This window comes from Mesorhizobium sp. M8A.F.Ca.ET.202.01.1.1, assembly GCF_004791595.1.
Lineage (GTDB): Bacteria > Pseudomonadota > Alphaproteobacteria > Rhizobiales > Rhizobiaceae > Mesorhizobium.
In genome coordinates this window covers 1-57,349 of the sequence record NZ_SRUN01000009.1, presented here as the reverse complement: position 1 = coordinate 57,349, position 57,349 = coordinate 1, and the positions used below count along the sequence as shown (strand labels likewise).

Annotated in this window: 52 protein-coding genes (1 of these 52 cut by a window edge); 22 read left to right on the top strand and 30 right to left on the bottom strand. The window is 63.4% G+C overall.

Annotated elements, in window-relative coordinates:
* On the top strand, positions 1–1,192 hold the 3' portion of the coding sequence (locus tag EN845_RS19765; protein ID WP_127872322.1) for an amidase. The gene continues 98 nt to the left of window position 1, outside the view; the window shows 1,192 of its 1,290 coding nt (coding positions 99–1,290); its start codon lies off the left edge, out of view; its stop codon occupies positions 1,190–1,192.
* Between the two features lie 21 nt (positions 1,193–1,213).
* On the opposite strand, the gene EN845_RS19760 is transcribed toward EN845_RS19765, so the two are convergent.
* Genes EN845_RS19760 through EN845_RS19740 form a run of 5 tightly spaced genes read right to left on the bottom strand, consistent with a single transcriptional unit; the run spans position 1,214 to position 5,469 of the window.
* The gene (locus EN845_RS19760) at positions 1,214–1,639 is read right to left on the bottom strand and encodes a hypothetical protein (RefSeq protein ID WP_245511772.1); all 426 of its coding nucleotides are present in this window, start codon (positions 1,637–1,639) and stop codon (positions 1,214–1,216) included.
* Positions 1,636–2,616: a hydroxyacid dehydrogenase gene (locus EN845_RS19755; protein WP_127872362.1), complete on the bottom strand. Its 981-nt coding sequence runs from the start codon at positions 2,614–2,616 to the stop codon at positions 1,636–1,638. Before EN845_RS19755 ends, EN845_RS19760 begins: the two co-directional genes overlap by 4 nt.
* A 14-nt stretch (positions 2,617–2,630) precedes the next feature.
* Entirely contained in the window at positions 2,631–3,350 is a 720-nt protein-coding gene (locus tag EN845_RS19750; protein ID WP_127872323.1) for a FadR/GntR family transcriptional regulator, read from the bottom strand.
* A 2-nt stretch (positions 3,351–3,352) separates the two neighbouring features.
* Positions 3,353–4,522 carry a mandelate racemase/muconate lactonizing enzyme family protein gene (locus EN845_RS19745; protein WP_127872324.1) on the bottom strand — a complete coding sequence of 390 codons (1,170 nt, stop codon included), beginning with the start codon at positions 4,520–4,522 and terminating at the stop codon, positions 3,353–3,355.
* 59 nt (positions 4,523–4,581) lie between these two features.
* Positions 4,582–5,469, bottom strand: coding sequence for a sugar phosphate isomerase/epimerase (locus EN845_RS19740; RefSeq protein WP_127277895.1), 888 nt, complete (start codon positions 5,467–5,469; stop codon positions 4,582–4,584).
* A gap of 400 nt (positions 5,470–5,869) precedes the next feature.
* On the opposite strand from EN845_RS19740, the gene EN845_RS19735 reads away from it, so the two are divergent.
* From EN845_RS19735 to EN845_RS19725, 3 genes are all read left to right on the top strand, one after another.
* Positions 5,870–6,925 carry a sugar phosphate isomerase/epimerase gene (locus EN845_RS19735; protein WP_127872325.1) on the top strand — a complete coding sequence of 352 codons (1,056 nt, stop codon included), beginning with the start codon at positions 5,870–5,872 and terminating at the stop codon, positions 6,923–6,925.
* A gap of 50 nt (positions 6,926–6,975) precedes the next feature.
* Complete coding sequence (locus EN845_RS19730; RefSeq protein WP_127872326.1) at positions 6,976–8,163, top strand: Gfo/Idh/MocA family oxidoreductase; 1,188 nt, start codon at positions 6,976–6,978, stop codon at positions 8,161–8,163.
* A 232-nt stretch (positions 8,164–8,395) separates the two neighbouring features.
* Entirely contained in the window at positions 8,396–9,247 is an 852-nt protein-coding gene (locus EN845_RS19725; RefSeq protein WP_127872327.1) for a sugar phosphate isomerase/epimerase, read from the top strand.
* A gap of 158 nt (positions 9,248–9,405) precedes the next feature.
* Here the strand turns inward: EN845_RS19725 and phnE (EN845_RS19720) are convergent, their stop codons facing one another.
* The 12 genes from phnE (EN845_RS19720) to phnG form a co-directional block, all read right to left on the bottom strand.
* On the bottom strand, positions 9,406–10,773 hold the full coding sequence (gene phnE / locus EN845_RS19720; RefSeq protein ID WP_127872328.1) for a phosphonate ABC transporter, permease protein PhnE: 1,368 nt from the start codon (positions 10,771–10,773) through the stop codon (positions 9,406–9,408).
* A 3-nt stretch (positions 10,774–10,776) separates the two neighbouring features.
* Positions 10,777–11,733, bottom strand: a complete 957-nt coding sequence (gene phnE / locus EN845_RS19715; protein WP_127872329.1) for a phosphonate ABC transporter, permease protein PhnE — start codon at positions 11,731–11,733, stop codon at positions 10,777–10,779.
* Between the two features lie 55 nt (positions 11,734–11,788).
* Positions 11,789–12,697 carry a phosphonate ABC transporter substrate-binding protein gene (phnD, locus tag EN845_RS19710; RefSeq protein WP_127872330.1) on the bottom strand — a complete coding sequence of 303 codons (909 nt, stop codon included), beginning with the start codon at positions 12,695–12,697 and terminating at the stop codon, positions 11,789–11,791.
* Between the two features lie 110 nt (positions 12,698–12,807).
* Complete coding sequence (phnC, locus tag EN845_RS19705; RefSeq protein WP_127872331.1) at positions 12,808–13,665, bottom strand: phosphonate ABC transporter ATP-binding protein; 858 nt, start codon at positions 13,663–13,665, stop codon at positions 12,808–12,810.
* Between the two features lie 130 nt (positions 13,666–13,795).
* The gene (locus EN845_RS19700; protein WP_127872332.1) at positions 13,796–14,506 is read right to left on the bottom strand and encodes a DUF1868 domain-containing protein; all 711 of its coding nucleotides are present in this window, start codon (positions 14,504–14,506) and stop codon (positions 13,796–13,798) included.
* A 146-nt stretch (positions 14,507–14,652) separates the two neighbouring features.
* The gene (locus EN845_RS19695) at positions 14,653–15,270 is read right to left on the bottom strand and encodes a DapH/DapD/GlmU-related protein (protein ID WP_127872333.1); all 618 of its coding nucleotides are present in this window, start codon (positions 15,268–15,270) and stop codon (positions 14,653–14,655) included.
* Positions 15,267–15,974, bottom strand: a complete 708-nt coding sequence (phnL, locus tag EN845_RS19690; protein ID WP_127872334.1) for a phosphonate C-P lyase system protein PhnL — start codon at positions 15,972–15,974, stop codon at positions 15,267–15,269. Before phnL ends, EN845_RS19695 begins: the two co-directional genes overlap by 4 nt.
* A 2-nt stretch (positions 15,975–15,976) precedes the next feature.
* Positions 15,977–16,753: a phosphonate C-P lyase system protein PhnK gene (phnK, locus tag EN845_RS19685; protein WP_015315654.1), complete on the bottom strand. Its 777-nt coding sequence runs from the start codon at positions 16,751–16,753 to the stop codon at positions 15,977–15,979.
* Entirely contained in the window at positions 16,750–17,661 is a 912-nt protein-coding gene (locus tag EN845_RS19680) for an alpha-D-ribose 1-methylphosphonate 5-phosphate C-P-lyase PhnJ (protein WP_127872335.1), read from the bottom strand. Before EN845_RS19680 ends, phnK begins: the two co-directional genes overlap by 4 nt.
* Positions 17,658–18,770, bottom strand: a complete 1,113-nt coding sequence (locus tag EN845_RS19675; RefSeq protein WP_127279890.1) for a carbon-phosphorus lyase complex subunit PhnI — start codon at positions 18,768–18,770, stop codon at positions 17,658–17,660. The genes EN845_RS19680 and EN845_RS19675 overlap by 4 nt, the downstream gene beginning before the upstream one ends.
* Positions 18,771–18,772: 2 nt before the next feature.
* Positions 18,773–19,384: a phosphonate C-P lyase system protein PhnH gene (phnH, locus tag EN845_RS19670; RefSeq protein WP_127279889.1), complete on the bottom strand. Its 612-nt coding sequence runs from the start codon at positions 19,382–19,384 to the stop codon at positions 18,773–18,775.
* The gene (gene phnG / locus EN845_RS19665; protein ID WP_127279888.1) at positions 19,384–19,845 is read right to left on the bottom strand and encodes a phosphonate C-P lyase system protein PhnG; all 462 of its coding nucleotides are present in this window, start codon (positions 19,843–19,845) and stop codon (positions 19,384–19,386) included. The genes phnH and phnG overlap by 1 nt, the downstream gene beginning before the upstream one ends.
* Before the next feature lie 110 nt (positions 19,846–19,955).
* Here phnG and phnF point away from each other — a divergent pair, with 110 nt between their 5' ends.
* Positions 19,956–20,705 carry a phosphonate metabolism transcriptional regulator PhnF gene (gene phnF, locus EN845_RS19660; RefSeq protein WP_127279887.1) on the top strand — a complete coding sequence of 250 codons (750 nt, stop codon included), beginning with the start codon at positions 19,956–19,958 and terminating at the stop codon, positions 20,703–20,705.
* 8 nt (positions 20,706–20,713) lie between these two features.
* Here phnF and EN845_RS19655 read toward each other — a convergent pair whose 3' ends face one another.
* The 6 genes from EN845_RS19655 to EN845_RS19630 form a co-directional block, all read right to left on the bottom strand.
* Positions 20,714–21,730 (bottom strand): zinc-binding alcohol dehydrogenase family protein, encoded by a 1,017-nt coding sequence (locus EN845_RS19655; protein ID WP_127279886.1) that lies wholly within the window; start codon positions 21,728–21,730, stop codon positions 20,714–20,716.
* A 77-nt stretch (positions 21,731–21,807) separates the two neighbouring features.
* On the bottom strand, positions 21,808–22,776 hold the full coding sequence (locus tag EN845_RS19650) for an ABC transporter permease (protein ID WP_027144667.1): 969 nt from the start codon (positions 22,774–22,776) through the stop codon (positions 21,808–21,810).
* Complete coding sequence (locus EN845_RS19645; protein ID WP_127872336.1) at positions 22,773–24,326, bottom strand: sugar ABC transporter ATP-binding protein; 1,554 nt, start codon at positions 24,324–24,326, stop codon at positions 22,773–22,775. Before EN845_RS19645 ends, EN845_RS19650 begins: the two co-directional genes overlap by 4 nt.
* Before the next feature lie 159 nt (positions 24,327–24,485).
* Positions 24,486–25,481, bottom strand: a complete 996-nt coding sequence (locus tag EN845_RS19640) for an ABC transporter substrate-binding protein (protein WP_127872337.1) — start codon at positions 25,479–25,481, stop codon at positions 24,486–24,488.
* 338 nt (positions 25,482–25,819) lie between these two features.
* Entirely contained in the window at positions 25,820–26,818 is a 999-nt protein-coding gene (locus EN845_RS19635; protein WP_127277040.1) for an aldo/keto reductase, read from the bottom strand.
* A gap of 63 nt (positions 26,819–26,881) precedes the next feature.
* On the bottom strand, positions 26,882–28,387 hold the full coding sequence (locus EN845_RS19630) for an altronate dehydratase family protein (protein WP_127872338.1): 1,506 nt from the start codon (positions 28,385–28,387) through the stop codon (positions 26,882–26,884).
* A 236-nt stretch (positions 28,388–28,623) separates the two neighbouring features.
* Here EN845_RS19630 and EN845_RS19625 point away from each other — a divergent pair, with 236 nt between their 5' ends.
* From EN845_RS19625 to gndA, 6 genes are all read left to right on the top strand, one after another.
* Complete coding sequence (locus EN845_RS19625; RefSeq protein WP_127277044.1) at positions 28,624–29,526, top strand: GntR family transcriptional regulator; 903 nt, start codon at positions 28,624–28,626, stop codon at positions 29,524–29,526.
* A gap of 120 nt (positions 29,527–29,646) precedes the next feature.
* Entirely contained in the window at positions 29,647–30,003 is a 357-nt protein-coding gene (locus tag EN845_RS19620) for a DUF2946 family protein (RefSeq protein ID WP_127277062.1), read from the top strand.
* 96 nt (positions 30,004–30,099) lie between these two features.
* Positions 30,100–30,642 carry a copper chaperone PCu(A)C gene (locus EN845_RS19615; RefSeq protein ID WP_127872339.1) on the top strand — a complete coding sequence of 181 codons (543 nt, stop codon included), beginning with the start codon at positions 30,100–30,102 and terminating at the stop codon, positions 30,640–30,642.
* A 39-nt stretch (positions 30,643–30,681) separates the two neighbouring features.
* Positions 30,682–31,200 (top strand): YcnI family protein, encoded by a 519-nt coding sequence (locus EN845_RS19610; RefSeq protein WP_127872340.1) that lies wholly within the window; start codon positions 30,682–30,684, stop codon positions 31,198–31,200.
* Between the two features lie 129 nt (positions 31,201–31,329).
* Positions 31,330–32,889, top strand: coding sequence for a copper resistance CopC/CopD family protein (locus EN845_RS19605; RefSeq protein WP_127872341.1), 1,560 nt, complete (start codon positions 31,330–31,332; stop codon positions 32,887–32,889).
* A 151-nt stretch (positions 32,890–33,040) separates the two neighbouring features.
* Entirely contained in the window at positions 33,041–34,468 is a 1,428-nt protein-coding gene (gene gndA / locus EN845_RS19600; RefSeq protein WP_127872342.1) for an NADP-dependent phosphogluconate dehydrogenase, read from the top strand.
* On the opposite strand, the gene EN845_RS19595 is transcribed toward gndA, so the two are convergent.
* Positions 34,465–35,517 (bottom strand): LacI family transcriptional regulator, encoded by a 1,053-nt coding sequence (locus tag EN845_RS19595; RefSeq protein ID WP_127872343.1) that lies wholly within the window; start codon positions 35,515–35,517, stop codon positions 34,465–34,467. The two genes, gndA and EN845_RS19595, sit on opposite strands and share 4 nt — an antisense overlap.
* A gap of 409 nt (positions 35,518–35,926) precedes the next feature.
* Between EN845_RS19595 and EN845_RS19590 the strand changes: the two genes are divergently transcribed.
* The 7 genes from EN845_RS19590 to mgrA all read left to right on the top strand — a co-directional run bounded on the left by EN845_RS19590 (position 35,927) and on the right by mgrA (position 43,311).
* Positions 35,927–37,165 (top strand): ABC transporter substrate-binding protein, encoded by a 1,239-nt coding sequence (locus tag EN845_RS19590; RefSeq protein ID WP_127872344.1) that lies wholly within the window; start codon positions 35,927–35,929, stop codon positions 37,163–37,165.
* Positions 37,166–37,250: 85 nt separating this feature from the next.
* Positions 37,251–38,144, top strand: coding sequence for a sugar ABC transporter permease (locus EN845_RS19585; RefSeq protein ID WP_127872345.1), 894 nt, complete (start codon positions 37,251–37,253; stop codon positions 38,142–38,144).
* Positions 38,137–39,072 (top strand): carbohydrate ABC transporter permease, encoded by a 936-nt coding sequence (locus tag EN845_RS19580; RefSeq protein ID WP_127277058.1) that lies wholly within the window; start codon positions 38,137–38,139, stop codon positions 39,070–39,072. Before EN845_RS19585 ends, EN845_RS19580 begins: the two co-directional genes overlap by 8 nt.
* 5 nt (positions 39,073–39,077) lie before the next feature.
* Positions 39,078–40,175 carry an ABC transporter ATP-binding protein gene (locus EN845_RS19575; protein WP_127872363.1) on the top strand — a complete coding sequence of 366 codons (1,098 nt, stop codon included), beginning with the start codon at positions 39,078–39,080 and terminating at the stop codon, positions 40,173–40,175.
* 55 nt (positions 40,176–40,230) lie between these two features.
* Positions 40,231–40,977, top strand: coding sequence for a sugar phosphate isomerase/epimerase (locus tag EN845_RS19570; protein ID WP_127277060.1), 747 nt, complete (start codon positions 40,231–40,233; stop codon positions 40,975–40,977).
* Between the two features lie 11 nt (positions 40,978–40,988).
* Entirely contained in the window at positions 40,989–42,131 is a 1,143-nt protein-coding gene (locus tag EN845_RS19565; RefSeq protein ID WP_127872346.1) for a Gfo/Idh/MocA family oxidoreductase, read from the top strand.
* Between the two features lie 133 nt (positions 42,132–42,264).
* Positions 42,265–43,311, top strand: a complete 1,047-nt coding sequence (gene mgrA / locus EN845_RS19560) for an L-glyceraldehyde 3-phosphate reductase (protein ID WP_127872347.1) — start codon at positions 42,265–42,267, stop codon at positions 43,309–43,311.
* A gap of 76 nt (positions 43,312–43,387) precedes the next feature.
* Here mgrA and EN845_RS19555 read toward each other — a convergent pair whose 3' ends face one another.
* Positions 43,388–44,485 carry a trypsin-like serine protease gene (locus tag EN845_RS19555; RefSeq protein ID WP_127872348.1) on the bottom strand — a complete coding sequence of 366 codons (1,098 nt, stop codon included), beginning with the start codon at positions 44,483–44,485 and terminating at the stop codon, positions 43,388–43,390.
* 401 nt (positions 44,486–44,886) lie between these two features.
* Here EN845_RS19555 and EN845_RS19550 point away from each other — a divergent pair, with 401 nt between their 5' ends.
* Together EN845_RS19550 and EN845_RS19545 are read left to right on the top strand one after the other, a co-directional pair.
* Positions 44,887–45,975: a serine protease gene (locus tag EN845_RS19550; RefSeq protein WP_127872349.1), complete on the top strand. Its 1,089-nt coding sequence runs from the start codon at positions 44,887–44,889 to the stop codon at positions 45,973–45,975.
* 199 nt (positions 45,976–46,174) lie between these two features.
* On the top strand, positions 46,175–48,007 hold the full coding sequence (locus tag EN845_RS19545) for a hypothetical protein (protein WP_245511771.1): 1,833 nt from the start codon (positions 46,175–46,177) through the stop codon (positions 48,005–48,007).
* A gap of 65 nt (positions 48,008–48,072) precedes the next feature.
* Here EN845_RS19545 and amrB read toward each other — a convergent pair whose 3' ends face one another.
* The 5 genes from amrB to EN845_RS19515 form a co-directional block, all read right to left on the bottom strand.
* On the bottom strand, positions 48,073–49,791 hold the full coding sequence (gene amrB / locus EN845_RS19540) for an AmmeMemoRadiSam system protein B (RefSeq protein WP_127872350.1): 1,719 nt from the start codon (positions 49,789–49,791) through the stop codon (positions 48,073–48,075).
* Between the two features lie 155 nt (positions 49,792–49,946).
* Positions 49,947–52,964 (bottom strand): caspase family protein, encoded by a 3,018-nt coding sequence (locus tag EN845_RS19530; protein ID WP_245511770.1) that lies wholly within the window; start codon positions 52,962–52,964, stop codon positions 49,947–49,949.
* A gap of 11 nt (positions 52,965–52,975) precedes the next feature.
* Positions 52,976–53,683: a hypothetical protein gene (locus tag EN845_RS19525; protein ID WP_127281257.1), complete on the bottom strand. Its 708-nt coding sequence runs from the start codon at positions 53,681–53,683 to the stop codon at positions 52,976–52,978.
* Positions 53,680–54,060, bottom strand: coding sequence for a hypothetical protein (locus EN845_RS19520; RefSeq protein WP_127872351.1), 381 nt, complete (start codon positions 54,058–54,060; stop codon positions 53,680–53,682). The genes EN845_RS19525 and EN845_RS19520 overlap by 4 nt, the downstream gene beginning before the upstream one ends.
* 114 nt (positions 54,061–54,174) lie before the next feature.
* Positions 54,175–56,376, bottom strand: a complete 2,202-nt coding sequence (locus tag EN845_RS19515) for a caspase family protein (protein WP_245464313.1) — start codon at positions 56,374–56,376, stop codon at positions 54,175–54,177.
* Positions 56,377–56,620: 244 nt separating this feature from the next.
* On the opposite strand from EN845_RS19515, the gene EN845_RS19510 reads away from it, so the two are divergent.
* The gene (locus tag EN845_RS19510) at positions 56,621–57,025 is read left to right on the top strand and encodes a Fur family transcriptional regulator (RefSeq protein ID WP_127277494.1); all 405 of its coding nucleotides are present in this window, start codon (positions 56,621–56,623) and stop codon (positions 57,023–57,025) included.
* Positions 57,026–57,171: 146 nt separating this feature from the next.
* A partial coding sequence (locus tag EN845_RS19505) for a helix-turn-helix domain-containing protein (protein WP_281040976.1) occupies positions 57,172–57,349 on the top strand: 178 nt, incomplete at its 3' end.

Sequence of the window (57,349 nt, the reverse complement as noted above, 5' to 3'; positions counted from 1 at the left end):
ACGGGCCGCGGCTGACGCCAGCGATGCCCGCAAACGAGCCGGCGTGACGCTTGGGCCGCTCGACGGCACCATTGTCTCGATCAAGGATCTGTTTGATGTCGCCGGCGAAGCGACCACGGCGGGCTCGCTGATGCGCAAGACCGCCGCGCCGGCTCAGCGCGATGCGGCCATCGTCGGCCGGCTTCGGCAAGCCGGTGCGGTCATCATCGGCAAGACCAACATGACCGAATTCGCCTTCACCGCGATCGGCGACAACATGCATTACGGAACGCCCGGCAATCCCGTCGACCCAGGGCGCATTCCAGGCGGTTCGTCCTCGGGCGCCGGCGTGTCTGTCGGCGAGGGGACGAGCGACATCTCGATCGGATCCGACACCGGGGGTTCGATCCGCATCCCGGCGGCGCTCAATGGTGTCGTCGGCTTCAAGCCGACAGCACGGCGCGTGCCGCTGACCGGCGCCTTTCCGCTTTCGGGCACGTTGGACTCCATCGGGCCGCTCGCCCGAACCGTCTCGCAATGCGCAGCCGCCGACGCGGTGATGGCCGGCGAGGCGTCGAACGAATTGGCCGCCATTCCCCTCGCCGGGCTTCGCATTGGCATTCCGCGCGGCGTTCTTTTCGGCGACATAGAAGGCGGGGTTGCCGCGGCCTTCGAGCATTGTCTTGGCAGGATCGAACAGGCTGGCGCGCACATTGCGGATCTGTCGATCGACGACATGATCGCGGAGTTTCGTGCGGCCACCAAGCGCGGTTCGATCGCCGCCATGGAAGGCGCCGAGGTGCATGCCGACTGGCTGGCGGCAGGCGCGCCGGCGCCGGTCGACCCGCATGTGAGTGGACCCTTGTCGCGGGCGGCGCTGCTGCCGGCGCCCGTCTATATCAGGGCGCTGCGCCGGCGCGCCGCACTGGTCGCTGCCATGGACGAACGGCTGGCGTCGGTCGATGTCCTGGCTCTGCCGGCCACACCGGTGACCGCCCCGACCATCGCCTCCATGGCCGAGGACGCCGAGCTGCGCGACCGCACCGAAGGACTGCTGCTGCGCAACACGCAGGTCGCCAACCAGTTCGACCTCTGCGCGATTTCGCTGCCAATGCCGGGCACGGCGCTGCCGGCTGGCCTGATGCTGGTCGCGCGCAACGGCCACGACCATCGTCTGCTGCGGATAGCGGCTGAAGTGGAGAGGCTGCTGTGACGAGCAGCGTGCCCACGGCAATCAGTGCGCCGCGCAGCGCCTGCGCTCGGCTTTGCCAGAGGCGCGTTCGATACGCGTAACGACCAGCATGGGCGGCTCGTTCGGCTCACCGCGATGCTGGATCGATCCTCTGACGACGAGCTGTCCCGCGTGGAGCTTGTCGGAAGTGTCGGGTGCGGCCCTGTCTTGCAGCGCCAATTCGGTGGTGTTGAGCGCCACGCCTTTGATGACCTTGCCGGTGGCCAGATCCAGCGCGTTACCCGAGGGACAAGGGTCTCTGAAGCAGACGATTCCATTGCTGCAGTAGACATAGGCGCTGCCCTCTGCCGCAGCGAGTGCAGGCAAGGTCGCGGTCGAACACGCGGCGAGAACCAAGGATGCCAAGCGACGATACAACATGACTTTCAGCGTCACCAACAATTGAAGCGAAACCGCGGTGTATTTCACGTGTCGGCCGGAAACCGCCGCCGGTAATGATCGACCACTTCGGGATTGCGCAGATTGACAGGCAGCTTGCCGGCCAGCACCAGCAGGGTCTCGCCGGCCGCGCCGACGCCCATGCGCATCATCGATTCCTCGGTAATCCCTGCCATATGCGGGGTGATGATGACATTGTCGAAGCCGAAATAGGGATGATTTGCCGGTAGCGGCTGTGTCGAGAAAACGTCGAGCGCGGCGCCGCCAATGCGGCGCTGCCGCAAGGCCTCGATCAGCGCGTCGTCGTCGACGACCGGCCCACGCGACACGTTGATCAGCAGTGCGTTGGGTTTCATGCGGGCGATGCGCTCGCGGCTGATCAGGCCGCGCGTCTCCGGCGTCAGCGGGCAGCAGAGCACGATGATGTCGCTCTGCTCGACCAGCGCGTCGATCGACAGGAAGCCGACTTTTTCCGGCGCCGGCTGCATGCTGCGCGTCGTTGCCACAACCTTGAGGTCGAAGCCGTGCGCGGCGATATGCCCGACGGCTTGCCCGACTGCGCCGAGGCCGACGATGCCGATGGTCTTGCCGGCGAGTTCGATGTTGGAGTTGGCATGCTCGCGGCCGGCAAGCCAGCCCTTGGCGCGCAGGTCGCGGTCGACCCTGCGGAATTGCCGCAGCAGCGCAAGCGCGGTGAACATGACATGTTCGGCGACCGAGCGGGCATTGACCGCCGGCACGTTAGCCACCAGCACGCCGGCTGCCGCGGCGGCTTCCATCGGGATCATGTCGAGCCCCGCGCCATGGCGAATTGCGGCCCTCAGCTTCCAGGCGCCCTCGAACAGCGCTGGCGGCAGCGGCGCCCGCACGATGACGATATCGGCATCCTTGGCCTCCCTGGCCAATGTGCCGGCGTCCAGCGCCGAAGCGATCACCAGCTGACCGGCGCCGGCGAGCTTGGCCGAGGCGCGCGGGTGCAGCGGATGGGTCGACAGGATCTTTGGCACGGTCTGGGTCACGGTCAGGCCTTTTCGAGCGCCGCGCCCGCCGGCGAAGCCGCCATGCCGCCCTCGATCAGGCCTTTCCAGTAGCTTTCCGCGCCTTGCAGATGGGCGCTCATCAGCGCCTGGGCGAGATTGCCGTCGCGGCGCAGCAGCGCCTCGTAGATCTGCACGTGCTCGGCATGCGAGCGCACGCTGCGTTCGGGATCGTTGAAGTAGATCGGCAGGCGCTGCTCGCCCATCAGATAGTAGACGCTGCAGATGTTGTGGAAGACGCTGTTCTTGGTGGCGCGCACGATTTCGAGGTGGAATTCGCGGTCCTCCTTGGCCAAGCCTTCGCCAGCGGCGATGCGCTCCTCGGAGGCCTTCAGGATTTCGCGCAGCCGTTCGAAATTTTCCTCGGTGGCGCGCGAGCAGGCAAGCTCCGCAGCCTTGATCTCATGGATCTTGCGCAACTCGACCGTTTCATAAATCTGCATGGGATCGAGCGGCAGGCCGGCGCGTGCGAACAGCGCCAGCGCCTCCACGCTCGCCTGTTTGGTGTCGATGTAGATGCCTGATTTGGCGCGGCGCTCGACGATGCGCATGGCTTCGAGGATGGCAAGCGCTTCGCGGATCTGCCCGCGGCTGACGCCAAAATGCTCAGCCAACTCGCGTTCGGAAGGCGTGCGGCCGCTCTCCTTGTCCGAGTGGGAGAACAGATAGGCGGCGAGTTCCGCGAGAAGGTTGTTTTCTTTCATCGTCAATTGCGTTGCGCGTGCGCCTCCAGGAATCGCTCCGAAATGGTGAATCCCAATCCGGCCTTTTCCGGGATCGCTATCATACCGTCCTTCGCTTCGACAGTCTCATCGACCAGATCGTGGATCATCGGGTTGGCGCCGAGCGAATATTCGACCGTGAAACTCGAAGGCGATGCGGCACAGACATGCAGCCCGGCGAAGAAGCAGGGCGCGCCGGCCCATAGATGCGGCGCAAAGCGCAAATTGAAGGCGCTGGCGATGGTGCCGATCTTCATTGCCTCGCTGATGCCGCCGCAAAAGGCCGGATCCGGCTGGAAGATGTCGGCGGCCTTGAGCACGGCGAGGTCGCGAAAGGCATAGCGCGTCGCCTCGCTTTCGCCGGTGGCGATCGGAACGGCGCCGGCGGCGCGCACTTCGGCCATGCCCGGCTTGTCGTCGGCGATCACGGGCTCCTCGAACCAGGCGAGGTCGAGATCGCCGACGAGGTGGATGAAGCGCTTGGCTTCCGCCACGGTATAGGTTCCGTGGGCATCGACCATCAGATCGACATCGGGGCCGAGCGCCTGGCGTGCCGCGCGCACGCGAGCCGCGGAAATATGCGCGGCGCCATCCATGGCGCCCACCCGCATCTTCAGCGCCTTGAAGCCGCCCCTGGCGATATAAGATTTCAATTGCTCGCCGATGGCATCGGCCGACGCCCAGCCACCGGAGGCATAGGCCTGCATGCGATCGACCTTACGGCCACCGAGAAGCCGCCAGACCGGCTGGCCCAGCGACTTGCCCAGGATGTCCCAGAGCGCGATGTCGACGGCGCTGATGGCGGCGACGCTCATGCCGCGCCGCGCCAGCTGCGGCATGGCGTGGCCTGCGTGGGCGGCACTCTGGTGGCGCACGCCGTTGTAGAGCATTTCCCAGATGACGCCGATATCGGCCGGATCGCGGCCGATCAATTGCGGCCCGACTTCTTGGTTCAGCATATGGACGAGGGCGCCATAGCTGCCGGCACTGCCGGCCGCATTCTTGCCTTCGCCCCAGCCGACCAGCCCGTCATCGGTTTCGATGCGCAGGATGGCAGCGTCGAAGGTCGTCACCTGACCGAAGTCGCTGCGATGCTGCTTCGCGGCTTCGATCGGGACGCGGACCCACCAGGCCTGGACTGTCTTGATGCGCATATTTTTCCCCAGCCCTGCCGCCGGCCAAGGCGGAAGGGCAAATTCCCAGAGGCGGTCGACTACTTGATCAGCGGCAACAGCGTTTCGGCGGTGATGCGCATCTGGTCGGTGTAGAATTTCTCGGTCAGTACGCTGGAGCCGTGATCCTGGATGAACTTCAGCTGCTCGGGCGAGATATCGACCGGGTGGCGCTCAACCATGTCGGGATAGGGTGCCGCCGGCGTGCGGTCGACCGGGGCGACGAACTCGTTGGTCAGCGCGCCATCATAGCCGACTTCCTTCAAGGTCGCGACGATCCTGGGCCAGTCGATCTGGCCGAGGCCGGCGGCGAAGCGGTTGTTGTCGGCGACATGGAAGTCGAACAGGCGCTTTCCGACCTGCCGGATGGCGTCATGGACATTAAATTCCTCCATGTGGAGGTGGTAGGCGTCAAGGCAGACGCCGCATTCGGGGCTGACCGCATCAGCCAGCGCCAGCGCCTGTGCGCCGCGGTTGAACAGATAGGTCTCGAAGCGGTTCAGCGGCTCGACGGCAATCTTGACGCCGACCTTCTTGGCGTGGGTGAAGCATTCGCGGGTCGCGTCGACGACCCACTTCCACTCCTCTTCCTCGGTGCCGTCCGGCACCACCTTGCCGACGGTTGCCGGAACCAGCGTGATGATCTCGCCGTCGAGCTCGCTGACCATCGTCAGCACGTCCTTGACGTATTGCACGGAGCGCTCGCGCTGGCCCTGGTTCCTGGCGGCGAGGTTGCGTTCGCCTAACATCAGGGTCACCGCGCCCCAGCAGCGGATGCCATGCTCCTTCAGCAGCGCCCGCGTCTCCTTGGTCTTGTACTGCGCGGGCTCGCCGGAAATCTCGATCGACTCATAGCCGAATTTCTTGATGCGCTTGAGCGTCGTCTCAAGGGGTTCCGCGCGCATCCAGTTGTGCGTCGAAAGATGCATGGTCCGTCCTTCCCAGATTCGTCCGTATGGTTTGCCTGCGACATGCATCGCCGAAAGACGACGCAAGGGTTCCTCCCCAAGGCATCCCCAGCCTTTTCCCGCAAACTGGTTCGACCAATTGGGCCTGAAGCGAGGTCTACAGCAAATTCCCTGGAACGGCAAGAAGCGTGGAGACGCTACTTCCTGTGTGAATTATAACATTGATTGTATTGCGTTATGTGCCGATATTTTAGATATGCGGAGGGCTTTGCCGTGACATTGTCAGGCTTGACCAAAACCCCCTATTTGGTAATACCAGAATGGCCGTGCCTGCAAGGCGCCTGGTTCGAAAAGACCAAAATGGCTGGCCCTGCTTCCAATCGGCGCTATGCTTGGTCGCGACAAAATGAGGAGGATGCCGATGCCGACGACAATGAAGGGCCCTGGACTGTTTCTGGCGCAGTTCGCGGGCGACGCCGCACCGTTCAATTCGCTGGCGTCGATCACCAAATGGGCCGCCGGTCTCGGCTACAAGGGCGTGCAGATCCCGACCTGGGACGCGCGCCTGTTCGACCTCAAGAAGGCGGCGTCTTCCAAGGCCTATTGCGATGAGGTGAAGGGCATCTGCGCTGACGCCGGGGTCGAGATCACCGAACTGTCGACGCATCTGCAGGGGCAATTGGTGGCGGTGCATCCGGCCTATGACGCGCAGATGGATGGGTTCGCGCCGCCATCGGTGCACAACAACCCGAAGGCGCGGCAGGAATGGGCCGTCGAACAGATGAGGTTGGGTGCCAAGGCATCGCGCAATCTCGGGCTGAATGCCTCTGTGTCATTCACCGGTTCGCTGGCTTTCCCCTACCTTTACCCCTTCCCGCAGCGGCCCGCCGGTCTGATCGAGGAAGCCTTCGGCGAACTCGGCAAACGCTGGAAGCCGATCCTCGACGCCTATGAGGACAATGGTGTCGATGTCGGCTACGAAATCCATCCTTCAGAGGACGTGTTCGACGGGGCCACCTTCGAGATGTTCCTCGACGCCGTCGGCGACCACAAGCGCTGCAACATCAATTACGACCCTTCGCACTTCCTGCTGCAGCAGCTCGACTATCTCGAATTCATCGACATCTATCACGAGCGTATCAAGGCGTTTCACGTCAAGGACGCCGAGTTCAATCCGACCGGCCGGCAGGGCGTGTACTCCGGTTACCAGAGCTGGACCAACCGTGCCGGCCGTTTCCGCTCGCTGGGCGACGGGCAAGTGGATTTCGGCGGCATCTTCTCCAAGCTGACGCAGTACAATTACGATTCCTGGGCGGTGCTGGAATGGGAATGCTGCCTGAAGCATCCCGAGGACGGTGCGGCCGAAGGGGCGCCCTTCATCCAGCACCACATCATCCGGGTGACCGAGAAGGCATTCGACGATTTCGCCGCCGGCACCACGGACAAGAAGCTGCTGCGCGCCATGATGGGAATTTGACGCTGCTTTCGCTCCCCTTGGGGAGGGTATTTCATACGAGGGAGAAAAATATGGTTGGCGCATCGAAGTCGGAAACGGGAGGCGGCCCGATCCGCTACGGCATGGTCGGCGGCGGGCAAGGCGCCTTCATTGGCGCGGTGCACCGGATCGCGGCGCGACTGGACAATGATTTCGTGCTCGTCGCGGGCGCCCTGTCATCCGATCCGGCACGCGCCAAGGCCTCGGCTACCGAACTCGGGCTCGATCCCTCGCGCAGCTATGCGTCTTACGCGGAAATGGCCAAGGCCGAGGCGAAGCGCCCGGATGGCATCGAGGCTGTGGCCATCGTCACTCCCAACAACGTCCATGTGCCGGCGGCCAAGGCTTTCCTCGAAGCAGGCATCCACGTGATCTGCGACAAGCCGCTGGCAACGACGCTGGCCGAGGCGAAAAAGCTTGCGGCGGTAGTGGAAAAGACCGGCAAGGTGTTCGTGCTCACCCACAATTACACCGCCTATCCGATGGTGCGGCAGGCGCGCGAAATGGTGGCCAAAGGCGTGCTTGGCGACATCCGCATCGTGCAGTCGGAATATCCGCAGGACTGGCTTACCGAGGACCTCGCCGCTACCGGCCAGAAGCAGGCGGCATGGCGGGGGGACCCCAAGCAGGCGGGGGCCGGCGGCGCGCTCGGCGACATCGGCACCCATGCCTACAATCTTGCCCGCTTCGTCTCCGGGCTCGAGCTCGACTCGCTGTCGGCCGATCTCGATGCCTTCGTGCCGGGCAGGCTGCTCGACGACAACGTCAACGTCATGCTGCGTTTCAAACCGACAGGAAAAACCCATCCGGCCAAGGGCATGATCTGGGCGAGCCAGGTGGCGCCCGGTCATGAGAACGGCCTGAAGCTGCGCATCTACGGTTCGAAGGGCGGGCTGGAATGGGTGCAGGCCGATCCGAACTACCTCTGGTATACGCCGTTCGGCCAGCCGAAACAGTTGATCACCCGCAACGGCGCCGGCGCGTTGCCGGTGGCAGGCCGTGTCAGCCGCGTTCCGTCAGGCCACCCCGAGGGCTATCTCGAAGGCTTCGCCAATATCTACCAGGAGGCCGCACGCGCCATCCGCGCGGCGCGGCGCAAGGGCGGCAAGCCGGCAAAGGATGTCGTCTTCCCGACCATTCAGGACGGCGTCGAGGGCATGGCTTTCATCGAAGCCTGTGTGAAGTCGTCGAAGAAGAACGGGGCGTGGACGAAGCTGTAAGGGTGCCTGGCGAGCGCGGAATTCCCCCTCACCCGGATCGCCAACCGAATTGCGAAGGGCAATTCCGGGCAATCCGGCCTCTCCCCGAGGAGAGAGGAGGGTGCCGGTGCGACGCTAATTTTCTCTTCTCCCTCCCGGGGGAGAAGGTGGCCGCGTAGCGGCCGGATGAGGGGGGCTTGGCGCGAAGTTGGGGGGAACAACCAGCCGGCCTTAAAATGGGGGAGGGACGTCGATGAAAATCGGCATGTGCATGTTCTTGTGGACGACGGCGGTGTCGAAGAAGCACGAGCCATTGCTTCGCGACATCAAGGCAACCGGCTTTGACGGTGTCGAGATACCGATCTTCGTCGGTACGCCGGACGACTACAGGAAACTGGGCGAATTGCTCGACCGCATCGGGCTGGAGCGGACCGCTGTTTCAGCCATGGGCGATCCGGCGATGAACCTGATCTCGGCCGATGCGGCAACGCGCAAGGCTGGTGTGGATTACATGAAATGGGCCATCGATTGCGCCGATGCGCTTGGCGCCCGCACGCTGAGCGGACCGCTGCATTCGACGCTGGGCGCCTTTTCCGGAACCGGGCCTACAGCCGCCGAGAAAAAACGCTCCGTCGCCTCGCAGCGCGCCATCGGCGACCATGCCGGCAAGAGGAACGTCACCATCGGGCTCGAGGCGCTGAACCGCTTCGAATGCTATCTTCTCAACACCATGGCCGACCTGTCGGAGCATGTCGACGTCATCGACCGGCCGCACATCAAGGCGATGTACGACACGTTCCACGCCAATATCGAGGAGGCCGACCCGATCGGCGCTTATACGAAGCACCGCAGGAATATCGTGCATATCCACATATCGGAGAACGATCGCGGCGTGCCGGGGCGCGGCAACATTCCCTGGAAAGAGACTTTCGCGGCGATCCGCAAGAGCGGCTATGACGACTGGCTGACCATCGAGGCGTTCGGGCGCTCGCTGAAGGATCTGGCGGCGGCGACGAAAGTGTGGCGCGATTTTTCCGAGACGCCGGAAGCGGTTTATCGCGAGGGATACAAGCATATCAGGAACGGGTGGAAGAAGGCGGCTTAGGGCACGTCGATATTCGGATGAGGCCGGTCTGCAAATGAAGGGTTCCTGCGCTTCCGGTGCTCACGTACCCAAAAGTACGCTCCGCTCCGGTTCTCGTAACCCCACATTTTCGACTCGGCCTGACCCGAATCTCAACATGCCCTGAGGCGCTGAGATCGCTATCCCTGCTGGGCCTGGATCCTGTTGTAGTCGTGGATCGTCCGGCTCAGCCTGCGGCGCAGGAAGTTGGATATGTTGTCGAAGATGAAGACGACGAGCAGGATCAGCAGCACCATGTAGAAGACGTTGGCCCAGTTGGAGTTGGTGCGCATCGCTTCCCACAGCTTCAGGCCAATGCCGCCGGCGCCGACCGCGCCGATGATGGTCGCGCCCCTGGTATTGGATTCCCACTGGTAGAGGGTCTGACTGATGAAGATCGGGATCACTTCGGGCATAACGCCGTAGCGCTGCACCAAAAGGCCGTTGGCGCCGGTCGAAAGCACCCCTTCGCGTGGCTTGTCGTCGATGTTCTCCAGACCTTCCGAATAGACTTTGCCGAGCGTGCCGATCTCGGTGAAGAAGATCGCGGCACTGCCGGCCAGCGGGCCGGGGCCGAAGGCGCGGGTGAAGAACAGCGCCCAGATCAGCATGTCGACCGAGCGCATGAAGTCGAAGAAGCGCTTGAGCACCTGGCTGAGCACGCCGCTTGGCGTAATGTTACGCGCCGCGAAGAAGGCAAGCGGGAAGGCGACGATGCCGCCGAGCAGCGTGCCGAGGAAAGCCATGACGATGGTCTGCAGGAGCTTCGTCCAGACGTCGCCGTGCTGCCATTGGGCGTTGTTCCAGATGTTGTCGCCGGCCAGCGCGAGGTTCGAGGTGCCAGGTTTCAGCTCGGGTCCCGATATGATCAGCGAGATCACTTCCTCCGCTGATTTGCCGAAGAAGGGCGAGCGTGTGTCGAAGACGAAGTTCGCCCAGCCGAGGAAGCGCTTGCGCACCTTGACCCGGTCGACGGTGACGCGCACCTCGCCGACAAAGCCCATCTTGGCGACCACCTCGTCATCATGAACCGTCATCCAGTCGGGCACCGGGCCCGAGACCACCGGTTTGCCGCTGGTCAGCGCCACCGGCACTGTCTGTCCATTGGCGACAATCGTCGCATAGGTCTTGTCGAAGGTGACGGATTTGGCCTGGCCGTCGATCCGCACGGTGAAGGAACCGTCGGCATTCTTGATCACCCAATCCGGATTGGGATTGTCGCCCAGTGCGGAGAAGCGCGGATATTTGGGCGTGATCTCCGGCTGGTCGAGACGGAATTCCGGCTGCAGATCGTAGCTGATCCATTGCGTCAGGAAGAGCGGCAGCCGCTCCCAATGCGATTCACGCAATACCTGCGGCAGGCTGAAGAACCACAAGGCATAGACCAGATAGAGGAGAGTGCCAACGAACAGGAGCAGCGGACCGAAGCGCTTGTATGCGGGGCGCCGGAAAACCTGCGGGTGGCGCGCCTCGATCGACAGCATCTCCTCGGCGGTCATGGTCGCCATGATCTATGCCCCCATCATAAAGGCTTGTTCGCCGACCAGCTTGCGGCGAAGCCAGGCGGAAAACTGATCGATGATGAAGATGGTCGTGAACAGCAGCAGCACCAGCGCCAGCGTCTTGGCGCCGAAGCCGCGTGAGATGGACAGCTTCAGCTCTTCGCCGATGCCGCCGCCGCCGACGGCGCCGATGATGGTCGAGGCCCGCACGTTGATCTCGACCCGCAGCAGCGTATAGGACACGAAATTGGGCAACACCTGTGGAAGGTCGGCGAAGCGCACCCGCTCGAACCAGTTGGCGCCGACCGCCGTCAGGCCTTCCTCGGCACGCATGTCGATGTTCTCGTTGATCTCGTAGAACAGCTTGCCGAGTGCGCCGATCGAATGCAGGCCGATGGCGATTATGGCGGCGATCGGACCGGTCGAGACGATTGCCGCGAAGAGGCCGGCGATGACGATTTCCGGAAAGGCACGCAGCAATTCCATGAAGCGCTTGACCACCAGCCTCAGTGCCGGATGGGGCGTCAGGTTGCGCGCCGCGATGAAGGAAAAAGGCACCGCGAAGATGAAGCCGATGAAGGTCGAAACCAGCGCCACGTTCACCGTGGTCAGCATCAGCTCGAAATATTCGGGGACGTAGAAACCGCCCCAGACATAGACGCGGCCGAGCGGGAAGTTGAATTCCTGGGTGCCGGTATCATGCGGCGAGGCGATGTCGAACAGCGCCCGCCAGACGTCGTTCCAGTCTTTCGGGACCAGCCAGCTCAGGAAATCCAGTATGTGCGGCAGCCGGTCGAAGAAATGCCCGGCATTGGCTTCGTCGGCGAACCACATGCTGGAAAGCATCGCGGCAAGCAGGAGGCCGACGCCGAGCACCGTATAGAACCGGCGCAGCGACGTCTGGCGTCGCCAGGTATCGGCCGTCTGGTGAATGCCGTCGGAGGGGTCTGTCGCGGAAAGGGTCATGATCGGAGATGCAAAAAGGGCGGTGTTTTGAACACCGCCCCTTCCGATTTCGCCGTTAGCCGCCGATGGCTGCCTTACGGGCTTCGACGATGACGTTGTAGAAGTCGGGCTTCACCGGAACGTAGCCGGTAAAATCGCCGCCTTCGACGCCTTCGAAGCAAGCCTTGTCCTTCTTGGGCAGATCAGTGAAGAAGGCGGTCAGCTTGGCGGTCATGTCGTCGCCGAGCGCGGTGCGCACGACCAGCGGGCCGTTCGGGATCAGGCCCGAGCGCCAGACTTCGACGAAGTCGTTGGGGTCGACGGCGCCCTTGGCGACTTCCTTGTGGAAGGTGCCGGAGGTGTAGCCGTTCTTGAAGTCGCCGATGCCCGAGGAATCGTCGACAGCGACGTCGACCTTGCCATCACGCACGGCGAGAACGTTGTTTTCGTGGCCGCCATTGAACTGGGTCGAAGCGAAGAAGGTCTCGTTCGAAGCGCCGGTGTCCTTCGGAATCTGGGTCAGCGGGATCAAATAGCCTGAAGTCGAATCCGGATCGGCATAGCCAAGCTTCTTGCCCTTGGCCGACTTGATGTCGGTGATCCCCGAGGTCTTCAGCGCCAGGCCGATCGAATAATAGCCGGTGGAGCCATCGGTCTGCTTGGTGGTGAGGATCGGGGTGACCGCCTTCGGGTCCTTGAGATAGACGCTGGCATAGCCGGAAGCGCCGAGTTCGGCGAAGTCGAGCGTGCCGCCGAGCAGGCCCTGGATGACGCCGTCATAGTCGGCGGCGGGGAACAGCGAAACCTTTTCGAAGCCGAACTCGGTCTTCAGGTGATCGGCCAGGCACTGGTAGTTGCGCAGCCGGTCGGTTTCGTTTTCGCCGCCGAGAATGCCGACGCGAAATTCCTTCATGTCGGCGGCGTGGGCCATGCTGGTGGCCATGGCGAGCACCGAAACGGCACCGAAAACCATCTTCCTGAACATTGACGTCTCTCCTGTAAGTTCCGGCCCCGCGCCGGCAGCGTTCTTGATCTTGACAAGTGCCCTTGACGCGGGCGGACGATCCAGGCGCTCGCTATTGGCCCGTAACGGGCTCAGTACCCCGGGAATGCGGGTTCGAGCGGTCCGGCGGATGCGGCGATTTTCTGCTTGTAGGCAACGCTGGTGGAGGTGATGGCCTCCGATATCTCGCCGCCACTGCTGTCGGCGCCGTATACAAGACGCACAGCTTCGCGGTTGAGCTCTTCGGGCGGCCCGTCGAAGACGACTTTGCCGGCGGCCATGCCGATGATGCGGTTGCAATAGGTGCGGGCGGTATCGAGCGTATGAAGATTGGTGACGACGGTTATGCCTTCGCGCAGATTGATGTCCTGCAGCGAATCCATCACCACCTTGGCGTTGAGCGGGTCGAGCGAGGCGATCGGCTCGTCGGCCAGGATCACCCTGGGCTGCTGCATCATGGCGCGGGCGATGGCGACCCGTTGCTGCTGTCCGCCCGACAAGGTGCCGGCGGGCTGAAGTGCGGTGCGGGCGATGTCGAGCCGCTCGAGCGCGGCGACCGCTTCGGCGCACTCGGCGCGCGAAAACATGCCGAGAAGGTTGGACAGGGTCGAACGGTGGTTCAATTTGCCGAGCAGCACGTTGGTCAGCACGTCGAGGCGCGGCACCAGGTTGAACTGCTGGAAGATCATGGCGCAGTCGCGCTGCCAGCGGCGCAGCGGCGAGCCGCGTAACCGGGAAACCTCGGCGCCGTCAAAAAAAATCGACCCCTGGCTGGGGTCGACAAGACGGTTGATCATGCGAAGAAGAGTTGATTTGCCTGCGCCCGAACGACCAATGACACCAACCATCTGCCCCTGCGGGATCGAGATGTTGACGTCGCTGACGGCGGTGTTCTTGCCAAATCGTCGGCTGACACCGCGGATTTCGAGCGTGGCAGAGCTTGCTGACATGGGCTGGTTCCAGTCCGGTCCATATTGATCGTCAGGCACTCGCCTAACGCAGCCACATGAACCTGCCATGTCGCCAGCATGTCAGTTTTGTTACGCTCCACAGATACGACGGCCGGCGTCCTGCTGGCGATCAGCCGAGCACCAGCAATTCCTCGAAATGCTTCATGTCGCGGAATGCGCAGAAGGCGGGAGGCTTGATCTCGATCACCGGGGCCTCCCGGCCGAAAAGCGCCAGGCTCTCATCGAACAGCGCCTGCCAGGCAGCAGCCCTGTCGTCGGCGAGACGCTGGATCTGATAGGCGAAGGTGATGTGGAAGACGTAGGCGTCATGATCGGGGTGCCGGTAGCCGAACGGCACAGCCAGTGCATCACGCCATGCACGCATGATACGCACATCCTCGTCGGTCGCGCCGGCAACGGTGAGGCCGGTCGGCACGATCTCGACCACCTTGATATTGAACGGGCCGGCGCCCTGGAAGCCTCTCAGGCGCTCCAGATAGAGGCGGATCATGGCGTCGATGCCGGTGTCGAGCGGCACGTCCCGCGGCCAGAAGGGCAAGCGGCGGCGATATTCGATGATACCCTGGAACAGCGTCATGTGCAGGCTGGAAACCGGCGTGAAGGCGAGGCGGTCGGCGTCCGGCATGGCCATCATCCGATCGCGCACCGCAAGCACAACGGCTTCCGATGGTGAGCCGCTGACCAGATGGCTGACGACGGTATTGCCCGGCTCGATCAGGAAATTGCCGGAAGTGTCATAACGCGTGCCGAGATGTGTCGGCGGCATCGAATTGGAGCCGGCAAAGAATCCAGCGAGCGAGGGTCTGACAGTGTCGGGCATGGCGATCTCCTTGGGAGATGGCGTCCTGTCCGAGTCCTGTGTCAGGGATATGAAGAGGCACGCTCTATGACGATGATGTGAGCGGCTATGTCTCTTCACCTGACACAATTCCAAGAAAACCGGTTCTCCCTTTTCCTGGAATTGTCCTATCCCTCGTACTTCTCCAGGAACGCCTCGGCGGACAGTTCGCGGAAATCGTCGAGCGAGGCACGCAGCCTGGCGTGGTCCCAATCCCACCAGGCAAGCGCCTGGTAGCGCTCGGCGGTGCGACGATCGAAGCGCTCGCGGATCGGTTTGGCCGGCACGCCGGCGACGATGGTGTAGGGCGCGACATCCCTGGAGACGACCGCGCCGGCGCCAACGGCGGCACCGTCGCCGACGGTTACGCCAGGCAGGACGGTCGAGCCGTGGCCGAGCCAGGTGTCGTGGCCGATGGTGACGCGCTTGGCGCGACGCTGCGCGAAAAATTCGCTCTCGTGTTCGGCGTCGTCCCAATAGTCCGACGCGCGGTAGGTGAAGTGGTGCAGCGTCGGCCGCCAGGTCGGATGGTTGGTGGCGTTGAGGCGCACGCTTGCCGCGATGTTGGCAAACTTGCCGATCGTCGCGCACCAGACGGCGCAGTCCTGCATCATGTAGGAATAGTCGCCGAGTTCGCTTTCCGAGACCCGGCTGCGGTCGGCGATCTCGGTCCAGCGACCGAGCGTCGAGTTGTGCACCTCCGCCGTCGGATGGACCAGCGGCGTCTCCGACAGCTTCCTGGTCATGCGGCGAGTTTCCCCGGGGCGAAGGCGGTGACGTCGATGATGCGGTCGGCGACCGCCTCGCGCACATCGTGGTCGTGGAAGATGCCGAGCAGGGCGACGCCGGCCAGCTTCTTGGCGGCGATGAGTTCGATCACCACGTCGCGGTTGGTGGCGTCGAGCGATGCGGTCGGCTCGTCGAGCAGCAGGATCGGATGCTCGGTGATGAAGCCGCGCGCGATGTTGACGCGCTGCTGCTCGCCGCCGGAGAAGGTTGCCGGCGGCAGCATCCAGAGTTTTTCCGGCAGGTTCAGCCGGGCCAGCAAGGCGCGGGCCTTGGCTCGGGCTGCCTCGCGCTGCTCGCCGCGTTCAACCAGTGGCTCGGCGACGACATCGAGAGCCGAGACTCGCGGTACGGTGCGCAGGAACTGGCTGACATAGCCGATCGTTTGCCGGCGAACGGAAAGCACGGTGCGCGGGCTGGCATGGGCGAGATCGATCAGCCCGTCCTCGTGCGTGACGATGATCTGGCCTTCGTCGACGGCGTAGTTGCCGTAGAGCATCTTCAGGATCGAGCTCTTGCCGGCACCGGAGGGGCCGCCGAGCACAGTGCATTCGCCCGCCTTGATGGAGAAGGAGACGCCGGAGACGACAGGCAGTTTGATGCCGTCGCGCAGATGCATGGTGAAGCTTTTGGCGACGTCAGAGACAACGAGGGGGGTCGGCATCGTTACACCTGCAGAATGGAAGAGACGAGAAGCTGTGTGTAGGGCGCGCGCGGATCGTCGAGCACGCGGTCGGTGAGGCCGCTTTCGACGACGCGGCCGTCCTTCATCACCATCATGCGCTGCGATAGAAGGCGCGCCACCGCGAGGTCGTGGGTGACGACGATGGCCGCGAGGCCGAGGTCGGTGACGAGGCCGCGCAGGAGGTCGAGCAGGCGCGCCTGCACCGAGACGTCGAGGCCGCCGGTCGGTTCATCCATGAACACCAGCCGCGGACCGGTGACGAGGTTGCGGGCGATCTGCAGGCGCTGGCGCATGCCGCCGGAAAAGGCGCGGGGTTCGTCGTCGATGCGGTCTTCCTCGATCTCGACGCGCGACAGCCAGTCGACCGCAGTGGCGCGGATCTTGCCGTAATGGCGGTCGCCGACCGCCATCAGACGCTCGCCGACATTGGCGCCGGCCGAAACCGTCATGCGCAGGCCATCGGCGGGGTTCTGATGGACAAAGCCCCAGTCGGTGCGCATCAGGAAGCGGCGCTCGGCCTCGCTCATGCGGTAGAGTTCGCGGAACTGGCCGTCACGCATGCGGTAGCTGGCGGTGCCGGAGGACGGCAGCAGCCGCGTCGACAGGCAGTTGAGCAGCGTGGTCTTGCCGGAACCGGATTCACCGACGACCGCCAGGACCTCGCCCGGCCAAAGGTCGAAGGAGACGTTGTCGCAGCCGACACGCGAGCCGTAGAATTTCGACAGCGCCGAGACGCGCAGCAGCGGTTCGTCGGTCATTGTGCCGGCTCCATGTTTGCTGGCGCTAGATGGGTCTCGGGGGCAAGGTGGCCGCGATGGCCCTCTTCACGCCGCTTCTCGCAGTGGTCGGTGTCGGAGCAGACGAACATGTGGCCGCCATGGTCGTCGAGAATGACCTCGTCGAGATACACGTTCTCGGCCGCGCACAGCGCACAGGGCTGGTCGAAGGTCTGCACCTCGAACGGATGGTCCTCGAAGTCGAGGCTCACCACATCGGTGAAGGGCGGCACGGCGTAGATGCGCTTTTCGCGGCCGGCGCCGAACAGCTGCAAGGCCGGCGAGCGATGCATTTTCGGGTTGTCGAATTTCGGCGTCGGCGACGGGTCCATGACGTAGCGGCCCTCGACCTTGACCGGATAGGCATAGGTGGTGGCGATGCGGCCGTGCTTGGCGATGTCCTCATAGAGCTTCACATGCATGAGGCCATACTCCTCCAGCGCATGCATCTTGCGCGTTTCGGTCTCGCGCGGCTCGAGGAAGCGCAGCGGCTCGGGAATGGGTACCTGGTAGACCAGCACCTGGCCGGCGGTCAGCGGATGCTCGGGGATGCGGTGGCGGGTCTGGATGATGCTGGCGGTGGCGGTGTCGGTGGTGACAGCGACATTGGCGACCTTCTTGAAGAAGGCGCGGATCGACACCGCATTGGTGGTGTCGTCGGCGCCCTGGTCGATGACCTTCAGCACGTCGTCGGGGCCGATGATGGAGGCGGTGACCTGGACGCCGCCGGTGCCCCAGCCATAGGGCATCGGCATTTCGCGCGAGGCGAACGGCACCTGGTAGCCGGGAATGGCGATGCCCTTGAGGATCGCGCGGCGGATCATCCGCTTGGTCTGTTCGTCGAGATAGGCGAAGTTGTAGGTGGCGATGTCGGTCGGTTGCGCAGTCATTCCGCTGCCTCCTTCGTTTCTTCCGCCTTCGCTGGATTTTCGCGGGCCTCATACTCGGCGCGCATGCGGCGCACGAGGTCGAGTTCGGCCTGGAAGTCGACATAGTGCGGCAGTTTCAAATGCTCGACAAAGCCGGTCGCCTGGACATTGTCGGAATGCGAAATGACGAACTCCTCGTCCTGCGCGGCGGCGACGACGTCCTCGCCCAACTCGGAGGCGCGTAGCGCCCGGTCGCAGAGCGCCATGGCCATTGCCTTGCGCTCGCTCTGGCCGAAGACGAGACCGTAGCCGCGCGTGAATTGCGGCGGCGCCTTGGCCGAGCCCTTGAACTGGTTGACCATCTGGCATTCGGTGACCCGCACCGTGCCGAGCGGCACCGCGAAGGGCAGTTCGGGAACGTCAAGCTCCAACTCGACCTCGCCTATGCGGATCTCGCCGACAAAGGGATGGTTGCGGGCGTAGCCGCGCTGCGTGGAATAGCCGAGCGCCAGCAGGAAACCCTCGTCGCCGCGTGACAGCGCCTGCAGGCGGATGTCGCGCGCCATCGGGAATTCCAGCGGCTCGCGGGTGATGTCGCCGGGGATGTGATCCTGCGGCATCTTGCCATCGGGCTCGATCAGGCCTTCACGGGCGAGGATGGCCGAGACACGCGGCATGGGCTCGGCTTCGCGGGCGCGCTGCAAGGGCTCGGCGACATCGGCGCCGGTGGCAAGCTCGGGGTCGAGCAGGCGGTGCGTGTAGTCGAAGGTCGGGCCAAGCAGCTGGCCGCCAGGCAGGTCCTTGTAAGTCGCCGAGACGCGCCGTTCGACCAGCATCGCGCTGGTGTCGATCGGTCTGGTGTAACCGAAGCGCGGCAACGTGGTGCGGTAGGCACGCACCAGGAAAATCGCTTCGATCATGTCGCCGCGCGCCTGGACGATGGCGAGTGCGGCGAGTTCACGGTCATAGAGCGAGCCTTCGCTCATCACCCGGTCGACACCCAGCGCCAGCTGCTCGACGATCTGGTCGAGGCGGAGCGCGGGCACCGAGCGGTCACCGCGCCGGCGGTCGGCAAGCAGGCCGTGGGCGTTGGCAATGGCGGCTTCGCCACCTTTTACCGCGACATACATCTTCAAGCCTCCATCGTCTTGATGCGCGTCGTGCGCGGCAGGCAGGCTACGCCTTGCGATGTGGCGAGGACGATGTCGACGCCGCGCGGAAAGCGCTTGTTGTTTTGCTTCCACTGCTCGACGAAATGGCGCGGCATTTGTGCCGGCGCGATCGTGGCGCTGGTTTCGATGCCGGGGCCTTCGAGCAACAGCGGGGTTCCTGAAGTGAGATCGCCGACCTGCAGGATCAGCGTTGTCGATCGATCGGGATAGTCCTGCGTGCCTTGTGAGAAACCGTCGAGCGCCATCATCTCGGCCGGTGTGGCAACAAACGCGAAATGCGCGTCGGCCGGGGTGTTGGCAAGCGGCGCACCGGTGTGGAAACCAAGCCAGGAGCCGATCGCCGCGGAGGCGTGCAGGGCCGGGTCGAGCCAGAGCGGCGTGTCGTTGTCGCAGAGCGCCAGTGCAATGGCGCCTGATGTTGCCGAAAGCGGCGCCGGCGGGCGGGCCAGGCCCGGCAAGGGCTGGACGCTGCCCGGCCGCGCCATGGCGTCCATGACTGCCCGAAACACGGTCTGTGCGTTGAAGACCGGATCGGCGAAACCGCCCTCGATCGATTGTGCCGCGATATCCATCAATCTTCTCCGCGAACCATGGTGAAGAAATCCACTTTCGTCGCCGCCGTCTCGGCACGGCGTTTTTCGTGGGCAACGGTCAGAGCCGAGCGTAAGGGCGCAATGAGCCTGGTCTCGACCTCGGCGCGGCGGGCAGGGTCCTGCCAGAGCGCGTCGGCGATGGCCGCCAGCTTCGCCTTCTGCTTGTCGCGGCCAAGCGCGTAGCAATGACCGACCTGTCCGGACGGCAGCCGGACCGTGGCGCGGGTAACGGTCGCTTCGCCGACATTGAAGGGCGCGCCGCCGCCGCCGATGCGGCCACGCAGCGTGACCAGGCCGGTCTCGGGACCGCGCAGCAGCTCGGCTTGCGAAGGCAGGCCGGCCTCGTTCCAGAGCCGGACGATGTCGTCGCCGCTGGATTGCGCCAGCGTCGCCATGGCGGCTTTGCGCTCGGCCTGGTCGCGGGCTTCCTGTCCTCGCATCGGCAGCTTTCCTCTTCGCCAGATTTGTCTATTGATATAGACAACTATACAAATTATACATATTCCCTAACGCGAGTCCATGACGGGTGCGTGACAGGCGGGGGCAAAACATGATCGGGCAGCAAGCGGCCGACAGCATCGAGCGGCGCAGCGGTGTTTCACTATGGCGCCAGATCGCCGACAGGATCCTGCAAGCGATTGCCATTGGCGATTTCGCCGAAAATGCCGCGCTGCCGCCCGAAGTCGCGCTGGCCGAGCGCTACGGCGTCAACCGTCACACAGTACGCAGCGCCATATCGGCCCTCGTGCAGGAGGGCGTGCTGCGGGCCGAGCAAGGGCGCGGCACGTTCGTCTTGTCGCGCAAGCGGCTGTCCTATCCGATCGGCGCGCGTACGCGTTTCTCGGCGGGCCTGCAGGGACAGACGTCGGAACGACACATCGTGCTGCTCTCTTCATCGATCGAGCCGGCCAGCCAGCGTGTCGCCGAGGGTCTTGGCCTTGCCAGGGGCGCTGACGTGATGCGGCTGGAAACACGCGGCGAGGCCGACGGACGGTCCGTGTCGCGTGCTGCCAGCTGGTTCGATGCCAGACGCTTTGCCGGCATCGACGAGGCGATGGCGCAGACCGGTTCGATCACCGCGTCGCTCGCGCGTTTCGGCATCGACGATTATCTCAGGCAATCGACCGTGCTCTCGGCGCGCCATGCCGACGCCGCGGATCTTGCCGATCTCGATCTGCAGCCGGGCGCCATCGTGCTGGTCACGGTGGCGGTCAACGTCACGCCCGACGGCCAGCCGATCCAGTTTTCGGAGTCACGTTTTCCGGCCGAGCGGGTGGAGCTGAAGCTGTCGGCGCTGTAACGCCCCGGCTATCCGATCTCGATCACGGCCTTGATCAGGCCCGACTTTTCATGGACCCAGCGTGCGAGATCCCCTGGCGTATCGGTCAGCGTGGTCCGGTGGGTGACGAGCTTGGCCAGCGGCACGGCGCCATTGCGGATCGAGGCGGCGACATGATCGAAATCGGCGCGCAGCGCATTGCGGCTGCCGACCAGCGTCATCTCGCGCTTGTGGAACTCGGGATCGGAAAAGACGATGTCGTCCTTGACGACGCTGACCAGCACAAGCGTGCCGCCATGCGCGACATGGGCGAAGGCCGATTGCACCGAGGAGGTGTTGCCGGTGGCGTCGAAGACCACGTCGAAGCCTTCGCCACCAGTCGCGTCGCGCACCAGATCGGCAACCGGCGCTTGTGAGCCGTCAAGGACTGAGAAGCCGAGCTCGCTTGACGCGAAGCCCAGCCTTTCGCTGCTCATGTCGAGCAAGCTGACGTCGAGCCTGGCGATGCGGGCGAAGATGGCGGTGCCGAGGCCGATCGGACCGGCGCCGATGACCAGCGTGCGTGCACCGGGCTCGGAACGCGCGCGGCGCACGGCATGGGCGCCGATGGCCAGGAATTCGACGGCGGCGGCGTCGGCGAGCGACAGGCCGTTGGTGGGATAGAGGTTCTGCGTCGGCACCAGGATCTGTTCGCACATGGCGCCATCGCGATGCACGCCGAGCACTTCGATGCGCACACAGCAATTGGGCTTGCCGTGGCGGCAGGCGATGCATTTGCCGCAGGAGAGATAGGGGTTGATGATCACCGGTTCGCCGACCGCAAGACCGGCTCCTTCGCCGACTTCGACGACGGTGCCAGACACTTCGTGGCCCATGATGCGGGGGTAGGCGAGGAACGGGTGCTTGCCCTCGAAGATGTGATAGTCGGTGCCGCAGATGCCGACATGGCTGACCGCCACCAGTGCCCAGCCGGGAGGCGGCGAGCCGGGAGCGGGACGGTCTTCCAGAATGAGTTCGCCGGGCGAGCGGCAGACGACGGCTTTCATGGTTCGGTCCAATTTGGGTTTACGAAAACTCCGGCCCGTTTTGATACTGGGCCGGAGTTCGATTTTCGGTTCGTTGACTACTTGCCGCCGCGGCGGCGCAGGCCATCGAAATAGACGATGACGATGATCAGCACGCCGGTGATGACACGCTGCCAGAAGGCGTTGACGTTGAGCAGGTTGGCGCCGTTGTTGATGGTCGCCAGGATGAAGGCGCCGAGCAGTGGCCCGTGCACCGAGCCGACCGCGCCGAACAGTGAGGTGCCGCCGATCACCGACGAGGCGATCGCCTGCAGTTCCCACCCTTCGGCCTGGGTCGGGTTGCCGATGCCGATGCGCGAAGCCAAGAGCACGCCGACGAACGCCGCGCACAGACCCGACAGCGTGTAGGCCATGAAGATGGTGCGCTGGACGTTAACGCCGGACAGGCGCGAGGCCTCGGCGTTCGACCCAACCGAGAACAGATACCGGCCCCAGCGGCTGTGATGCAGGAAGACATAGGCGGGTATGCCGACCAGCAGGACCATCCAGAACAGATTAGGGACGCCGAGGAAGGAGTTGCGCGAGAATTCCTGGAAAGCATCATTGTTGATCGAAATCGAATTGCCGTTGGTCATCAAGAGGCCAATGCCGCGCAGCGACGTCAGGGTCGCCAGCGTGATGATGAAAGGCGGCAGGCCCATCTTGACGATGCCAAAACCATGGAAGAGGCCGATGGCGACGCCGACCAGCAAGGTGAGCAGGATGGCGAGGAAGACCGGGACGCCGGCGTTGATCAACATCGCGGCGATGACGGTTGCGAAGCCAACCACCGCGCCCACGGACAGATCGATGCCGCCGGTGATGATGACGAAGGTCTGGCCGACAGCCAAAATGGCGATCATCGAACCCTGGCGCAGCAGATTCGAGATGTTGTTGGCCGACGCGAAGCTCGATGTGGATAACGACAGGATGACCCACAGCAGCACCAGCAGCGCCAGCAGCGTCAGTCCGAACAGGGCGTTGTAATTGCGCTTCGGTTTTTCGGCAGGGATCGCCTCGGTGCTCATGTCTTTCCTCCCAACTTTTCTTGTTTCTCGGCGAGCGCCTGTGTGAGGATGTCCTCGTGATCGGCGGTGTGGAAGCCGTGCGTGGCCACCAGCTTGCCGCGGCGGAACACGTGCAGCGTGTCGGCCAGTTCATAGACTTCCGGCAAATAGGATGAGATCAGGATGATGCCGGCGCCCTTTGACAAGAGCGCGCTGAACAGGCGGTAGATTTCGGCCTTGGTGCCGACATCGACGCCAACCGTCGGCTCGTCGAAGATGAACAGCTTGGCGCCATGGGCCAGCCATTTGCCGATGACGATCTTCTGCTGATTGCCGCCCGAAAGGCTGGAAGCCAACGCATGGCGCGTCGGGGTCTTGATCCTGAGGCCGGCGATTTGGCGGTCGGCCTCGGCCTTCTCTTTCGCGCTCGAGATCAACAGGTTGCGGGAGATGCGCTTGTAGATCGGCAAATTGAGGTTGAGGCCAACCGGCAGGTTGAGACAAAGGCCCTGGTCGCGGCGGCTTTCCGGCGCCAGCGCCATGCCGAGCTTGATCGCGTCATGCTCGGAGTTGATCTGGACATCCTTGCCTTCCCACAGGACCTGGCCGGCCGACTTCTTGTGCCGGCCGTAGAGCGTGGTGACGAATTCGCTGCGTCCGGCGCCGATCAGGCCGTAGAGCCCGACGATCTCGCCGGCACGGACTGTCATCGACACGTTTTCGAAGCCCTTGCCCGAGAGGTTCCTGGCCTCGACGATCGCGGCACCCGGAGTGAAATGATCCTTGTGGTAGATTTGTTCGATCGAGCGGTTGATCATCAGCTTGACGAGTTCGGCGTCATTGGTCTCGCTGATGTTCCTGGTGCCGACCAGCGTGCCGTCGCGCAGCACCGAAACACGATCGGCGAGCTCGAACACTTCCTCCATGCGATGGCTGATATAGATGATCGTCACGCCCTCCGACTTCAGCCGGCGGATCAAGGTGAAGAGCTGGTCGGCCTCCTTGCGGGTCAGGTAGGCGGTCGGCTCGTCGAAGATCAGGAACTTGGTGCCGCGCACGGTGGCGCGGGCGGCCGCGATCAGCTGCTGCTGGCCGATGGTGAGGTCACCGAGCATGACATGCGCCGGTAGGTCGAAGCCGAGGCCGTTGATGATCCTCTGCGCGTCTTTGACCATGGCGCGCTGTTGCAGGAGGCCGAAGCGGGACTCCTCCTCGCCTAAGAACATGTTGGCGGCGACGGTGAGATGGCGGCACAGCACCACCTCCTGGTGGACGGCGTTAATGCCCAGCGCCATCGCCTCGTGCGGGGTGGCCAAAGCCGCCGGCTTGCCCTCCCAGATGACCTCGCCGGAGGTACGCGGCATGACGCCGGTCAGAAGTTTTATGAGGGTCGATTTGCCGGCGCCGTTCTCGCCGACAATGGCGTGGATCTCGCCCGCTTTGAAGGCAAGGTGCACCGGCTTCAGCGCATGGGTGCCGGGGTAGCGCTTTTCGAGGCCGTTGAGTTCGAGGATCGTCCTGCCCGGCTGCAGCGTAGGTGCCGGGTGCAGTTCCTGCGCCGTCGACGTCATAACAATCCTCCCAGATTGGTCTCAATCGTTGGGTACGCAGCGATGCGTCTTGAACACGCATCTTGAAGGCGGAGCCTAAAGCACGCAGGCGAATTTCCAAATCGTCCGATGGATGTTTCCGGGGCGACGCCGCCCCGGAAACGATTGTCGCGACGCTGCTTATTTGAGCTTCGGGTTGAGCAGCGCGTCGATCTTGGGATCCTTCATATTGGCCTTGGTAACGAGGTTCGCGCCGGTGTCGACATTCGCCTCGACCTTCTCGCCCTTCGACGCGGCGAGTGCGGTCTTGATGCCGTCATAGCCCATCCGGTACGGGTCCTGGACGACGAGGCCGGAGATGACGCCATCATTCAAGAACTTGATCAGCTTCTCGTCGCTGTCGAAGCCGATCAGCCCGACCTTGCCGGCAAGGTTGTTCTCGGCGATCGCCTGGCCGACGCCCTGCGCCATGATCAGATTGGAGGCAAAGATGCCCTTGAGGTCGGGATTAGCGGTGATCAGGTCGGTGGCGATGTTGAGGCCGGTGGTGGCCTGACCGTCGGCGTATTTGTCGGCGATAAGCTCGAGGCCCGGATACTTGGCCTTGATCTGTTCGATGAAGCCTTGCTTGCGCTGCTCGAGCGAACCAGCGCCGGGAAGCGCCGTGATCAGCGCGACCTTGCCTTCGACCTTGCCCCCATTGGCGGCACCGATGGCGGCGGCGAGACCGTCAGCGGCGACGCGGCCGCCCTGCACGTTGTCGGTGGTCAGGAAGGAGGTGAAGGCCTTGGAGTCGGCGCCAGAGTCGATGCCGATGACCTTGACCTTGGAGGCCGCCTCGTCGATCGGCTTGCCGAGCGCCTTGAACTCGGTCGGCGAGATGACGACGGCGGCCGGGTTGCTGGCGACGGCGTTTTCGAGGATCGAGATCTGGCCGTTGACGTCGGTTTCAGCCTGGGCGCCGAGCTCCGGCACATTGACGCCGAGATCCTTGCCGGCCTTGCGGGCGCCGGCCAGAACGATCTGCCAGTAGAAAGAGGTCGTATCCTTGACGATGATCGGAATGGTCACGTCGGCCGCCGAGGCGGGCGCGGAATGCATCGCGCCGGCAAGCATCGACGCTGCTGCCAGGGCCACGAAAGCGCGGCGGTTGAGAAGGCTGGTCACGAATTTCATTAGGTTCCTCCCTAAGTCGCCTGGTGAAGGTTTAGCTCCGTTCGGATAGGCGTGGCCCAAACGGAACTTTATCAATAAAAAACAGTTGCACTGTTTTGATAGTGCATCGATCCAGCCGATGCAAGCGGTGTTTCCAGTCAGTCCTCCAAAGGCCTGACAATGCCTCGCCTACCAGCGCGGCTCCTTCCCTTGTCGTAGTCAGGCGCTCCCGTTTCCGTTCCGAGAACGTATGGAATATTAATTCCATTTGCCAGTCAATATGGAATGTTCGTTCTTTTCTGGATCGCGACATTGTGAAGTCGGCCCCTGACCCTATGGACATCGCGAAGTACGGGGCCTCAAGCCAGTTCCTGCACCACCGTGTAGGGACGATACTTGGCATATTCCGTCTCCGGCACGTCGATATCGAGCAGTTCGAGGTTGCGCGTCAGGTTCGCCAATTTTGCCGTGCCGGTCAGCACGGTGGCGACGGCTGGCTCGTGCAAGGGAAACTGAAACGCGGCCGCCGGCAGCGGATAACCGCCTTCACCGGCGATCTTCTCCATGGCGTCGACACGGTCGAGCACATCGTGGCTGGCGGGCTGGTAGTCGAAATGGGCGCCTTGCACCGGCCCGGTCGCCAATATGCCCGAGTTGAAAACGCCACCGATCACCAGCGACGTCTGTTGCGCACGGCACAGCGGCAGCAGTTCGGCTTCCGCGCTGCGGTCGAGCAAGGAATAACGGCTGGCGAGCAGGATGCAGTCGAGCGGCGCCCGGCGCATCACGTCAAGGCAGATTGGGACTTCGTTGACGCCGAGCCCATAGGCGGAAATCGTACCGGCCCGCTTCAACTCCTCAAGCGCCTTGAGCCCGCCATCCATCAACTGGCGGAAATGCAGCTTGGTCTTCTCGACACCATGCGTGTAGACGCCGATGTCGTGCACATACAGGATGTCTATCCTGTTTAGCCCGAGGCGCGCATAGCTGAAGTCTACCGACCGCATAATGCCGTCATAGGAATAGTCGTAATCCAGCGCGAAGGGCAGCGGATCGACATAGGAGTGGTCGGGAACCTGGTCTTCCGGCACCGGGCGGAACAGGCGGCCGACCTTGGTCGAAAGCACGTAGGAATCGCGTGGCTTGTAGCGCAGGAAGTCGCCGAAGCGACGCTCCGACAGGCCGAAGCCGTAGAAGGGCGCGGTGTCGAAATAGCGCAAGCCCGCCTCCCAGGCGCCTTGCAGCGTTTCCATCGCCGCCTCGCGCGAACAGGCGCGGTAGAGGCCGCCGATCGCGGCGCCGCCAAAGCTGATCTCTGTGACCTCCAGCGCTGTCTGGCCGATGCGGCGTCTTTCCATGCACAACCTCCCCGTTCCCGGCCGTTGTCCAGCCCGGCAAGTTTATCAGATATTGCTTGAATTTCAGAGTGTCGCGCCGAGATGCCAGGGCACGAACTCGTTGTCGCCATAGCCGAAATCCTCGCTCTTGGTCTTGCGGCCCGAAGCCGTCTCGACGATGAGTTCGAAGATCTCGCGGCCCATGCCGGCGATGGTCTTTTCGCCGGAGGCGATGACACCGCAATTGACGTCCATGTCCTCTTCCATCTGGTGATACATGGTCGAGTTGGTGGCGACCTTGATCGAGGGTGTCGGCCGGCAGCCGAAGCAGGAGCCGCGGCCGGTGGTGAAGACGATGACATTGGCGCCGCCCGCGACTTGTCCGGTGGCCGAGACCGGGTCGTAACCGGGCGTGTCCATGAACACCAGCCCGTTGCCGGTGACCTTCTCGGCATAGCCGAACACGCCGTTGAGCGGCGTCTGGCCGCCCTTGGCGACGGCACCGAGCGACTTTTCCAGGATGGTGGTGAGGCCGCCGCGCTTGTTGCCGGGCGAGGGGTTGTTGTCGATCGAGGCGCCATGCTTGGCGACGTGATCTTCCCACCATTTCACATAGCCATCGAGCTTCTTGGCGACCTCGGGCGTCGCCGCGCGATAGGCGAGCAGATGCTCGGCGCCATAAATTTCCGTCGTCTCGGAGAGGATGCCGATGCCGCCGACGCCAGCGAGAATGTCGACCGCCGCGCCCAGCGCCGGATTGGCCGTGATGCCAGACATGCCGTCGGAGCCGCCGCATTGCAGGCCGACGACGATCTCGCTGACCGGAATCGGCTCGCGCTTCAACTGCCCGACTTCCTCTGATATCTCGGCCAGCACGCCCATCGCCTTTTCCACCGATTTGCGCGACCCGCCGGCATCCTGGATGTTGAAGTGGCGCTTGCCGGCGGCGGCACCCTTCTGGCCGTAGAGGGTGAGCTGGTTGACCTCGCAGCCTAGGCCGACCATCAGCACGCCGCCAAAATTCGGATGGCGGGCATAGCCGGCCAAGGTCCGGTGCAGCACCATCATGCCGTCGCCGGTGCCGCTCATGCCGCAACCCTGGCCATGGACGATCGGCACGAAGCCATCGATGCCGGGATATTTCGGCAGCAACGTCCTGTTGGCGGTGTCGGCGATCGAATGGCAGACGGTGGCCGAACAATTGACGCTGGCGATGATGCCGATGAAGTTGCGCGTGCCGGCGCGGCCATCGGCGCGGCGATAGCCCATGAAAGTGCGGGCGCGGTCAGCTTCGGTTGCGTGCTCGGCTTCGCTCGGCGGCACCACCGGCAGCCGGCCGGCCTCGAAAACCAGATTGTGCGAATGGACGTGCTCGCCCGGCGCGATGTCCTGTGTGGCGCGGCCGATCGCCTGGGCGTATTTGACCACGGCTTCACCCGCGGCGATCGGCTTGATCGCCACCTTGTGGCCAGGCTCGATGACGGCGGCAGCGAGCGCGCCGCCCGGCAGCGTGGTGCCGATCTCGATACGGCCATTGGCAACGGCGACATTGTCGGCGGGAGATAGAAGAATGGTGTTCGAGGCGTTCACGGGCGTTTCCTGGGTGATCCTGGGATGCGCGGATTGACACGCGCCTGTTAAGAGCTAATGTCTTTTATCGTGAAAAAACAGTTTTGCGTCAATTGTTTTTTCGCTCGGGTCGGCCCTTGGTGGCGCTGGAAACAATGAGCCTGACCAGTGAAAGCGATTCCTGCTTTCAGGATCCTGGGAAGATCATATTGCGCTTCAAGCCGGCCGCCGCAAGCGCGGGGATGAATGGGTCAGGGATGTCGAAGAGCAACAACGTCTACAAGGATGCCTACAACCGGTGCCTCAGGCTGCTCGACGAGACGCGCAGCCTGCCGTCGGAACCCGAGCTGGGCGCGCTGCTCGGCGTCAGCCGCACGACCGTCCGCAGCATCCTGGCGCGTATGGAGGAAACCGGGCTGATCGCCTGGAACAAGCGCGCCAAGACGGTGCTGCGCGACCCGCATCCCGACGATTTCTTCCCCGAGGAAGAGACCGACACACTGGCCGAGATCATCGAGCGGTCGTTCATGCGGAGGCTGCTTGCCGGCGGCGCCGAGGCCGGCATGCAGATCAACGAGCTCGAACTGGCGCGTGAGATCGGTGTCGGCACCACCAGCGTGCGCGAGTTCCTGATCCGCTTCTCCCGTTTCGGCCTGATCGAGAAACGCCGCAACAGCCATTGGGTGCTGAAAGGTTTTACACGCGCCTTCGCGCTGGAACTGACCGAGATCCGCGAGATATTCGAATTGCGCTCGGCCGCCGCGTTCACCGCGCTGCCGCGGGATAGTCCGGTCTGGGGGGATCTCGACCGGCTGGAGGAGGAACACCGCGCTCTGGCGCGCGAGATCGCAACGCGCTTCAATGAGTTCTCGGAGCTGGACGAGCGCTTCCACCGGCTCATCCATCGCGCATCGCACAACCGCTTCATCGTTGATTTCTACGACGTCATCGCCATGATCTTCCATTACCATTACCAGTGGAACAAGGCGCAGGAACGCGAGCGCAACGAAGTCGCGATCGGCGAGCATCTATTCTATATCGAGGCACTCAAGTCGCGCGACCTCGGCAAGGTCGATGCAGCCTGCCGCAAGCATCTGAAGTCGGCACGCCAGACATTGCTGACCTCGATCCCGGAAAGCCGGCAACCCCAAAAGAGCTGATCCTGCCGCGTTGCCGCAGCAGCGAATTGGCGATTTTCGACCTGTCTCGGCCGTGCTAGGTATCGTCATCGATTGTTTGAAGAGGCAGATGGCTTGATCGGCCCGGGGAGACGGTGGAGCATTCCGGTCGCGCTTGTCGCGGCCTATTTGCTGTTGCTCCAGTCGACACTTGGTGCGTTCGCCTTCAGCACCGTGTCGAGTGCCGCGCAGCTCGACGCCTTCGGCAACGTCATCTGTACCCACGACGGCGCCTCCCAGCTTCCCGGCGGCGACCAGCATCCGTCCCACCTGCCGGCCTGCTGCACACTTGGCTGCAGCATGTTTTCGCCGGCCTATGCGCCGCCGCCCGATGCCGGGCTTGCACTTGCGTCCTTTTCCTTCGAGACCGTCGCCTTTGTCTTCCCGGCGGCCACGCATCTCGACTTCGCCCGCGAACGCTCCCCGTCGAACCCGCGCGCGCCGCCGCTGGCGGGTTGAGCCTGCTTGCTTGCGGAACCTTTCGCGAGCGTACTCATCCAAGATCAAAACCATTCGCGACCGGCGACGGCGCGATCATCACGTCATGGAGCAACCATGTCCCATTCTTTCCGTATAGCGGCGGGCACTTTGTTCAGCCGCATTCTGTCTCGCGTCCAGGAACGTTTCGGCGTTGCCGCCCTGGCTTTCGTGATCATGCTCGGCGGCGTCCAGACTGTCCTGGCGCATGAATTCAAACTCGGTGATCTCGAGATCGGGCATCCGTGGTCGCGTGCCACGCCGACCGGCGCCAAGGTGGCCGGCGGCTATTTCACCATCACCAACAATGGCAGCACGCCGGACCGGTTGCTGTCGATTACCTCCGACATCTCGGAAAAGGCCGAACTGCACGAGATGGGCGTCAAGGACGGCGTGATGACCATGCGGCCAGTGGACGGTGGCTTGGAAATCCCGGCAGGCGGCAAGGTGGCGCTCGCGCCCGGAGGCTATCACCTGATGTTCATCGGCCTGAAGCGGCAACCCAAGCAGGGCGAAAAATTCGCCGCCACGCTGACCTTCGAGAAGGCCGGTAAGGTCAGCGTCGAGTTCGCCGTCGAGGGCATGGGCGAAACGGGTGGCACGGACGACCACGCCAATTGAGCGTGCCGATCCACCAATTTCGACATCAGAGGGACCATCATGATCAGATATCTTTTGGCGGCCGGCGCGTTTCTCGTGCTGGGGACAAATGCCGCCTTCCCGCACATCACGCTCGAGACCCAGGAGGCGGCGGTCGGCTCGACCTACAAGGCAGTGCTGCGCGTGCCGCATGGTTGCGACGGCAAGGCGACGACCGCCGTACGCGTGCAGATTCCGGAAGGGGTGATCGCGGTCAAGCCGATGCCCAAGCCTGGCTGGACGCTGCAGACCAAGAAGGGCAAGTACGAGAAGTCGTACCAGCTCTACGGCCAGGCGGTGGCCGACGGGGTGAAGGAAATCGACTGGAGCGGCGGCAATCTGCCGGATGAATTCTACGACGAGTTCGTCTTCCGGGCGACGCTGACGGCGGATTTGCCCGCCGGCCAGAAACTCTACTTCCCGGTGGTGCAGGAATGCGGCGATGCCGCCGCCCGCTGGATAGAGGTTCCGGCGGCCGGACAGGATGAGGACGCGCTTGAGAACCCGGCGCCCGGCATCAAGCTCACGCCGAAGAAATGATTTTCTGGCGGCGCGCCTGTCGGCAAGGTGCGCCGCCAATTCCATGGCGACAGCATGAACGAGAGATCCCCACTTCAAAGGCCCGCAACGACCAGCAAGCGATTCGGCTGGCCCTGTGGGCTTTTCGCGATGGTCATCGCGTTCATCGTCATGGCCTCGACAAGCCAGGCCCTTGCCCATGCGGCGCTGATCAAGACCGACCCGGCCGACGGCGCCGTGCTGGCACAGGCGCCGGCGCGGTTCTCGCTGACCTTCAGCGAGCCGGTCTCGCCGCTGGTGCTGACGCTGGTGAGGCCCGACGGCACGCCGGTTGCGCTGACATCCTTCCGCCTCAGCGAGCAGACGGTCGAGATCGACAATCCGCGGGCGCTCAATTCGGGCACGCATGTGCTGAGCTGGCGCGTCATTTCCGCCGACGGCCATCCGGTCGGCGGCTCGCTCTTGTTTTCCATAGGTGCGCCAAGCGAGCCGCCGGACGTCTCCGAAGCGATCGACTGGCCGCTGCGGTCAGCGATCTGGATCGGCAAGGTCCTTCTCTATGCAGGTCTTTTCTTCGGCATTGGCGGCGCTTTCGCCCTTGCCTGGCTGGCCGGGGATGGCCGTGCCGGTCAGCGCTTTGTTGCCGGGGCGATCCTGTGCGGACTGGTGGCGGCGCCGCTGTCGCTGGGCTTGCAAGGCCTCGATGCGCTCGGCGCGCCGCTCTCCCATCTGGCGCAGCCGGTCGTCTGGCGCACCGGTCTTGGGACCAGTTTCGGCTGGACGGCGCTGATCGCCCTGATAGCGCTGGGACTTGGCCTGGTGTCGCTGGCCGCACCGCGCGCGGCTGCCAGGCCACTTGCCCTTGCCGGGCTGGCGGGTGTGGGCGCGGCACTTGCCGCAAGCGGCCACGCAAGTGCGGCCGAGCCGCAATGGCTGACACGGCCGCTGGTTTTCGTGCATGGCGCCGGTATCGCGTTCTGGGCGGGCGCTCTGGTGCCGCTCGGTCTCGCGCTGAAGCGTCAAGCGGCCGGCGCCGTCGAATTCCTGCGTCGCTTCTCATGGGCCATCCTGCCCGTGGTCGCCTTGCTTGCCGCGGCGGGCATCGTGTTGGCCGTGATCCAGGTGCGGACGCCCTCGGCGCTGGTCGACACTGCCTATGGCCTGCTGCTGCTGGTCAAGCTCGCGCTGCTGGTCTTCCTGTTCACGCTGGCCGCCGTCAATCGCTGGAAGCTCACCGCTTCGGCCGAGGCGGGCGCAACCGAGGTGCAACGCAGGCTCACCCGCTCGGTCGGCGTCGAAGTGCTGATCGTGTTGGCGATCTTCGGTGTCGCCGCGGGCTGGCGCTTCACACCGCCGCCACGGGCGTTGGCGATCGCGGCGGCGCAACCGGTTTCGGTCCACATCCACGCGCTGCAGGCGATGGCCGATCTCAGCATCACGCCTGGCCATGCCGGGCCGGTTTCCGCCTCGATGATCATCATGACCGGGGATTTCGGACCGCTCGATGCCAAGGAAGTGACGCTGGTGCTGTCGAAGCCCGATTCAGGCATCGAGCCGCTGAAGCGCGCGGCAACCAAGCCAGGCGACGGCAGTTGGCGTGTCGACAACCTCGTGATCCCGGTTCCCGGCCGCTGGACGGTGCGCATAGACATATTGGTCTCGGACTTCGACGTGGTGAAGATCGAGGCGCCGATCGACATCAGGCCGTAACTCACGGATGTGATACCATTGTCGAACGGGAAACGTCCGCGTGCGGCTATAACACAATTCGGCGAGGCGGTTGACGCGGCTTGAAACGCTCGTCAATCATCGCCCGCAAAACACGGCCTCAACAAAGCGATCCGAAAGCAGGGAAGAAACGATGGAAAAAGCCGAAATCGGCCTGATCGGCCTTGGCACGATGGGCTCCAACCTGGCGCTGAACATCGCCGAACACGGGCACCGCATCGCCGTCTTCAACCGCACCAAGGCACGCACGGACGCCTTCGTCGAGAATGCCGGTGCGCTCAGGGACATGGTCGTCCCCTGTTACAGCCTGGAAGAGCTTGCCGCGGCGATCCGGCCGCCGCGCCCGATCATTATCATGGTGCTGGCCGGCAAGCCGGTGGACGAGCAGATCGAAGCGCTGCGCGGCGTGCTGTCGGCCAACGACATCGTCATCGATGCCGGCAATGCCAATTTCCGCGACACGATGCGGCGCTTCTCCGAGCTCTCCGGCTCGGGTTTGACCTTCATCGGCATGGGCGTCTCGGGCGGCGAGGAAGGCGCGCGCCATGGGCCGTCGATCATGGTCGGCGGCACCGAAGACTCCTGGAAGCGTGTCGAGAAGGTGCTGACCGCCATCTCCGCCAAGTTCAAGGACGAGCCGTGTGCCGCCTGGCTCGGTACGGACGGCGCCGGGCATTTCGTCAAGACCATCCACAACGGCATTGAATATGCCGACATGCAGATGATTGCCGAGATCTACGGTATCCTGCGCGATGGCCTGGGCATGGGGCCGAAGGAGATCGGCACGGTATTTTCCAACTGGAACAAGGGCCGGCTCAATTCCTACCTGATCGAGATCACCGCCAAGGTGCTCGCCGCCGACGATCCGAAGACCGGCAAGCCGGTGGTCGACATCATCCTCGATCGCGCCGGCCAGAAGGGCACCGGCAAATGGTCCGTCATCGAGGCGCAGCAGCTCGGCATTCCGGCGACCGCGATCGAGGCGGCGGTGGCGGCGCGCGTGCTGTCGTCGATCAAGGACGAACGGCAGGCAGCCGAAAAGGCCTATGGCAATATCGGCGTGACGAAAATTTCTGGCGACAAGGATACGCTGCTGAGAGACCTCGAACTGGCGCTGTTCGCCGGCAAGATTGCTGCTTACGCGCAGGGCTTTGCCGTGATGGCCGGCGCCTCGAAGGAGTTCAACTGGAACCTGCCGATGCCGACCATCGCCAAGATCTGGCGCGCCGGCTGCATCATCCGCTCGCAAATGCTCGACACAATGGCCGAGGCCTTCAGCAGTGGCGGCGCTTCGACCAACCTGCTGATGGCGCCGGCTTTCATCAGCTTGATGCAGGAGGCGCATCCGTCGCTGCGGCGCATCGTGGCGAGGGCTTCCGAAGCCGGGACGCCGGTGCCGGCGCTGTCTTCGGCGCTTGCCTATTTCGACAGCTATCGCCAGGGCCGCGGCACCTCGAACCTGATCCAGGCGCAGCGCGACTTCTTCGGTGCGCATGGTTTCGAGCGCATCGGCGAGCAGGGTGCGTTCCACGGCCCTTGGGGCAGCGGCGCGGCGCGTTAGTCGCCTGAGCGCCGATAGGCCACAACGCCCTTCGGCTCGCTCAGGCTCTGCAGCGAGCCGGGCGCGGTGCCGCCGATCCAGCCGAGCACCGAGCGCGCAAGCTCGGAGCCGGCCAGCCGGAAATCTTCGTTGACGACCAGCAATTCATGCCGGAACAGATGCAGCAGATCCGACGACTGCTTCGACACCACGTCGACGTCGCGGCCGAGCTTGAAGCCGGCATCCTCTATACCGGCGACGATGGCGAGCGTCGCGGCGGCGGCGCTGCTGATTATGCCGTCCGGTCTGATATCGCGCCGCATCAGCTGCGCGGTCCTCATCCTGATCTGTTCGATCGAATGGTCGATCGAGATGGTGTTGAACGGCACCTCGCTGGCGCCGACTTCGCTCAGCGCGTCGGCAAAGCCGTCGACCGTATGGCGGTAGTAGCTCAAACCGGCCGGCGGCGTCACCAAAGCGAGCCGGCGGCGACCCATGCCGGCGAGATGGCGCACGGCCTCGGCCGCGAAGGCGTAGTTGTCGAAATCATGGTAGGGATGAACCAGCCCCATATCGGTGCGGCCATGCGTGGCGAAGGGTATCCCCCGCTCCAGCATGTAGCGGGCGCGGGGATCGTTCGGCTGCGTGCGCGAGATGATGACGCCGTCGGCCGAACCGGTCTCCACGAGATAGCGCACCGGATCCAGCGGATCCTGCGAGCGCGAATAGGGTGTGACGATCAAGTGGTAGGGCGTGTCGGCGATGACTTCGGTGACGCCATAGATGATGTCGGAGACGAAGCTCATGATCTCCTGCTCGGTGTTGAGCACGAGGCTGATGACATTGGTCTTGCCGGTCCTGAGGCGCACGCCGGCGCGGTTGGGCCGGTAGCCGATCTGCTTGGCGACGAGCTGGACGCGGCGCCTGGTCTCGGCGCCGATCTCCGGGGCATCCTTCAGGGCGCGCGATACGGTGGTGACGCCGAGCCCGGTCATGAAGGCAAGCGTCTTCAGCGTCGGCCGTTCTTGCGCCGACGCCTCTTCGGTTTTTTTCGTCCGCTGTTTGTCCATTCTTCCCGCCCGTCAGGCGCATAGCAGCCGCAGGCCGGGTCGGCAATCGCCGCAATCCGCAATCCGGCGTGATTTCAGGCCTTGTGTGGCTGCAATATACTGAAACGTTACAGATTGCCAATCTCGGCTTGTCGTCCGCCAGTATGGCTGCGGATATCTGGCGGGCAAATTCTCTTGGGAATCCAAGGCGAAATGCCGTCTTCGCGGCGACTTTGCCGAGTTTTACAGGAAAATTGACCGTTTTGCACTGCAATCCCGGCGTGTTGCGATGCACCACACGCGGCGGGCTCCAAGAATTTATTCGCGCTTCGAAAAAATGTAAGGTCATCCGCACGGCCGGGGTTGCACCATCGGCGCAATTGCCGTATCGAAAATCTGTAACGTTTCAGATTTCTGGGAGGAAGCCGAAATGCGATACAAATTCCTGACCGCTGCCTTTGCCGCGACAGTTGCGCTCAACGTTGCCGGGCCGGCGGCCGCGACCGATCTGGAAGTCACCCATTGGTGGACCTCCGGTGGCGAGGCGGCGGCGGTCGCCGAACTCGCCAAGGCATTCGACGCCACAGGCAATCACTGGGTCGACGGTGCCATCGCCGGATCCGGCGGTACGGCGCGGCCGATCATGATCAGCCGCATCACGGGCGGCGATCCGATGGGAGCCACCCAATTCAATCATGGCCGGCAGGCGGAAGAACTGGTGCAGGCCGGCCTGATGCGCGACCTCACCGATGTCGCCACCAAGGGCAAATGGACGGAAGTGGTGCGGCCCAAGAGCCTGCTCGACAGTTGCACGATCGGCGGCAAGATCTATTGCGTTCCGGTCAACATCCATTCCTGGCAATGGCTGTGGCTGTCGAACGCGGCCTTCGAGAAGGCCGGCGTGCCGGTGCCGAAGAACTGGAATGAATATGTGGCCGCGGCCCCGGCGCTGGAGAAGGCAGGCATCGTGCCGCTCGCGGTCGGTGGGCAGGCCTGGCAGGCATCGGGCGCCTTCGACGTGCTGCTTGCCGCGGTCGGCGGAACCGACACCTTCCTCAAGGTCTACAAGGACAAGGACGCCAAGTTCGCAGCCGGTCCCGAAGTCGCCAAGGTCTTCAAGGCGGCCGACGATGCGCGCAAGATGGCCAAGAACACCAATGTGCAGGACTGGAACCAGGCCACCAACATGGTCATCACCGGCAAGGCCGGCGGCCAGATCATGGGCGACTGGGCGCAGGGCGAGTTCCAGGTCGCCGGCAAGACCGCCGGCAAGGACTATACCTGTCTTCCCGGCCTTGGCCTGAACGAGGTCATCGCCACGGGCGGCGACGCCTTCTATTTCCCGCTGTTCAAGGATGCCGACAAGGCCAAGGCGCAGGAAGTACTGGCCGAAACCCTGCTCGATCCCAAGACCCAGGTCGCCTTCAACCTCAAGAAGGGTTCGCTGCCGGTGCGCGGCGACGTCGACCTCGCCGCGGCCAATGACTGCATGAAGAAGGGCCTCGCCATCCTGGCCAAGGGCGCGGTCATCCCGTGGACGGACCAACTGCTCTCGCAGGACAGCCAGAAGCAGAAGGAGGACCTGTTCTCGGAGTTCTTCGCCAAGCCCGACATGACCCTCGAAGAGGCGCAGAAGCGCTTCGCCGACATCATCGCTTCCGCCGATTGATCTCAGGCGCCCCCGCCAGCTCCCGGCCCTTGTCCATCGAGGGTCGGGAGCGTGAGGCTCTTATTGTCCCAGCGAGGCTGCCGAGATGAGCAACAGCGAACGCCCCAACCGGCTTTTCCGCAATCTCAACGCGAAAATCGCCTCGATCCCGATGGTGCTCACCGCCGTGGTGGTGTTCGTCGGCGGCACGGCGTGGACGGTGCTTTATTCCTTCACCAATTCAAAGCTCCTGCCGCGGTTGAATTTCGTCGGGCTCGACCAGTATTACCGGCTTTGGGCGACGCCGCGCTGGCTGATCTCGATCGAGAATCTCTTGATCTACGGCGTGATCTCACTGGTGTTCTCGCTGGTGATCGGGTTTCTGCTGGCAGCCCTGCTCGACCAGAAGATCCGTTTCGAGGACACGTTCCGCACCATCTTCCTCTACCCCTTCGCATTGTCTTTCATCGTCACCGGCCTTGTCTGGCAGTGGCTGCTCAATCCGGATTTCGGCGTTCAGGGAGTGGTGCGAAGCCTGGGCTGGACCAGCTTCGACTTCAATCCGCTCTACAATTCCAGCATCGTCATCTACGGCATATCGATCGCCGCGCTTTGGCAAGGCACGGGACTGATCATGTGCCTGATGCTGGCGGGCCTGCGCGGCATCGACGAGGATATCTGGAAGGCCGCACGGGTGGACGGGATACCCATGTGGAAGACCTATCTCTTCATCATCATCCCGATGATGCGGCCGGTTTTCATCACCACGCTGGTGATCATCGCGTCCGGCATCGTCAAGGTCTACGACCTCGTCGTTGCGCAGACCAGCGGCGGTCCCGGCATCGCCTCCGAAGTGCCGGCAAAATATGTCTACGACTACATGTTCTTCGCCCAGAATCTCGGCCAGGGCTTTGCCGCCTCGACCATGATGCTGCTGTCGGTGATGATCGTCATCGTGCCGTGGGCCTATCTCGAATTCGGAGGCCGCAAGCGTGTCTGACCATGCCGTCTCCTTGTCCGCCACGTCGTCAAACCCGCAAGCCGGCGTCTCCGGACCGAGCGGACCGAAGCCGCGACACGTGTTCTCGCGCCGCAACATTTTCCTCTACGGTACGCTCATCGTCGTGGCGCTCTACTACCTCCTGCCGCTCTATGTGATGGTCGTCACCTCGCTCAAGGGCATGCCGGAAATCCGCCTCGGCAACATCTTCTCGCCGCCGCTCGAGATCACCTTCGAGCCCTGGGTCAAGGCGTGGTCGCAGGCCTGCACCGGCCTCAATTGCGACGGGCTTTCGCGCGGTTTCTGGAACTCGGTGCGCATCACCGTTCCCTCGGTGATCCTGTCGATCGCCATCGCCTCGGTGAACGGCTACGCGCTGGCCAACTGGCGCTTCAAGGGCGCCGACACATTCTTCGTCATCCTGATCGTCGGCGCCTTCATTCCCTATCAGGTGATGATCTATCCGATCGTCATCATCCTGCGCGAGATCGGCCTCTATGGCAGCCTTACAGGCCTGGTGATCGTGCATTCCATTTTCGGCATGCCGATCCTGACGCTTCTGTTCCGCAATTATTTCACCTCGATGCCGGAGGAGCTGTTCCGGGCGGCGCGCGTCGACGGCGCCGGCTTCTGGGGCATCTACCTGCGCATCATGCTGCCGATGTCGCTGCCGATCTTCGTCGTCGCCATCATCCTGCAGGTGACCGGCATCTGGAACGACTTCCTGTTCGGCGTCGTCTACACCCGTCCCGACACCTATCCGATGACGGTGCAGCTCAACAACATCGTCAACTCGGTGCAGGGCGTGAAGGAATACAACGTCAACATGGCCGCCACCATCCTGACCGGCCTGGTGCCGCTGGTCGTCTATTTCATTTCCGGCAAATTGTTCGTGCGCGGCATTGCCGCCGGCGCGGTGAAAGGGTGATGGCGATGGCGGCGAACGGCACCAGCGTTTCGATCCAGGACTTGTCGCTGAACTTCGGCGCGGTCTCGGTGCTGCAGACGCTCAACCTCGATGTCGCCGAAGGCGAGTTCATCGTGCTGCTCGGACCTTCCGGCTGCGGCAAGTCGACCTTGCTCAACTGCATTGCCGGCCTGCTCGACATTTCGGAAGGCTGCATCTTCATCAAGGGCAAGAACGTCACCTGGGAAGAGCCCAAGGACCGCGGCATCGGCATGGTTTTCCAGTCCTATGCGCTCTATCCGCAGATGACGGTGGAGAAGAACCTGTCCTTCGGGCTGCGTGTCGCCGGCATCGCCAAGGACGAAATCGCCAAGCGCATCGCGCGTGCCGCCGAGATCCTGCAGATCGAGCCGCTTTTGCAGCGCAAGCCGGCGGCACTCTCGGGCGGCCAGCGCCAGCGCGTGGCGATCGGGCGGGCGCTGGTGCGCGATGTCGATGTCTTCCTGTTCGACGAACCGCTGTCCAATCTCGATGCCAAGCTGCGTTCGGAGCTGCGCGTCGAGATCAAGCTTCTGCACCGCAAGCTGCAGAACACGATGATCTACGTCACCCACGACCAGATCGAGGCGATGACGCTGGCCGATCGCATCGCGGTGATGAAGGGCGGTGTCATCCAGCAGCTCGACGCGCCGCAGACCATCTACAACCGTCCGGTCAACCGGTTCGTTGCAGGGTTCCTCGGCTCGCCGGCGATGAATTTCGTCGAGGGGCAGCTGGAGGCTGGCACGACGGCGGTGTTCAAGACCGGGGATTTGACCATACCGCTCGATCGCTACGGCTTCGACGGCGCCGGCAACAAGAGCGGGCCTTGCGTGTTCGGGATCCGGCCGGAGCACGTTGCCTTTGGCGAGGCCGCGAACTCCATGCCCTTCGCCACCGACGCCGCCGTCGAAATCGTCGAGCCGATGGGCTCCGACACGCTGGTGTGGACGAAGCTCGGCGACCGCAATTTCTCCTTCCGCGTCGAGGCGGAAAAGACGCTGCGCAATGGCGATCCGGTTCGGATCGGCTTTGACCCCGCCCGCGCCTCGCTGTTCGATATCCCATCCGGCAACCGCATGTAGCTCCCAAGAAGACCATCCTCCCAAAGACAATCCCCAAGCAGAACGGACAGAGACGATGAACTGGTCATTCCAACTTTATAGCGCCCGCAATTTCTTGCCTTGGACCGATGTGCTCGAAATGCTCGGCAAGCTCGGTTACGCCGAGGTCGAAGGCTTCGGCGGCGTCTATGACGATCCCAAGGCCTTCCGCGCCGAACTCGACAAGAACGGCCTTGCCATGCCGACCGGGCATTTTTCCATCGATGCGCTGGAGAAGGATTTCGACGGCGTGCGCCGGATCGCCGAAACGCTCGGCGTCAAGCTCTTGATCTGCCCCTATCTGATGGCGGAGGACAGGCCATCCGATACCGCCGGCTGGCGCGGCTTCGGCGAGCGCCTGGCCAAGGTCGGCGAGGTGGCCTCGAAGGCCGGCTATGGTTTTGCCTGGCACAACCATGATTTCGAGTTCAAGGCGCTCGCCGACGGCTCGCTGCCGCAGGATCATATCCTGTCCTCCGCCCCCGACATTGGCTGGGAAATGGACGTTGCCTGGGTGGTGCGCGGCGGCGCCGACCCGCTGCCCTGGATCGAAAAGCACGGCAAGCGCATCGTCGCCGTGCATGTCAAGGACATGGCGAAGCCGGGTGAGGGGCTGGATGAGGATGGCTGGTCGGATGTCGGCCACGGCACGATCGACTGGGCGGACCTGATCAAGGTGTTGCGGGCCAAGAGCGCGGCGAAATACTTTGTCATGGAACAGGACAATCCCAACGACATCGAGCGCTTCGCCCGCCGCTCGATCGCAACCGTCAAGAGCTACTAGGAACAACCACCATGGCAAAGAAACTGGGTATTGGCGTCATCGGCTGCGGCAACATCTCGAAGGCGTATTTCTCGCTGGCGCCGCTGTTTCGCGGCATCGAGATGCGCGCCTGCGCCGACATCAACATGGACGCGGCCAGGGCACGGGCGAAGGAATTCAAGCTCCGTGCCGAAACCGTCGAGGATCTGCTCAAGGCCGACGATATCGACATCATCGTCAACCTGACCATTCCGGCCGTGCACTACGAGGTGTCGAAGCAGGTGCTCGATGCCGGCAAGCACGTCTATTCGGAAAAGCCGTTCGTGCTGTCGCTCAAGGAGGGCCAGGACCTCAAGACGCGGGCCGAGAAGAAGGGGCTGCGCATCGGCTCGGCGCCGGACACGTTTCTCGGCGGCGCGCACCAGTTGGTGCGTGAGCTGATCGACGAGGGAAAGCTCGGCAGGATCACCAGCGGCACCTGCCATGTCATGGGCCATGGCATGGAACACTGGCACCCCAATCCGGACTTCTTCTTCCAGCCGGGTGCCGGGCCGGTGCTCGACATCGGACCGTACTACATCACCAATCTCATCCAGCTGATCGGGCCGGTGAAGCAGGTGGCGGCTTTCGCGACGACCCCCGCCAAGGAGCGGACCATCAGTTCCAAGCCGCGAGCGGGTGAAAAGATCCCTGTCAACACGCCGACCACCATTCACGGCCTGCTCGAATTCGAGAACGGCGCCGTGGTGACACTGAACACAAGCTGGGACGTCTGGGCTCACGGCCACGCACCGATGGAGCTTTATGGCGAGGCCGGAACGGTGTTCGTGCCGGATCCGAACTTCTTCGGCGGCGACGTGCGCTTCACCGAAGAGGGCAAACCGGTCAAGAAGCAGCCGAAATGGAAGCATCCGCTGGGCATCCCCAATGAGATGCACGGCCAAGGCATGATGGCCAATTACCGCACGGCGGGCTTGGCCGACATGGCGCTGGCGATCGCCGAAGGGCGGCCGCACCGCTGCTCGATGGAACTCGCGCTGCATGCCGTCGATGTCATGACCGGCCTCCTGCGCTCCGGCGAAACCGGCAAGTTCGTCGCCATGCAGACCACATGCGAGCGTCCGGCCGCCCTTGGCGTCAAGCAAGCCAAGGATCTCCTGGCCAAGAAGAAGTAGTCGCGGAGATTATCGATAATTTTGCTTGCCCCCTCTCCCCGTTCCTCCGGGGAGGGGGTAAAGGATGGCGTACGGGCACGTTCATCGCCTCTGCGATGACGGTGCCCTGTCCGTTCAGATCCGAGGATTTCCCATGCCCTATATCGCCGCTGAAAACCGCTACGAAAACATGATCTACAACCGCTGCGGGCGGTCCGGCCTCAAGCTGCCGGCGATCTCGCTCGGGCTGTGGCACAATTTCGGCGACGACACGCCGCATCGGACCAAGCAGGCCATCGTCCGCAAGGCTTTCGACCTCGGCATCACCCATTTCGACCTCGCCAACAATTATGGTCCGCCGCCCGGCTCGGCGGAGACCGCTTTCGGCGAGATACTGCGCACCGATTTTTCCGCCTATCGCGACGAGCTGATCATCTCGACCAAGGCCGGCTACGAGATGTGGGCCGGTCCCTACGGCGAATGGGGCGGGCGCAAATACGTACTGGCCAGCCTCGACCAGAGCCTGAAGCGGATGGGGCTCGACTATGTCGACATCTTCTATTCGCACCGTTTCGATCCCGACACGCCGCTCGAAGAAACCATGGGTGCGCTCGACCATGCGGTGCGTTCGGGCAAGGCGCTCTATGCCGGCATCTCGTCCTACAATTCGCAGCGCACCCGCGAGGCCGCCGACATATTGAGGCAATTGGGCACGCCCTGTGTCATCCACCAGCCGAGCTATTCGATGTTGAACCGCTGGGTCGAGGAGGACGGGCTGCTCGACACGCTCGAAGGGCTCGGCGTCGGCTCCATCGTGTTTTCGCCGCTGGCGCAAGGCATGCTGACGGATAAATATCTCGGCGGCATTCCCGATGGCAGCCGGGCCTCCCAGGGCAAGTCGCTGAAGACGGCTTTCATCAACGATCGCACCATTGCCAACATCAAGTCGCTCAACGCGATTGCCGGCAAACGCGGCCAGACGCTGGCGCAGATGGCGCTGGCATGGGTGTTGCGCAAGGGCAAGGTGACGTCGGCGTTGATCGGCGCCAGCCGGCCCGAGCAGGTCGAGGATTGCGTCGGTGCGCTCAAGGTGCTCGATTTCAGCGACGCCGAATTGGCCGAGATCGATGCTTACGCGCGCGAGTCCGACATCAATCTGTGGGCGGCCTCCGCCGAGCGCAAAGGTCCGCCAAGGAAATAGGCTCGCTCGGCAAGCCGGCAAACAAAAAACGGCGGGGTGTTCCCGCCGTTTTCCATGGCGACCCGAAGCGGCCGCTTCAGGGCGACTTTGGCTTCTGGGCGGTGCCGAGTCCGGCCTTGGGCTTTTCCGGCGCCGGCGCGGATGTCTTCATCTTGGCCTCGATCCAGCCGCTGTAGTTGGCCAGCCGCGTGTAGATGCCATAGGCGTCCTTGTGGCCGCAGGCAGCGCTGCCATCGGCCGGGCCTTCGCCCCAACTGACGACGCCGACCTGGATCGGGCCGCCGGCGCCGGTCATGAACAGCGGTCCGCCGCTGTCGCCATTGCAGGCGTCACGCACGCCGCTCGTGGTGCCGGCGCAGATCATGTTGCTGGTCAGCGGATCGGTCATGTCGGCGGCAATCGCATTGGCCGCGGCATCGATGCCCTTTTCCGAATAGCGCATGCGGTGCGACAGGTCTCCGAGAGCCGCTTTCAGGTCATGGGCATAGATGGCCTTGATGCCGCTGTTGCAGGCGCTGTTTGGCTGCAGGTCGAGATCGGCGACCATCAGCGTGGTCGGGAAGGTGCCGTCCTGCATCTTGCCCCAGCCGGTGACGGTGGTCTTGCCGGTGTCTGGTGTCGCGTCATGGGTAAGCTTGATGGTCGGCGCATCGGCCGGGTCGGCGAGCCGGAGCAGGCCGAGATCGTTGTCGAGCGTCTGTTCGCTGTAGCCCTCGTTGACGATGACTTCGACAACCTTGTGCCGCTTGCCTTCGCTGAGATCCGTGGCACCGGTCAGCACGGTGACGGAATCGGGCGAGATCGGGCGGCCCTTGTCGTTGAGGCAGTGCGCAGCCGTCAGCACCCATTGCGGCGCGATCAGGCTGCCGCCGCAAAACTGCGCGTTGGCCTGAGAGGCCGGATTCTCGTCCAGCCTGGCGGTGGTGAGGAGTGCCACCTGGAAAGGATAGGCGCCCTTTTCAGCCTGATTGCCGCCATAGACGCGATCGGTGCCGTCGGGGTTCTCCGCCGCTGCCTTGGCCCTGGCATCGGTCACCCGCTGCATCGGCGAAACGGCCGCTTCCGGCCTGACGGCGGCCTCGTCCGCCTGGCCGGCGTTGATGAATGCAACGGCAGCGGCGATGCCAAGCAGCGATGCGGCAACGACCTGCCCGAACCGATTTGTGATGTGCACCCGAACCCCCTCCTGAGACAATTCTCCCGCGCGGATCGACGCCGGGCATTGTGCAACCAGAGGCCGCCGGTTCGGCGATCCGGACACGCACCCTATCGAACGGCGCGCGATCGGTCACAAAACCGAATCCCACTTTTGCTAACCGTGCCCGCGAGCAGAACCCGCACAAAACTCTATAGCCCCCCACGGGCTACGTGGAAGCGATTTATCATTGCCAATTTTGGATTATTTTAGGCAGTATGTCGCGGCAGGGTCTTAGGCGGGGGCTTTAGATTGACCGAGGCAAACAACGATCCGGTACGTTCGCCGATAGCCTTTGCCGATTTTTCAGCACCACCACGATCTCGACAATATTTCTGTATTTTGATCCAGTCCTTGCTGACTTTTGGGAGAGTCTCACCATGACAAAACTGACAAAGCTTATGATTGCTTCCGCATTGCTTTCCACCGCAATGTCGGCAGTCCCTGCTTTCGCCGCCGATCCTGGCTCCGCCAGTGCCGGCAATGGCGAAAGCATGCGGGACGTGACTTCGGGCGACTACAAGCCCGGGCGGGCCAAGCCGATCGCGCCGCCGACGCTGACTGACGAAGACAACCGCGCCGCGCCGATCACCGACGAGAAAGCGGCTGTCAAATCCTATGGCATCGTCGGACGTTCAGCCGATGGCAAGGAGATCAAGATCGAACCGAGCGAAGCGCTGCGGGAGATCATCATCAAGGAACTGAATGCGCCGGCCAATGGCGCCGAGGGCGACCCGCGCAAGACCGAGGATCCTGACCTTGGCGAAGGCGAAGCCGGACGTCAGGTTTTCGGCACCGACGATCGTGAGCAGGTCAAGAACACCAAGACCTATCCGTTCTCGGCAATCGGCTATCTCGAAGCCAAGTCGAAGACCGGCTATGGCAGCTGTTCGGCAACGTTGATCGGCCCGCGCACCGTGCTCACCGCCGCGCACTGTCTCTACAGCCACGAGGACAAGGACTGGCTGTCCGACTACCTGTTCGTGCCGGGCCTCAATGGCAGCACCGCCGATGACGCTCCGTTCGGCGCCTTCGAATACGAAAGCGCCTATGTGCTGCAGGGCTTCATCGACAACTACCAGGGCTATTACGGTTCGGTGATCCCGTGGGATCTCGGCATCATCACGCTGAAGCAGGATGTCGGCACCAATCTCGGCTGGCTGGGCTACGCCAACTATGACGATCTCGGCGACTTCACCGCCAACCTCGTCGGCTATCCCGGCGACAAGCCGATGGGTACGATGTGGAAGGCGAGCTGCGAAGTCCATGCCGAAAACATCGCTCCGGAGTATTTCCAGTATGACTGCGATACTTTCCCGGGGTCGAGCGGCAGCTCGGTCTATGCCTATGACACCAAGTCCAAGCAGCGCATCATTACCGGCGTCAACGTGGCGGAAAGCCCTGAGGCCAACACCGCCGTGCGCCTGAACGCCGCCAACGTCCAGTGGATCAACAGCCTCTACAAATGACGGCTGCCGACGGTCGCGGCGCGTGCCGCGACAGAGAAACAAAGAACCGGCGGCGGGACGTTCCCGCCGCCGGTTTTCTATGCGATGGCGTGCACGGTCGGAGCCGTCACTTGCGCCAGCCCACCGCCACGATTACGCTTGGTCATCCAAGGGGTTGGGCGTTGAGGGGTGGGATATGGCAAGGCCAGGAATCTTCGCAATGAGGGCAATGGCTGCCGCTCCCCTGCTGGCGGCGTTGATGTTGTCGGCATCTCTTACCGGACAGGCCTTCGCCAACGGAGGCAGTTCGCAGCCAGCCGGCGCCTGGGCGGAGCGCGTGCAGGTCCTCTATCAGAGCCGGACGCGTTCGGTGCTGCGCAGGATGGTGCGGGTGTGGGATTTCCAACCGGAAAAAAATCTCGACTTCACCTGGGAGCCGGCCGCTGGCCAGTCTCCCGATCGGACGATCGCCGAAGACGGCACCGTCAACGGCAAGGGCCGCCTGGTCTGGCGCGTGCGCGGCTCTGCGAACTATGACCCGAAGACCGTCTATTCCAGTTATTTTGGCTCCGTCAGGAACGGCCGGCTGGATGGGCAAGGGCGGCTCGAGCTTCGTTCGGGCGAGGTCTTCGACGGGCTGTGGCTTGAGGGAGAATTCAACGGAAAGGGCATCCATATCGATGCCGAGGGCAACCGCTATGAAGGCCAGTTCGTCGCTGGCGTCGCGAATGGCGAAGGCCGGCTCATGTCGAAGACCGGCGAAATATTCGCCGGCTCCTTTGTCGACGGATTGAAGAACGGCAAGGGTCGGACCCGGCTCGCCGGCGGCACGGTCTATCAATCGCAATGGGTGATGGGCAAGGAGGTCGGCAGCTCGCGTCCAGACGTGCTGGCCGATGCCCGGGTCGGCGGCCTTTTGAAGGCGCAGACCGGCGGCGGCGACGCCGACAAGGTCGAGATCGGGGTCGTGGTGGATCAACGTATGACGCAGCAATCCGACATGCAGTACCAGCACCTGGTGCGCGACGAGGACATCGCGATCTATCCGCAGGCGGATGAAGACAATGACAGCTGGAACGGCACCGGGCAGGTTACGACCAGCAATGTCTTTGGCCGCAAGGACTGGGACGAAGCGCCGGCCTTCGCCGAGGTCGACCTCAAAACGACGGACCAATCCAAAGTCAGGCTCGACCGCCTGGAAATGAAGGTCGCCTCGAGCGATGCCTACCGCAAGCCGATGCTGTCGATATCGGAGCATTTCGGCTGTGTCGGCTTCCGGCCGGATTTCTCGATCATCAACAATGGCTGGGGCGACGCCAAGGACATGAAAATGTCCATCCAGTTCACGACCGTGGACGAGGATGGCAATCCCAGCGGCCAGCCAAGCCGTATGTTCAGCAAGGACATTGGCAGTTTCGGCGAGGGCGTCGACGTGTCGATCAAGAGCGTGCTCACTGAAGCCGGCGTCGACACCGCCAGCCTGGAGACGGGGCGGTTTCCCTGTCCGTCGGTGGACAGTCTCAATGTCTGCCGCAGTCAGTTGGCCAACAAGATCAAGTTCGGCGAGGTCGCCGACTATCTCGGCAATATGCAGCAGGCGATGACACTGAATGCGATCGGCAAGCTCGATTATTCCTGGACAGATGACGAAGGTCATATCAATCAGAACAGCGAGCCGTTTCGCACCTCGGTGACCGTGGCGGTTTTCGAGACCCCGGAATCGATGGCCGAATGCGGCGATGGCGGTGGCGGCACACCGGAAGCGATGCGCTACCAGAACATCGAGTTTCCAATCGGCAAGCACGACTACACGATCGCCATGCCGGTGCGCGGCAACAAGAACATCAGCGCCTATACGGCGCGGCTGAAGATGTGGTCGTCGATGTCGTCCATCCACAACTTCAGCATCGCCGCGCATTTCGCCGATGGCAGCGTTCGCGAGAGCAAGCCGGTGACCTTCTTCTATTTCAAGCCAAAGCGGTCGCTGTTCGAGACCAAGACCGAGCCGGCGGCGTGTTATCTGCCACGCGACATGGTCGGCTGCAGCGGTTAGGACGTATCGATATTCAGGTGATGCCGGCCCGATCTTAAGCCTGGCGCATCCTGATCCAGGAACGGCTATTTGCGGCCCATCTCAAAATAGTTGGGCAGGGGAATGAGCCGGGCGAAGATCGTGCCCTGGGGAAAGACGCGCAGTTCCAGCATCGATCCGGACGAGCGTTCCGCCTTCTGGTCAAATAGGAAATTGCCGAGCGAATAGACTTCAGCCACATCGCCGCCGCCGAGCGGCACGATTGCCTCGCTCGACACATGCGGATGGCCGCCGACGATGGCCGACACACCGCGCAGCCGCATCTGGTCGGCGAGCATCTCTTCGCGCGCCGACGGCTCGGTCTTGTATTCGCGGCCCCAATGGACGAAGGCGACCACCGGGCGTTCGGCATTTTCGTGCAGCAGGCGGTCGAGCAAGGCAGGGGTGAGCAGGTCGGTGTTCTTCGAGCCGTTGGTGTCGATGTCGGTCAGGCCGACCAGGTCGAGATCGGCGAGCGCCAGCGTCTCGCCCTGGGCGACATGGGGGATGCCGGCTTCGTCCAGCGCCTGCAGCGTCTCGGCATAGCCGGACGGGCCGAGATCGTAGGCATGGTTGTTGGCGAGGCTCACGCCGGCGACATGCAGCCGCTTCAGCATGTCGACAGCGAGGCCCTCCGGCATCGCCAGCGTCATATCGTCGATCGCCTCCGGCACGTTGGGCAGGATGACGCCTTCGAGATTGACGATCAGCGGCCGCGAGTTGGTCAGCGACAGGATGCTGTCGACGATGCGGTCGGCAACACCGTCGCGGACCAAAATCTTCTTCATGGCGCGGCCGAAATTCACGTCGCCGGCGAGATAATAGATTTTGTCCTTGGGCCGTGTGGGGTTGTTGAAGTCGGGGCCGAAAGCGCCGAACAGCGCCACCACATAGCTGGTGGTGCGCTCGACATAATCCGATGTGTGTTCCTGCGAGTTCTCATTGGCGACGACCAGCGGCAGGGCGCCGAACAATTCGCGCTGCAGCCTGGTCTGGATGTAGAGCGCGCCGACCGAATCGGCATGATCGGGCTGGCGCAGTGCCGCGATGCCGTCGAGCGAGCTGGCAGCCAGCATGTTGAGCGACTGCTGGTCGAAACGGCGTGCCTCATGCTGCGGCAGATAGTGCGAGAAGTCGGTGGATTCGACGATCAGCGTGTCGTGGTCGACAATTGTCTTAAGTGCCTCGGCAAGCCTGTCCCAGTCGCGGCGCCGCGCCTTCACCGACATCGCCACCGGCACGATTTTCGCCTCGGGGAAATAGTGGTGCAGGAAAGGCAGCATGGCACGTACGCCATGCTCCTTGTCGAACAGGCAGGACTCCTCGACCATGTCGCTGTTCTTCTCCAGAAGCCGCACGGCATCGGTGTCGGCCTTGACCGGACCAAGCACGGTATCGAAGCCGCGCGCCGTGGTGGCGTAGAGCTTGTGCGTCTTGTGGAAATGGTCCGGCGACAGGATGACGATGCGTTTGTAGCGGAAGCCCGAGGCGGCATGAAAACCCAGCGCCACCAGGTCGGCGGCCAGGAGATGATGCGGCACGGTGATGCCGGTCAGTCGCTGATTGGATGGCTGGACCTCGGCCGCGCTGGCGATGGCATTCTCGAACAGCTTGGCGTCGTCGTAGAAGGGCGGGAAGTTTGAGCTGCCGGACGGGCAGATGACGGGTGCGGTGAAGGCGGGCAGGGGGAGGAGGGTGAACAGGAGGGCTGCCAAGATCTGCAAAATGTCGGCGCCCAGTCGGCCCCCCTCTGTCCTGCCGGACATCTCCCCCTCAAGGGGGGAGATTGGCAGCTTCATTGGCGGCGCTCTCTTTCTCAACGTCAGGGATTGGCGAAAGCCAGGAAACAGCTGATCTCCACCCTTGAGGGGGAGGTGTCCGGCAGGACAGAGGGGGGTCCCTTGGCGCCGACGTTTGATGGTCACGGCTCGGCCAGCACGATGTTTTCCACGCCGCCGACATAATAGAACGGCTTCTGCTTCGAAGCGGTCAGCCGCACCACCTCGTGCGAAATGAAATCGGCCAGCCCGAACAGCGTGACGCCGCCATCCGGGGTTCTCGCCTTGCCGCGCAGGCCCTCGAGGATCGAATAGGTGAAGACGCCGTGGCCGAGTTCGGGCAATTCGGCGGCGGTGTTGTTGGCGGCGGTGGCCGAGAAGACGACGATGCGCGCGTCCTGCGCATCCTTTTCCAGCCGCGGATTGAAGGCGTTGGCGGCGTGGCAGGTGTCGAGCAGCATGAAGCGCATGCCTTTGGCCCGCTCGACCGATTTCTGGATGTCGGACCAATCCACCAGCGAAGAGCGCTTCCAGCGCTCGGCGTCCTGTTTGCGGCCATCGGTCGGGATGAAATAGTAATCCTCGTCGATGTTGATGCCGTGGCCGGCTACGAAGATGATGGTGGTGTCGTGCTCGCCAGGCCGGTCGAGGAAATCGGCGAGCTGGTCATCGATCGTGTGCGAGTCCGGTTCCATGATGCTGCCGGCACTGGCGACGGTGTAGGTCTGCTGCGCCTTGTCGGGGCTCTCGTCGAGCGCTTGGCGGTTGACCAGCACCAGCGATTCCATCGACGAGAACAGCGGCGCCGACTTCTGCGCAACCACCTTGAGAAACTCGGTGGCATCGTCGACGGGGTAGCGCAGGTCGCAGGCGTGGCCGGAACAGGCATCGGTCAGGAACGGGTATTTGTCGACACCGATGACCGCGACATAGAGCTTGCCCTTGGCTTGGGCCTTCTCGGCCTTCCTTGCCAGCGTCGTCACGCTGCGCTCGGTCAGATAGCCGTATTCATTGGTGCCGGTGATGCGAATGGTGTTTTGGCCATCCTCGACCGGAACCTCGACGATGGTGTTGTTGCCGTCCACCGAGCGGGCGGTGACGTCGCCGACATTGCGGCTGTTCGAAAGGATCGAGAAGCCGGCGGCATCAGCGCCAGCCTCCCTGGCGCCCGTGATTTCGACCGCGACGTAGCCGTCTCGCACCTTGCTCTGATCGCCGGCGAGGCGGATGCCGAACTCCGGCGGCTTGCGCTGGAGAAGCTTCTGCAACTCGTCGTCGACGCCGGGCCGCATCTCCTTGACCGCCTGCCTGGCGCTGCGCAGGATGATGGCGCGGCGCACCATTTCCGGGCTCCAGAGGTATTTCTTCAGCTGGCCGGCGCGGATGAAGCGGCCTTCATGGTCGCGACCCTGGTTGACGTGCCAGCCGATCAGCTTGTCGCCCTCGTCGGAGGAATAGTAATAGCCCTGCGGCATCCAGGCGATCCATTGCGACCCGGCAAAAAACATCGACACGATCAGTTCGTGCGTCTTCAGGTTCCAGAGCCGGAGCGTCTGGTCGGCACTGCCGGTGACCAGCAGGCTGGCCTTTTCGGAGGCGACCATAGCGTTGACCTCGCCGGTGTGGCCGGTGAATTCACCTGATACCCTGGCGGTCGCGGATTTGTACTCCAGCAGCGTGCCGTCATTGCCGCCGGTGATCAGGCCAAGCCCGTTGTCGATCAGCGTGAAGGCGGAATGGGCAAAGCCGTTGGTGGCGTCGTTCTCGATCGTGCGCACGACCTTACCGCCATTGGCGATTTCCAGCACTGCGTTTTCCAGCGCGTCCTTGCCGCCGACCGTGGCGTGCAGCGACCACTGGCCGCTGGTCAGTGTGGCGCGGGCAAACGAGTTTTGCTCCGTCAGCAGCTGGGGGTCGTCGAAGAACCGCTCGGCGGTCGGCAGTTCCAGCTTCTTTTCCAGCGCGCCCATTTGTTCCGGGCAGGCGACGCGCTCGGGGCAGGGGTTGGCATCGCCCCAGCCGATGATGCCGTTCGCCGCGTCGATGCCGACCGCGGTCACCGGCTCCCCCGATCCTTGCAGCAGGGCCTTGCGTTCACCCGTCGCCGGGTCCCAGACCTGGATGGCGTTGCGGGTACCGCCGGCCGTCGCCACCAGCGACCCGTCGGCATTGGCGGCGCTGGCGTAGACTGTGCCGTCATGGCCGGCATAGTCGAGCAGCTTGTCTCCAGTGTCGGTGTTCCAGACGATGGAGCGGTGCTTGTTGGCGCAGCGGTAGCCGCAGGAAGCGATCAGACGTGACCCCTTGGCGAAGGTCAGCGAACCGATGAGGAAATCCTGCTTCGGCATGGCGCGCACCAGAGTGCCGTCAGCCGCACGCCAGATTTGGACCTGCCCGTCCTTGCTGCCGGTGCCAAACTGGCTGCCGTCCTGCGAAACGGCCAGCGCCATGACGCTGACGTCCCGCAGCTGCTCCGCTTCGGCCGGTAAGGCGATCTGCTCGCCCTTCGTGATGTCCCAGAGCCGGATGCCATTGTCCGTCGTTGTCGCCGCCAGTCGGGTTCCCACCGCGGCGAAAGCCAGTTTGTCGATATGCCAGGAATCGGCGTCGAGCTTTTTGTCCAGCGTCCATCCGGCCGTGGATTTGTCGTCCAGCCTCCAGAGATAGACGACGCCATCGGCGCCACCGCCGGCCAGCATCTTTCCATCGGGAGAGAAGGCAAGGTCATAGGTCGCGTAGTCGGCTGCCTTGAGTACGGCCTTCATCTTGCCGGTGGCGAAGTCGAACAGCCTGATGTCGCCATAGGGCGGCCTGTCGCCGAGACCAGCGCCGAAATAGCCGCCGGCGGCGATCGTCTTGCCGTCCGGCGAGACCGCGACCGCGAAGATCTTGCCGTCGTTGCCGTTGCCGAGATAGCCACGGATGGTGCGCAGGCTGACGCCGTTTTGCCAGTCCCAGATACGGATGGTCTTGTCGTCGGAGGCCGAGACGAGGTTCTCGCCATCGGGCGTGAAGGCGAGATCGGTGACCCGCGCGCTGTGGCCGCCAGTGTCGAGATCGAGGTGGAAATCCGGGGCGTCCTCGGCACGGGCGACCGACGCGGCGACCAAGGCTCCAGCCATGGCGAGCCAGCGGAAGGCACGCATGAGGCGGAGGCTCATCCTTGTCATCGTTATTTGGCTTCAGCCGACGGTCGCCCGCTGCGCACATAGGCTTCGATCGCCGTGGCGAAAGTGGGGGAGCCGGCCTTGCGCTGTTTGTCGACATAGCCGGCAAAGTAACTCCAGAAGGAGACGGCATAGTCGCGGAAATAGGCGTCGGTCACCTTGCGCGAACACAGGTCGCCATCGACGCAGAAGGACAGCCGGTTGAGGAAATAGACGATGCGGTCGAAATTCTCGCCGAAGTCGGCGAGCGGCATGTCGCCACCGGAAGCGCTCATCGCCTCGATGCCGATACGTTGCCGGAATACCTGCTCCTCGGTCGGCGAAGGGTTGGCGCTGAGCAGATTGTCGTATTTGGAATTGAGGGCCGCGAGGCGATCCTTGAGCGCTCGTTGCGCCTGCTGATAATCCTTTGTCTCCCAAAGCTCGACCAGGGACATGGTCTGCTCCACGCGCTTCTGCTCCTGATTGGCCAGGAACTGATAGACCGAGAATGCCAAGGTGAAGATGATGGCGAAGCGCACCAGCATGCCCGACCAGGCATAGACCAGCATGCGCCAGTCGCGGTCGGTGAAGGGGTTGCTTTCCTTCTTGATCTCATGGCTGCTCGGCCACGGGAAGCCTTCGGTGGTTTCCGGCAGCGCCTGCTTCGCAGCCGCGTCCTTTGCCGGTGTCACTGCTGCTGCCTGCTTCGTCGTGCCCCCCGGCTTCTTCATTTGCAGCTATCCAGTTCGATGGTGGCGGAGGGATCGAGCACGACGCCCGGCGCTTCGAGCTGCTTCTTCAGGCACGCCAGTTGCGGGCGCGAGACAATGAACTGCACGTCCGGTTCCGCCGGGGCCTTGTTCGGCGACGGCAAGGCCTCGACGATGCCGCGCGAGGCGCAGCCCGAGAGATCGACGACGATCGCGTCGCTGCTGGCCTTGGCGATCTGGTCGTACTGGTCGAGAAAGCAGGTCGCCAGTTCCGAATTGATGACCACCTGCTTGGCGCAGAGGCCGCAGGCGTCCTGTGCCGACGCGTCGGCAACCAGCAGCAGGCCGGCGGCGATGCCGCCAACCGTGGCACTCCAGGAAAATAGGCTATAGCTCACGAACCACCCCATCCATTGCGCCGGCCGTGTCATCTCCCGACGCTGCGGCTAAAAGTTTTCACCCCATCGTGCCGGCAGTGCAAGGCCTGGCCATGAACACCCCCGCCTGGATTCTCAGGCGCGCGGCACCGTCTCCATCGGGAAGATCATCACCGCTCCCCTCGGGCCGCTCTTGTCGGCAAGCCGCATCACCGATCGGGTCGACGGCGCCACGCCGATATCGGCAAGCATGTCGGAGAAGCTGGCGGAGCCTATCCCGCGCGTCATCGACGCGACACCGTCCTGCGCCAGAAAGCTCAGATCCTCCTTTTCGCTTTCCGGCGGCGCCTCGGTCAGCACCGCGATCATCCGCTCCATGCCGAAGCTGGTGTCGGTGAAGGCGAGCAACCCTTCCTCGACGGTAGCCTGCGGGGCGAGGCGCTCGGCAACGATGTGAGTGATCGAATAATCGCTGCCGACATAGAGCACATTGATGTCGACCAGCTGGTCCGACCTGTTCTTCGCCAGCACATGCACCTCGTCGCCGGGCGAGACGCGTGGCACCACCGAGGCCTGCAACGGCTCCAGCCCGTCCTTGTCACGACGCTTGACCTGGAATTGCACGTCGACGTCCTCTGGCTTGTAGTCGGAGGCGGCCGCCAGCCTGGAAAGACCGGTGGCCCGGAAGATGGTGCGCAAATTCCTTACCGTCGCATCGACAAGCTTCTGGCGGTCGTCGGGGTGGATGATGATCAGCGGCGGCCTACCGCCATCCTTCAAGGTCACGTCGCCCGAAGCCGGCAGGAACCACAGGGCCGGCTTGTCGGTCGCGTTCCCGTCGGCGCCGGCAATGGCATTCTCGCGCATCACCGCGAAGCGAAGTTCGGCGCTCTTGCCCGGATCGACCAGTTCGATGTTGAAGCCGGTCTCCTTGGCCGCTGCAAGTTCGTCGAGAACCGAATTGACGAGTGCCGTTTCCGTCTCCAATCCCTTGGTCGCGGCCGGCCGTGCAACGGCGAGCATGTAGTCGACGGCGATCTCCGCCACCCGGGCATACGCATTGGCGGGGATATCGGCAACCTTGAGTGCGGGCTTCTTGTCGAAATCGACCGGCTTGACCCGGCTCTCCAGGTTCTTGGCCGATTCCACTTCGAGATAGCCGACGGCGTCGGATAGCGACGACAGCGCCGACGGCAGGATGGCGAGCTTGCTGCCCGGCGTGAGGCGATGCAGCAGGCCGGCGCCGATCGTCGCCTCGCCGTCCTTGACGATAATGGGCCATTGCATGACCGCATCCGTCTTGTCGGTGCCGAAGACGCGCGCGTCGAGTTCGCCTTCGAACAGCGGCGTCGGCCGGGTACGGCTGTCGGCCGAATATTGCTGCAGCACGGCCTGGCCAAGCTGGCGATAGGTGACATTGGGATTTTCGGCGAGCTTCGACAGGATGGTGAACGTGAAGAGGCCGAAGCGTGGCGCGTCGGCCGTGCCCTTGGGCAGCGGCATCTCCGGTGTCGTCTCGACTGTCTGCGCGGCATAGAAGGCGACCAGTTTGCCCTTGGTGATTGGCTCGCCGCCAGTCGGCGTCAGGTTGAAGGCCGGTTTGCGCTGGCCATTCTCGTCGAGGCCGCGCGATGCGCTTGCAACGGTGTTGTCATACGCCTTGACGGCTGCCGCCCTGGCCGCCTCGTCGCCACCGACCAGGTCGGCGAACTCGACCTTGCGTTCCAGCTCGTCATCGACATCGACGGCGCGGGTGGCGGTGCCGGAATGGCAGCAGTCGAACACCGCCCAGACGAAGGCGCCCTTGTCGCGGATGGCATCGAGCGCATCGCCGATCTCGTTGTCGACCAGCGCGTTCGGAACGCCGGCATCCCTGTTGATCCACTTCTCGATGTCGACGGGCAGGAAAATTTCGTCGAGTCCGTCGGTCTCGTCGCCCTTGACCCTCTCGGGCTGCTGGGCGCCGTGGCCGGACAGATGCAGGTAGACGAAGTCGTCGCGCCGAACCTTGGCGGCGAGATCGGCCAGTGCCGTCTTGATCGCGGCATGGGTCGGCAAACCCTTGGCGCCGGGCACGTCCTTGGCCAACAGCGTGACGTTTTCCGGCGCGAAGCGCACCGGATCGGGGACGTTCTTCAGAAGGTATTCGTGCACCAGGCCGGCATCGTTCTTCGGCCCGATCAGCCAGTTTCTCTGCGGCAAGGCCGGATATTCGGTGCAGGCGACGAGCAGCGCATGGTAGGTGCGCGACGCGGCCAAAGCCCGGAACGAAACCGTGCCGGCAGCCACCAGCGCGGACGTGCCGACAAGCAGCCTCCGGCGTGTCAATTTGATCATGTCGCTTCCCCAAGCCCGATCGAATTTCCCAAGCGAGACCATCCTCGTCGAGGATTTTGGCAGTATTTTGAATGTCGCTCCGTCATCAAGCCTGCCATCACCAATGTGTCGGCATGTCATCGATCGGCTCGGGACAGCAACAGAAGAGTAGCAAAGAAGGCGGTTCGTCGCTATCTGAATGGGATCAGGCCGTTTGCGTGAGCAAACAGCCTTGGGATGGCGCAGGGCAGGCTGGAACAGAACCATGGCGGCAAGGGATGTGCTGACGAAAAACCAGTTGTGCGTGCTCGAGAAACTCGAGACCGCCAGCGGGCCGCTCAGCGCCTACACCTTGCTTGATCAGCTGCGCGAGCGCGGTTTTCGGGCGCCGCTGCAGGTCTATCGGGCGCTCGACACGCTGGTGAAGTCAGGCTTCGTGCATCGGCTGGAGAGCATCAACTCCTTCGTCGCCTGCGCCGAGCCGCACGACCACAGCCACTCGATGACCGCCTTCGCCATTTGCGACAGCTGCGGGCAGGTGACGGAGATGTCGGACCACGACGTCGACCACCGGCTGAACGAATGGGTCAACTCGACCGGCTTCGCCGCCAGGAAGGCGGTGATCGAATTTCGCGGGACGTGCGCGAAATGCCGCGCTGAGGCCGCCTAGAGCGCCGCGTATACTTGCTAAAACAGCATAGCTACGTTTGCAAATGTGACGGCAGTCGGAGAGGTTCTCACTCTAGAGCGGTTCCTGTTTTGAGAGAATCGTAGGATTCCCAAAGCAGCTGGTTTGTGATTCAAGATGCTGGCTGGATTGGAGGCCAGCATCTGATGACGCGAGCGCTTTCAAACGATCTTCGTGAGCGTGTTGTTGAAGCAGTTGGCGCAGGCGAGAATTGCCGTACCGTGGCATCGCGCTTTGGCGTTGCGGTTTCCTCTGTAGTGAAGTGGTCGCAGCGTTACCGTGCCACCGGCTCGGTGGCGCCGGGCA

Excerpts from the sequence above, each read along its gene's own strand:
- EN845_RS19695 (WP_127872333.1), bottom strand. The coding sequence starts at position 15,270 with ATGACCAGGAAGCTGTCGGAGACGCCGCTGGTCCATCCGACGGCGGAG.
- EN845_RS19585 (WP_127872345.1), top strand. The coding sequence starts at position 37,251 with ATGAGCAACAGCGAACGCCCCAACCGGCTTTTCCGCAATCTCAACGCG.
- EN845_RS19590 (WP_127872344.1), top strand. The coding sequence starts at position 35,927 with ATGCGATACAAATTCCTGACCGCTGCCTTTGCCGCGACAGTTGCGCTC.
- amrB (WP_127872350.1), bottom strand. The coding sequence starts at position 49,791 with ATGTCCGGCAGGACAGAGGGGGGCCGACTGGGCGCCGACATTTTGCAG.
- EN845_RS19675 (WP_127279890.1), bottom strand. The coding sequence starts at position 18,770 with ATGTATGTCGCGGTAAAAGGTGGCGAAGCCGCCATTGCCAACGCCCAC.
- EN845_RS19550 (WP_127872349.1), top strand. The coding sequence starts at position 44,887 with ATGACAAAACTGACAAAGCTTATGATTGCTTCCGCATTGCTTTCCACC.
- EN845_RS19525 (WP_127281257.1), bottom strand. The coding sequence starts at position 53,683 with ATGAAGAAGCCGGGGGGCACGACGAAGCAGGCAGCAGCAGTGACACCG.
- phnH (WP_127279889.1), bottom strand. The coding sequence starts at position 19,384 with ATGGATATCGCGGCACAATCGATCGAGGGCGGTTTCGCCGATCCGGTC.
- EN845_RS19610 (WP_127872340.1), top strand. The coding sequence starts at position 30,682 with ATGATCAGATATCTTTTGGCGGCCGGCGCGTTTCTCGTGCTGGGGACA.
- phnL (WP_127872334.1), bottom strand. The coding sequence starts at position 15,974 with ATGCCGACCCCCCTCGTTGTCTCTGACGTCGCCAAAAGCTTCACCATG.
- EN845_RS19750 (WP_127872323.1), bottom strand. The coding sequence starts at position 3,350 with ATGAAAGAAAACAACCTTCTCGCGGAACTCGCCGCCTATCTGTTCTCC.
- EN845_RS19645 (WP_127872336.1), bottom strand. The coding sequence starts at position 24,326 with ATGACGTCGACGGCGCAGGAACTGCACCCGGCACCTACGCTGCAGCCG.
- EN845_RS19745 (WP_127872324.1), bottom strand. The coding sequence starts at position 4,522 with ATGCGCATCAAGACAGTCCAGGCCTGGTGGGTCCGCGTCCCGATCGAA.
- phnE (WP_127872328.1), bottom strand. The coding sequence starts at position 10,773 with ATGGCGACCATGACCGCCGAGGAGATGCTGTCGATCGAGGCGCGCCAC.
- EN845_RS19740 (WP_127277895.1), bottom strand. The coding sequence starts at position 5,469 with ATGCATCTTTCGACGCACAACTGGATGCGCGCGGAACCCCTTGAGACG.
- phnF (WP_127279887.1), top strand. The coding sequence starts at position 19,956 with ATGATCGGGCAGCAAGCGGCCGACAGCATCGAGCGGCGCAGCGGTGTT.
- EN845_RS19605 (WP_127872341.1), top strand. The coding sequence starts at position 31,330 with ATGGTCATCGCGTTCATCGTCATGGCCTCGACAAGCCAGGCCCTTGCC.
- EN845_RS19515 (WP_245464313.1), bottom strand. The coding sequence starts at position 56,376 with ATGATCAAATTGACACGCCGGAGGCTGCTTGTCGGCACGTCCGCGCTG.
- EN845_RS19565 (WP_127872346.1), top strand. The coding sequence starts at position 40,989 with ATGGCAAAGAAACTGGGTATTGGCGTCATCGGCTGCGGCAACATCTCG.
- phnK (WP_015315654.1), bottom strand. The coding sequence starts at position 16,753 with ATGACCGACGAACCGCTGCTGCGCGTCTCGGCGCTGTCGAAATTCTAC.
- mgrA (WP_127872347.1), top strand. The coding sequence starts at position 42,265 with ATGCCCTATATCGCCGCTGAAAACCGCTACGAAAACATGATCTACAAC.
- EN845_RS19575 (WP_127872363.1), top strand. The coding sequence starts at position 39,078 with ATGGCGGCGAACGGCACCAGCGTTTCGATCCAGGACTTGTCGCTGAAC.
- phnG (WP_127279888.1), bottom strand. The coding sequence starts at position 19,845 with ATGCGAGGACAGGAAGCCCGCGACCAGGCCGAGCGCAAAGCCGCCATG.
- EN845_RS19635 (WP_127277040.1), bottom strand. The coding sequence starts at position 26,818 with ATGGAAAGACGCCGCATCGGCCAGACAGCGCTGGAGGTCACAGAGATC.
- phnD (WP_127872330.1), bottom strand. The coding sequence starts at position 12,697 with ATGTTCAGGAAGATGGTTTTCGGTGCCGTTTCGGTGCTCGCCATGGCC.
- EN845_RS19625 (WP_127277044.1), top strand. The coding sequence starts at position 28,624 with ATGTCGAAGAGCAACAACGTCTACAAGGATGCCTACAACCGGTGCCTC.
- phnE (WP_127872329.1), bottom strand. The coding sequence starts at position 11,733 with ATGACCCTTTCCGCGACAGACCCCTCCGACGGCATTCACCAGACGGCC.
- EN845_RS19615 (WP_127872339.1), top strand. The coding sequence starts at position 30,100 with ATGTCCCATTCTTTCCGTATAGCGGCGGGCACTTTGTTCAGCCGCATT.
- EN845_RS19640 (WP_127872337.1), bottom strand. The coding sequence starts at position 25,481 with ATGAAATTCGTGACCAGCCTTCTCAACCGCCGCGCTTTCGTGGCCCTG.
- EN845_RS19510 (WP_127277494.1), top strand. The coding sequence starts at position 56,621 with ATGGCGGCAAGGGATGTGCTGACGAAAAACCAGTTGTGCGTGCTCGAG.
- EN845_RS19730 (WP_127872326.1), top strand. The coding sequence starts at position 6,976 with ATGGTTGGCGCATCGAAGTCGGAAACGGGAGGCGGCCCGATCCGCTAC.
- EN845_RS19530 (WP_245511770.1), bottom strand. The coding sequence starts at position 52,964 with ATGAGCCTCCGCCTCATGCGTGCCTTCCGCTGGCTCGCCATGGCTGGA.
- EN845_RS19655 (WP_127279886.1), bottom strand. The coding sequence starts at position 21,730 with ATGAAAGCCGTCGTCTGCCGCTCGCCCGGCGAACTCATTCTGGAAGAC.
- EN845_RS19725 (WP_127872327.1), top strand. The coding sequence starts at position 8,396 with ATGAAAATCGGCATGTGCATGTTCTTGTGGACGACGGCGGTGTCGAAG.
- EN845_RS19680 (WP_127872335.1), bottom strand. The coding sequence starts at position 17,661 with ATGACTGCGCAACCGACCGACATCGCCACCTACAACTTCGCCTATCTC.
- EN845_RS19700 (WP_127872332.1), bottom strand. The coding sequence starts at position 14,506 with ATGCCCGACACTGTCAGACCCTCGCTCGCTGGATTCTTTGCCGGCTCC.
- EN845_RS19650 (WP_027144667.1), bottom strand. The coding sequence starts at position 22,776 with ATGAGCACCGAGGCGATCCCTGCCGAAAAACCGAAGCGCAATTACAAC.
- EN845_RS19595 (WP_127872343.1), bottom strand. The coding sequence starts at position 35,517 with ATGGACAAACAGCGGACGAAAAAAACCGAAGAGGCGTCGGCGCAAGAA.
- EN845_RS19735 (WP_127872325.1), top strand. The coding sequence starts at position 5,870 with ATGCCGACGACAATGAAGGGCCCTGGACTGTTTCTGGCGCAGTTCGCG.
- EN845_RS19570 (WP_127277060.1), top strand. The coding sequence starts at position 40,231 with ATGAACTGGTCATTCCAACTTTATAGCGCCCGCAATTTCTTGCCTTGG.
- phnC (WP_127872331.1), bottom strand. The coding sequence starts at position 13,665 with ATGTCAGCAAGCTCTGCCACGCTCGAAATCCGCGGTGTCAGCCGACGA.
- gndA (WP_127872342.1), top strand. The coding sequence starts at position 33,041 with ATGGAAAAAGCCGAAATCGGCCTGATCGGCCTTGGCACGATGGGCTCC.
- EN845_RS19545 (WP_245511771.1), top strand. The coding sequence starts at position 46,175 with ATGAGGGCAATGGCTGCCGCTCCCCTGCTGGCGGCGTTGATGTTGTCG.